Annotated in this window: 52 protein-coding genes and 1 pseudogene (2 of these 53 only partly in view); 36 read left to right on the top strand and 17 right to left on the bottom strand. The window is 68.1% G+C overall.

Annotation, left to right across the window (positions count from 1 at the left end):
• On the bottom strand, nt 1-431 hold the start of the coding sequence (locus ACFXNW_RS09520) for an Rv2578c family radical SAM protein (RefSeq protein WP_379417167.1). Its footprint begins 586 nt before the window's first position; the window shows 431 of its 1,017 coding nt (coding positions 1-431); the start codon lies at nt 429-431; its stop codon lies off the left edge, out of view.
• A gap of 31 nt (nt 432-462) precedes the next feature.
• The gene (locus ACFXNW_RS09515) at nt 463-1,467 is read right to left on the bottom strand and encodes an NAD-dependent epimerase/dehydratase family protein (protein ID WP_379417166.1); all 1,005 of its coding nucleotides are present in this window, start codon (nt 1,465-1,467) and stop codon (nt 463-465) included.
• A 220-nt stretch (nt 1,468-1,687) separates the two neighbouring features.
• On the opposite strand from ACFXNW_RS09515, the gene ACFXNW_RS09510 reads away from it, so the two are divergent.
• Entirely contained in the window at nt 1,688-2,017 is a 330-nt protein-coding gene (locus tag ACFXNW_RS09510) for a type VII secretion target (RefSeq protein WP_379417165.1), read from the top strand.
• Nucleotides 2,014-3,675 carry a hypothetical protein gene (locus tag ACFXNW_RS09505; protein WP_379417164.1) on the top strand — a complete coding sequence of 554 codons (1,662 nt, stop codon included), beginning with the start codon at nt 2,014-2,016 and terminating at the stop codon, nt 3,673-3,675. Before ACFXNW_RS09510 ends, ACFXNW_RS09505 begins: the two co-directional genes overlap by 4 nt.
• A 97-nt stretch (nt 3,676-3,772) precedes the next feature.
• Here ACFXNW_RS09505 and ACFXNW_RS09500 read toward each other — a convergent pair whose 3' ends face one another.
• On the bottom strand, nt 3,773-4,693 hold the full coding sequence (locus ACFXNW_RS09500; protein WP_379417163.1) for a neutral zinc metallopeptidase: 921 nt from the start codon (nt 4,691-4,693) through the stop codon (nt 3,773-3,775).
• Between the two features lie 139 nt (nt 4,694-4,832).
• Here ACFXNW_RS09500 and aspS point away from each other — a divergent pair, with 139 nt between their 5' ends.
• Nucleotides 4,833-6,656, top strand: coding sequence for an aspartate--tRNA ligase (gene aspS, locus ACFXNW_RS09495; RefSeq protein ID WP_379417162.1), 1,824 nt, complete (start codon nt 4,833-4,835; stop codon nt 6,654-6,656).
• 63 nt (nt 6,657-6,719) lie between these two features.
• Here aspS and ACFXNW_RS09490 read toward each other — a convergent pair whose 3' ends face one another.
• Complete coding sequence (locus ACFXNW_RS09490) at nt 6,720-7,655, bottom strand: hypothetical protein (protein WP_379417161.1); 936 nt, start codon at nt 7,653-7,655, stop codon at nt 6,720-6,722.
• Nucleotides 7,656-7,847: 192 nt separating this feature from the next.
• Between ACFXNW_RS09490 and ACFXNW_RS09485 the strand changes: the two genes are divergently transcribed.
• Nucleotides 7,848-9,017 carry a phosphotransferase family protein gene (locus ACFXNW_RS09485; RefSeq protein ID WP_379417160.1) on the top strand — a complete coding sequence of 390 codons (1,170 nt, stop codon included), beginning with the start codon at nt 7,848-7,850 and terminating at the stop codon, nt 9,015-9,017.
• Between the two features lie 28 nt (nt 9,018-9,045).
• Here ACFXNW_RS09485 and ACFXNW_RS09480 read toward each other — a convergent pair whose 3' ends face one another.
• Nucleotides 9,046-10,665 (bottom strand): alkaline phosphatase D family protein, encoded by a 1,620-nt coding sequence (locus ACFXNW_RS09480; RefSeq protein ID WP_379417159.1) that lies wholly within the window; start codon nt 10,663-10,665, stop codon nt 9,046-9,048.
• A gap of 212 nt (nt 10,666-10,877) precedes the next feature.
• Between ACFXNW_RS09480 and ACFXNW_RS09475 the strand changes: the two genes are divergently transcribed.
• From ACFXNW_RS09475 to ACFXNW_RS09455, 5 genes are all read left to right on the top strand, one after another.
• On the top strand, nt 10,878-12,233 hold the full coding sequence (locus ACFXNW_RS09475; RefSeq protein WP_379417158.1) for a replication-associated recombination protein A: 1,356 nt from the start codon (nt 10,878-10,880) through the stop codon (nt 12,231-12,233).
• 79 nt (nt 12,234-12,312) lie between these two features.
• A complete protein-coding gene (alaS, locus tag ACFXNW_RS09470; RefSeq protein WP_379417157.1) occupies nt 12,313-14,979 on the top strand; it encodes an alanine--tRNA ligase in 2,667 nt (888 codons plus the stop codon).
• Nucleotides 14,979-15,536 carry a Holliday junction resolvase RuvX gene (gene ruvX, locus ACFXNW_RS09465; RefSeq protein WP_379417156.1) on the top strand — a complete coding sequence of 186 codons (558 nt, stop codon included), beginning with the start codon at nt 14,979-14,981 and terminating at the stop codon, nt 15,534-15,536. Before alaS ends, ruvX begins: the two co-directional genes overlap by 1 nt.
• The gene (locus ACFXNW_RS09460; protein ID WP_379417155.1) at nt 15,533-17,065 is read left to right on the top strand and encodes an endolytic transglycosylase MltG; all 1,533 of its coding nucleotides are present in this window, start codon (nt 15,533-15,535) and stop codon (nt 17,063-17,065) included. The genes ruvX and ACFXNW_RS09460 overlap by 4 nt, the downstream gene beginning before the upstream one ends.
• On the top strand, nt 17,055-17,888 hold the full coding sequence (locus ACFXNW_RS09455; RefSeq protein ID WP_379417154.1) for a shikimate dehydrogenase: 834 nt from the start codon (nt 17,055-17,057) through the stop codon (nt 17,886-17,888). The genes ACFXNW_RS09460 and ACFXNW_RS09455 overlap by 11 nt, the downstream gene beginning before the upstream one ends.
• Before the next feature lie 7 nt (nt 17,889-17,895).
• Here ACFXNW_RS09455 and trpB read toward each other — a convergent pair whose 3' ends face one another.
• Nucleotides 17,896-19,134, bottom strand: coding sequence for a tryptophan synthase subunit beta (gene trpB / locus ACFXNW_RS09450; RefSeq protein WP_379417153.1), 1,239 nt, complete (start codon nt 19,132-19,134; stop codon nt 17,896-17,898).
• Between the two features lie 180 nt (nt 19,135-19,314).
• Between trpB and ACFXNW_RS09445 the strand changes: the two genes are divergently transcribed.
• Entirely contained in the window at nt 19,315-19,785 is a 471-nt protein-coding gene (locus tag ACFXNW_RS09445; protein WP_379417152.1) for a B-4DMT family transporter, read from the top strand.
• Nucleotides 19,786-19,819: 34 nt separating this feature from the next.
• Here the strand turns inward: ACFXNW_RS09445 and aroB are convergent, their stop codons facing one another.
• The 6 genes and pseudogenes from aroB to ACFXNW_RS09415 all read right to left on the bottom strand — a co-directional run bounded on the left by aroB (nt 19,820) and on the right by ACFXNW_RS09415 (nt 26,737).
• A complete protein-coding gene (gene aroB / locus ACFXNW_RS09440; protein WP_379417151.1) occupies nt 19,820-20,944 on the bottom strand; it encodes a 3-dehydroquinate synthase in 1,125 nt (374 codons plus the stop codon).
• 359 nt (nt 20,945-21,303) lie between these two features.
• Nucleotides 21,304-21,825 (bottom strand): annotated as a pseudogene (locus tag ACFXNW_RS09435) (shikimate kinase); the annotation flags it as partial.
• On the bottom strand, nt 21,822-23,048 hold the full coding sequence (aroC, locus tag ACFXNW_RS09430; RefSeq protein ID WP_379417150.1) for a chorismate synthase: 1,227 nt from the start codon (nt 23,046-23,048) through the stop codon (nt 21,822-21,824). The pseudogene ACFXNW_RS09435 and the gene aroC, both read right to left, overlap by 4 nt.
• 87 nt (nt 23,049-23,135) lie before the next feature.
• Nucleotides 23,136-23,669, bottom strand: a complete 534-nt coding sequence (locus ACFXNW_RS09425) for a prepilin peptidase (RefSeq protein ID WP_379417149.1) — start codon at nt 23,667-23,669, stop codon at nt 23,136-23,138.
• A gap of 151 nt (nt 23,670-23,820) precedes the next feature.
• Entirely contained in the window at nt 23,821-24,465 is a 645-nt protein-coding gene (locus ACFXNW_RS09420; protein WP_379417148.1) for a TetR family transcriptional regulator, read from the bottom strand.
• Between the two features lie 34 nt (nt 24,466-24,499).
• Complete coding sequence (locus tag ACFXNW_RS09415) at nt 24,500-26,737, bottom strand: MMPL family transporter (protein WP_379417147.1); 2,238 nt, start codon at nt 26,735-26,737, stop codon at nt 24,500-24,502.
• Between the two features lie 101 nt (nt 26,738-26,838).
• Between ACFXNW_RS09415 and ACFXNW_RS09410 the strand changes: the two genes are divergently transcribed.
• From ACFXNW_RS09410 to ACFXNW_RS09395, 4 genes are read left to right on the top strand one after another with little or no spacing between them, the layout of a single operon-like run.
• Nucleotides 26,839-27,966, top strand: a complete 1,128-nt coding sequence (locus tag ACFXNW_RS09410; protein WP_379417146.1) for a M24 family metallopeptidase — start codon at nt 26,839-26,841, stop codon at nt 27,964-27,966.
• Between the two features lie 35 nt (nt 27,967-28,001).
• Nucleotides 28,002-28,565, top strand: coding sequence for an elongation factor P (gene efp, locus ACFXNW_RS09405; protein ID WP_379417145.1), 564 nt, complete (start codon nt 28,002-28,004; stop codon nt 28,563-28,565).
• Nucleotides 28,566-28,571: 6 nt separating this feature from the next.
• The gene (gene nusB, locus ACFXNW_RS09400) at nt 28,572-29,081 is read left to right on the top strand and encodes a transcription antitermination factor NusB (RefSeq protein WP_379417144.1); all 510 of its coding nucleotides are present in this window, start codon (nt 28,572-28,574) and stop codon (nt 29,079-29,081) included.
• Complete coding sequence (locus ACFXNW_RS09395) at nt 29,081-29,338, top strand: YciI family protein (RefSeq protein WP_379417143.1); 258 nt, start codon at nt 29,081-29,083, stop codon at nt 29,336-29,338. Before nusB ends, ACFXNW_RS09395 begins: the two co-directional genes overlap by 1 nt.
• 170 nt (nt 29,339-29,508) lie before the next feature.
• Here the strand turns inward: ACFXNW_RS09395 and ACFXNW_RS09390 are convergent, their stop codons facing one another.
• Nucleotides 29,509-30,720, bottom strand: coding sequence for a serpin family protein (locus ACFXNW_RS09390; protein ID WP_379417142.1), 1,212 nt, complete (start codon nt 30,718-30,720; stop codon nt 29,509-29,511).
• Nucleotides 30,721-31,018: 298 nt separating this feature from the next.
• Between ACFXNW_RS09390 and ACFXNW_RS09385 the strand changes: the two genes are divergently transcribed.
• The gene (locus tag ACFXNW_RS09385; RefSeq protein WP_379417141.1) at nt 31,019-31,549 is read left to right on the top strand and encodes a DUF4334 domain-containing protein; all 531 of its coding nucleotides are present in this window, start codon (nt 31,019-31,021) and stop codon (nt 31,547-31,549) included.
• A 56-nt stretch (nt 31,550-31,605) separates the two neighbouring features.
• Here ACFXNW_RS09385 and ACFXNW_RS09380 read toward each other — a convergent pair whose 3' ends face one another.
• Nucleotides 31,606-32,568, bottom strand: coding sequence for a zinc-binding alcohol dehydrogenase family protein (locus ACFXNW_RS09380; RefSeq protein WP_379417140.1), 963 nt, complete (start codon nt 32,566-32,568; stop codon nt 31,606-31,608).
• 84 nt (nt 32,569-32,652) lie between these two features.
• On the opposite strand from ACFXNW_RS09380, the gene ACFXNW_RS09375 reads away from it, so the two are divergent.
• Complete coding sequence (locus tag ACFXNW_RS09375) at nt 32,653-33,228, top strand: TetR/AcrR family transcriptional regulator (protein WP_379417139.1); 576 nt, start codon at nt 32,653-32,655, stop codon at nt 33,226-33,228.
• A 12-nt stretch (nt 33,229-33,240) separates the two neighbouring features.
• On the opposite strand, the gene ACFXNW_RS09370 is transcribed toward ACFXNW_RS09375, so the two are convergent.
• A complete protein-coding gene (locus ACFXNW_RS09370; protein WP_379417138.1) occupies nt 33,241-33,954 on the bottom strand; it encodes an HD domain-containing protein in 714 nt (237 codons plus the stop codon).
• 136 nt (nt 33,955-34,090) lie between these two features.
• Here ACFXNW_RS09370 and ACFXNW_RS09365 point away from each other — a divergent pair, with 136 nt between their 5' ends.
• Nucleotides 34,091-34,573 carry a hypothetical protein gene (locus ACFXNW_RS09365; RefSeq protein ID WP_379417137.1) on the top strand — a complete coding sequence of 161 codons (483 nt, stop codon included), beginning with the start codon at nt 34,091-34,093 and terminating at the stop codon, nt 34,571-34,573.
• A gap of 2 nt (nt 34,574-34,575) precedes the next feature.
• On the opposite strand, the gene ACFXNW_RS09360 is transcribed toward ACFXNW_RS09365, so the two are convergent.
• Nucleotides 34,576-35,202, bottom strand: a complete 627-nt coding sequence (locus ACFXNW_RS09360; protein WP_379417136.1) for an alpha-ketoglutarate-dependent dioxygenase AlkB — start codon at nt 35,200-35,202, stop codon at nt 34,576-34,578.
• A 125-nt stretch (nt 35,203-35,327) separates the two neighbouring features.
• Between ACFXNW_RS09360 and cycA the strand changes: the two genes are divergently transcribed.
• The 17 genes from cycA to ACFXNW_RS09275 all read left to right on the top strand — a co-directional run bounded on the left by cycA (nt 35,328) and on the right by ACFXNW_RS09275 (nt 55,730).
• Nucleotides 35,328-36,806: a D-serine/D-alanine/glycine transporter gene (gene cycA / locus ACFXNW_RS09355; RefSeq protein WP_379417135.1), complete on the top strand. Its 1,479-nt coding sequence runs from the start codon at nt 35,328-35,330 to the stop codon at nt 36,804-36,806.
• Between the two features lie 222 nt (nt 36,807-37,028).
• Nucleotides 37,029-37,871, top strand: a complete 843-nt coding sequence (locus ACFXNW_RS09350) for an SAM-dependent methyltransferase (RefSeq protein WP_379417134.1) — start codon at nt 37,029-37,031, stop codon at nt 37,869-37,871.
• Nucleotides 37,872-38,073: 202 nt separating this feature from the next.
• Nucleotides 38,074-38,751, top strand: coding sequence for a bifunctional pyr operon transcriptional regulator/uracil phosphoribosyltransferase PyrR (pyrR, locus tag ACFXNW_RS09345; RefSeq protein ID WP_379417133.1), 678 nt, complete (start codon nt 38,074-38,076; stop codon nt 38,749-38,751).
• On the top strand, nt 38,748-39,704 hold the full coding sequence (locus tag ACFXNW_RS09340; protein ID WP_379417132.1) for an aspartate carbamoyltransferase catalytic subunit: 957 nt from the start codon (nt 38,748-38,750) through the stop codon (nt 39,702-39,704). Before pyrR ends, ACFXNW_RS09340 begins: the two co-directional genes overlap by 4 nt.
• Before the next feature lie 70 nt (nt 39,705-39,774).
• Entirely contained in the window at nt 39,775-41,109 is a 1,335-nt protein-coding gene (locus ACFXNW_RS09335) for a dihydroorotase (RefSeq protein ID WP_379417131.1), read from the top strand.
• Nucleotides 41,109-41,603, top strand: a complete 495-nt coding sequence (locus ACFXNW_RS09330) for a transporter (protein WP_379417130.1) — start codon at nt 41,109-41,111, stop codon at nt 41,601-41,603. Before ACFXNW_RS09335 ends, ACFXNW_RS09330 begins: the two co-directional genes overlap by 1 nt.
• Nucleotides 41,600-42,721 carry a glutamine-hydrolyzing carbamoyl-phosphate synthase small subunit gene (carA, locus tag ACFXNW_RS09325; RefSeq protein WP_379417129.1) on the top strand — a complete coding sequence of 374 codons (1,122 nt, stop codon included), beginning with the start codon at nt 41,600-41,602 and terminating at the stop codon, nt 42,719-42,721. Before ACFXNW_RS09330 ends, carA begins: the two co-directional genes overlap by 4 nt.
• Nucleotides 42,721-46,062, top strand: coding sequence for a carbamoyl-phosphate synthase large subunit (carB, locus tag ACFXNW_RS09320; RefSeq protein WP_379417128.1), 3,342 nt, complete (start codon nt 42,721-42,723; stop codon nt 46,060-46,062). The genes carA and carB overlap by 1 nt, the downstream gene beginning before the upstream one ends.
• A 29-nt stretch (nt 46,063-46,091) precedes the next feature.
• Nucleotides 46,092-46,916, top strand: coding sequence for an orotidine-5'-phosphate decarboxylase (gene pyrF / locus ACFXNW_RS09315; protein ID WP_379417127.1), 825 nt, complete (start codon nt 46,092-46,094; stop codon nt 46,914-46,916).
• A 905-nt stretch (nt 46,917-47,821) separates the two neighbouring features.
• Entirely contained in the window at nt 47,822-48,142 is a 321-nt protein-coding gene (gene mihF / locus ACFXNW_RS09310) for an integration host factor, actinobacterial type (protein ID WP_163825081.1), read from the top strand.
• Between the two features lie 21 nt (nt 48,143-48,163).
• Nucleotides 48,164-48,736 carry a guanylate kinase gene (gene gmk / locus ACFXNW_RS09305; protein ID WP_379417126.1) on the top strand — a complete coding sequence of 191 codons (573 nt, stop codon included), beginning with the start codon at nt 48,164-48,166 and terminating at the stop codon, nt 48,734-48,736.
• 47 nt (nt 48,737-48,783) lie between these two features.
• Entirely contained in the window at nt 48,784-49,065 is a 282-nt protein-coding gene (gene rpoZ / locus ACFXNW_RS09300) for a DNA-directed RNA polymerase subunit omega (RefSeq protein ID WP_163825083.1), read from the top strand.
• Between the two features lie 84 nt (nt 49,066-49,149).
• A complete protein-coding gene (gene coaBC, locus ACFXNW_RS09295) occupies nt 49,150-50,373 on the top strand; it encodes a bifunctional phosphopantothenoylcysteine decarboxylase/phosphopantothenate--cysteine ligase CoaBC (RefSeq protein ID WP_379417125.1) in 1,224 nt (407 codons plus the stop codon).
• Nucleotides 50,374-50,701: 328 nt separating this feature from the next.
• Nucleotides 50,702-51,913 (top strand): methionine adenosyltransferase, encoded by a 1,212-nt coding sequence (gene metK / locus ACFXNW_RS09290; protein WP_379417124.1) that lies wholly within the window; start codon nt 50,702-50,704, stop codon nt 51,911-51,913.
• Nucleotides 51,914-52,040: 127 nt separating this feature from the next.
• Entirely contained in the window at nt 52,041-54,245 is a 2,205-nt protein-coding gene (locus tag ACFXNW_RS09285; protein ID WP_379417365.1) for a primosomal protein N', read from the top strand.
• A 172-nt stretch (nt 54,246-54,417) separates the two neighbouring features.
• Nucleotides 54,418-55,026: a TetR/AcrR family transcriptional regulator gene (locus tag ACFXNW_RS09280; RefSeq protein ID WP_379417123.1), complete on the top strand. Its 609-nt coding sequence runs from the start codon at nt 54,418-54,420 to the stop codon at nt 55,024-55,026.
• Nucleotides 55,023-55,730, top strand: coding sequence for a hypothetical protein (locus tag ACFXNW_RS09275; protein ID WP_379417122.1), 708 nt, complete (start codon nt 55,023-55,025; stop codon nt 55,728-55,730). The genes ACFXNW_RS09280 and ACFXNW_RS09275 overlap by 4 nt, the downstream gene beginning before the upstream one ends.
• A 35-nt stretch (nt 55,731-55,765) precedes the next feature.
• Here the strand turns inward: ACFXNW_RS09275 and ACFXNW_RS09270 are convergent, their stop codons facing one another.
• Nucleotides 55,766-56,611: an NAD(P)H-binding protein gene (locus ACFXNW_RS09270; protein ID WP_379417121.1), complete on the bottom strand. Its 846-nt coding sequence runs from the start codon at nt 56,609-56,611 to the stop codon at nt 55,766-55,768.
• Nucleotides 56,612-56,688: 77 nt separating this feature from the next.
• On the opposite strand from ACFXNW_RS09270, the gene ACFXNW_RS09265 reads away from it, so the two are divergent.
• Together ACFXNW_RS09265 and ACFXNW_RS09260 are read left to right on the top strand one after the other, a co-directional pair.
• Nucleotides 56,689-57,267, top strand: coding sequence for a TetR/AcrR family transcriptional regulator (locus ACFXNW_RS09265; protein WP_379417120.1), 579 nt, complete (start codon nt 56,689-56,691; stop codon nt 57,265-57,267).
• Nucleotides 57,268-57,417: 150 nt separating this feature from the next.
• Nucleotides 57,418-57,545, top strand: the beginning of a protein-coding gene (locus tag ACFXNW_RS09260) for a PadR family transcriptional regulator (RefSeq protein ID WP_379417119.1). It continues 538 nt past the right edge of the window; the window shows 128 of its 666 coding nt (coding positions 1-128); it begins with the start codon at nt 57,418-57,420; its stop codon lies beyond the right edge, outside the window.

Below are 57,545 nucleotides of genomic sequence, written 5' to 3'. Positions count from 1 at the left end.
GCGCCAATGATGCCGGGCATCAGCCGATATCGGCCCTCGGCGCGTTGATAGGGATCGGTATTCGTGCCGAGGGCAACGGTTTCGCGATGCCAGCTGCGGCGCGCTAATTCGCGCCGCAGTACCGCGGCGATATTGGTCTTCACCACGATTTGGTTGTCGAAATCGGTTCCGGCATCCAGATCCAGATACTCATGGGTGCCGCGGGCGAAGCAATACCGGCAGGCGTGCGAGCACCCGCGCATCGGGTTGATCGTCCACCGGAACGGCAGGCCCGCGCCCTCGGGCATCTTGTTCAGCGCGCTCTTGCAGAGCACTTCGTGAAAGGTGATGCCGTCGAATTCGGGGGTCTGTACAGTTCGGACGAAGCCTGCCCGGTTCAGACCGGGCAGCGCGCCGTCGTCGGCGTCCAGGGTCTGGCTTTGCCACCGCACCCAGCTAGTCGAACATGTGTTCTAGCAGGTGTCAAGCGATCTGACGCGATTGCGGCGGTGTCGCGCCGGTCGGGTCGGCGAAGAACGCGACCAGGTCGCGCACCGTGTCCTGCAGCGGGCGTGGCTGGTAGCCGAGTTCACGAGTCGCCTTGCCGTGGTCGACGATCGGCGCGGAAACCAGCGCGCCGATGGCCGCCTTCGACACGATATCGGTGCCGAGTCGCTTGCCGATCGGCTCGAGCACCGGCATGAGGCCCGAGATCACCTTGGGGGAGATGACGAACCGCGGGCCCTTCTTGCCGCTGAGTGTGGCCGCGGTGCGGCAGACATCGAGCATCGAGGTCATCTCGCCGCCCAGCAGGTAGTTCTCGCCGGTGCGGCCCTTCTCGCCGGCCAGAATGAGTCCCTCGGCCACGTCGCGGACGTCGACCAGATCGAATCCGCCGCCGATCATCGCGGGAACCCGGCCGAGGGAGGCATCGCGCAGGGTGCGGTTGATCCGCGAGAGCGGGGTGCTCAGATCGCGCGGGCCGTAGACGCCGGTGGGGTTGCACAGCACCGCGTCCAGGCCCTGCTCGATGACGGCGCGCAGCTCGATCTCGCCCTGCCACTTGGAACGGTCGTATACCGGCAGCTCCGGATCGGTAGAGCGCACCGAGGTCTCGTCGATATTGCCGCCACAGGTGTACTGGTCGAAGGCGTGGATGGAGCTGGCGTGCACCATCCGGCGCGCGCCGGTGGCCAGTGCTGCTTCGGCCACCACCCGCACGCCTTCGGTGTTCACCCGCCAGGCCAGATCGTTCTTCTCGGCGAGGGTGATGACCGCGACCAGGTGGTAGACGATCTCGGCGCCGTCGAGAGCCGACCGCATGGAGTCGGGGTCGAGGACGTCGGCGGACACCCAGGTGATGCCCGCGGGAGCCGGTTGCTGCGGTACGACCCGGTCGATCGCCGTGATCTCGTGTCCGCGATCGGCGAGCAGGGGAAGCAAGTTCGTGCCAAGGTACCCGGCTGCGCCGGTCACTGCGACCTTCATGGGACAGAGAATATAGAACTTGTTCTAAATTGCAACACGTTCCAGTTTCGCGCCGTGCGCGCGAGAGGGGTCGAGAGATGTCGGTGTCGTCGGCTATATTGGGCCGCAACCGAAGCGGCCGTGCTGTCGGGCGAACTTGCGCTGTAGGGGCAGGCGGGCGGACGTTCGAGCAACGCGATGTTGACGACACTGATGTTGATGAGGATTGGGGGGCAGCTCGATGAGTGATGTCTCGGTGGAAACCGAAGGGCTCCGAGCGTTCGGCGCCACGAATGCGGCGATCGCGGGCGATATCGCCGGGGCGGGAAATATGGACGTGGCCGCCAGCGTCTCCGCGATGACACCGGTGTTCGGGCTGATCGGCGCCGACTATCTACTGTCGTTCGCGGCCGCGCAGGTGCTGCAGGCGCGCGATATCAACGATCTGTCCGATAAGTACTCGAAACTGTCGCAGGCCGCGTTCAGCTCGGCCACCAACTACGACGTCACCGATCTCGGCAATGCCGGAGATCTCGGCAAGGTCGCCGGCGAGATCGGTGGTGCGCTGTGAAGCCGCTGGATGCCCCCGGTGCCTCCGGCGTGATCGCGCCCGAGGCGAATCAGTCCGTGGTCGAGCAGGCGCTCGACCAGGCCGCCGCGGCCGCCCAGCAGGCGTCCGCGGTGCCGGTCGAGCAGCAGGCGATCCTCGACCTTCCGATGCCGCAGCTTCCTGCCGATCTCCCGCCGATCGAGCCGCCGGAATTCGTACTGGCCAAGAAGATCACCGATGAGGGCCCGGGAATGGGTGCGGCACCGGGCGGCATGCCCGGCCTGTCCGGTCTCGGCGCGCCCGCGTCCGCGCCGCAGGACATCCTCGGCGGCCTGTCCCCGGAGGTCTCGACGCTTGTCGGTGAGGCCGCAGCGGTGGTCAACCACGCGGCCGCGCCGGTGCTCGAAGCCGCTCAGGGCGTGCTCGGCCAGGCCGGCGGTGCGCTCGGCGGTTCATCTGGCGCGGGCGCCGCGTCGGTTGCCGGTGCGGCGGCCACGCCGGCAGCGGCTGCGGCCGCGCTGCCCGCCGATCCGGTCGGCGCGTTGATGAGCGGTCTCGCGTTGCCCGCGATCCCCGGCATCGATGTGCTGTTCAAGCCGATTCTCGACCTGCTCGGTAGCTTCGGCACCGGTGTCATGGGCGCGTTCGATCCCACCGCGTTGCTGAGCCAGTCCTCCAAGGTCATCGAGATGGCGATGCAGGTGGGCAAGGGCAGCCTCGGCGCCGTCGAACAGGTCTGGGAGAGCCAGGCCGCCACCAGTGCGCAGGACGCGGGCACCAAGGCCAACAGCGAAGGTCTGGAGACGAGTCAGCGCGGTATCGACATTTCCGAACTCACCCAGCGTGCCGCGTCGGTAGTCCAGCAGGGCAATGCGCAGCTGACCACGATCGCCACCTCGTTCGCGAGCCAGGCCGTCGCGCTCGCGCCGGTCATCATGACCCCGCCCGCGCAGGCGTCCTTGGTGGCCACTGCCACCGAGCACCTCGGCCAGGCGGTCAGCGTCGTCAATGCCACCCGCGGTGACCTGATGGGCAAGACCGCCGAATTGAACGGCCTGGTAAGCCAGCTGGTCGGTCAGAACGGCCCGGCGCCTGCCGAGGTCGCGCAGGCGGTCATGCAGAACGTCGGCGAGCCGCTCATGTCGCAGGCGGAAGAGGCCGCGACCACGGCGGCCGGGTTCGATTCGGGCACAGGCACCGGCACGAGCGGCGCGTCGACCACTGCGGCGAGCTACGGCAGCGGTGGTGCCAGCGGTACCGGTGGGAGCGGCGGAGCGTTCGGCACCGGCTTCGGACGATCGGGTGGCAGCGGCGGCTCGATGGGCCGCGGTGGCGCCGGTGGCGTGACCGGCATCCCGTCGCTTCCCGGGACCTCCGGCGTGCCGGGTGGCGTCGCACTTCCCGGCGGCATGCGCGCTCCGGTGGCCGGTATGCCGCTGGGCTCGAGCCTCGGCACCACGCCGGCCTCCAGCTCCGGGTTCATGGGCGGTCCGGGCGCGGCAGGCGCTGGAGGTCAGCGCAACAACGAGGACGAGCACGGGCGCAACGTCGATCCGTATCGCAGCCGCACCGGCAACGACGACCTCACCGGCCCGCTGGGCGAATCCACCCCCGAGGTCATCGGTGCCACCAGCACCGACGAAGGCGACGGTTCCGACTACTACCAGGACCAGTTCTAAGGGCCTGCCTTCAGGTATCCGGCCATAACAGCGGCCTCGCACCGAATCCGGTGCGAGGCCGCTGTTGTCGTCGACGCGCTGGGTGATCGAGCTCCGCTCAGCTGGTGCTGGGATTGTTCAGATCGCGCGCGGAGTAGGTGTCGCATGCCTGGACCTGCCCGGTCTGATATCCGGCGAGGAACCACTTCTGGCGCTGTTCGGACGAGCCGTGCGTCCAGGCCTCCGGATTGACCCGGCCCTGCGCGGCCCGCTGGATCCGATCATCACCGACCGCCGACGCCGCCGACAGCGCATCGCGGATATCGGCATCTGTCAGTTTTTGCAGGAACGGCTGCCCGTTCCCGCCGGGTGCAGGCATCTTGTCGGCATAGTGCGCCCAGATCCCGGCATAGCAATCGGCCTGCAACTCGGTGCGCACCGCGCCGGATTCCGGGCCACGCGGATCGCGCTGCGAGCGCCCGATATCGCCGAGCAGAGTCTGGATGTGATGGCCGACCTCATGCGCGACCACGTATTCCTGCGCCAGCGGCCCGCCACTGGAGCCGAACCGATCCACCAACTCCTGGAAGAAGCTGACGTCGAAGTAGGCGGTCTGATCGGCCGGGCAGTAGAACGGGCCGACCGCGCTGGTGGCATTGCCGCAGCCGGTGGATATCGCGCCCGAGAACAACACCAGTTTGGGTTCCACGTAGTCAACGCCGGTCTGTTTCGGCAGCTCGACCGCCCACACCGCGTCCAGGCTCTGCGCGGTGAGTACCACCCGGCAGTCCACATACCGGTTGGCGTCCGCAGCGGTCCGGCAGTGTTCGGGGGTCCCGGCAGTCGGCTGTGACTGCACATCCTGCGCGCCGGTGAACTGGCCGAGCACCGACCCAGGGTCGCCGCCGAGCAGCAACGTCAACACCAACACGATGAGCCCGCCGGCGCCGCCGCCGAGCGCCAATTTGCCGCCCATCCCCGGCCCGCCGCCGGATGAGGCCCGATTGGGGTCGATCTGCAAGCCCTCGTTGAAGGTCATGAGAATCCCTATCTGTGACGTGTCCGGTACAGCTTCGCACGCGTGGAGGCGATATCGGTTTCCGCTCGGCGAATGTGTCTCACTACGATGGCTTGCACCGGGCGGGCGTTCCGGTGTCACATTCGTCGAAAGGAACATCGTGCTGCGCACCCACTTGGCTGGTTCGCTGCGAAGCGAGCACGCCGGTCAGACCGTCACCCTCAGCGGCTGGGTGGCCCGGCGGCGTGACCATGGTGGCGTGATCTTCATCGATCTGCGCGATGCGTCCGGAGTGGCGCAGGCGGTGTTCCGTGAGGGTGAGGCCGCCGAAGCGGCACATCGCCTGCGTGCGGAGTACTGCGTCAAGGTCACCGGCGTGGTCGAGCTGCGTCCTTCGGGCAACGAGAACCCCGACCTGCCCACCGGCGCCATCGAGGTCAACGTCAGCGAGCTGGTGGTGCTCAACGAGAGCGCCCCGCTGCCGTTCCAGCTCGACGAGCAGCCCGGCGAAGAGGCCCGGCTGACCCATCGATATCTGGACCTGCGTCGTGAGGGTCCGGCCCACGCCATCCGGCTGCGGTCCAAGGTCAATGCCGCCGCTCGCCAGGTGCTGGCCCACCACGAGTTCGTCGAGGTGGAAACGCCGACCCTGACGCGGTCCACTCCCGAAGGTGCCCGCGACTTCCTGGTGCCCGCGCGGCTGCAACCCGGCAACTTCTACGCCCTGCCGCAGAGCCCGCAGCTGTTCAAGCAGCTGCTCATGGTCGGTGGCATCGAACGCTACTACCAGATCGCGCGCTGCTACCGCGACGAAGACTTCCGCGCCGATCGGCAGCCCGAGTTCACCCAGCTCGACATCGAGATGAGCTTCATCCGCCAGGAGGACGTGATCCTGCTGGCCGAGGAGATCCTGGCGGCGCTGTGGAAGCTCATCGGCCACGAGATCCCCACCCCGATTCCGCATATGACCTACCACGAGGCGATGCGCCGCTTCGGTAGCGATAAGCCCGACCTGCGCTTCGGGGTGGAAATCACCGAGTGCACCGAGTTCTTCAAGGACACACCGTTCCGGGTGTTCCAGGCGCCCTACGTCGGCGCGGTCGTGATGCCCGGTGGTGCGAACCAGCCGCGTCGTCAGCTCGACGCCTGGCAGGAATGGGCCAAGCAGCGTGGCGCCAAGGGGCTGGCGTACGTGCTGATCGACGAGGACGGTGTGCTCGGCGGTCCGGTCGCCAAGAACCTGAGCGAGACCGAGCGAGCCACCCTCGCCGACCATGTCGGCGCCAAGCCGGGCGACTGCGTATTCTTCGCCGCGGGTGCGCCCAAGGCGCAGCGGGCGCTGCTCGGGGCCGCGCGTGGTGAGATCGCGCGCAAGGTCGGCCTGATCGATGAGAATGCCTGGGCGTTCGTATGGATCGTGGACGCGCCGATGTTCGAGCCCGCCGCCGAGGCGACCGCGAGCGGCGATGTGGCGCTGGGCCATTCGGCGTGGACGGCGGTGCATCACGCCTTCACCTCGCCGAAGCCGGAGTCGATGGACACCTTCGACACCGACCCGGGTTCCGCACTGGCCTACGCCTACGACATCGTCTGCAACGGAAATGAGATCGGCGGCGGCAGCATCCGTATCCATCGCCGTGACGTGCAGGAACGCGTGTTCGAGGTGATGGGTATCAGCCATGAGGAGGCGCAGGACAAGTTCGGATTCCTGTTGGACGCCTTCGCTTTCGGCGCGCCGCCGCATGGTGGTATCGCCTTCGGCTGGGACCGGATCACCGCGCTGCTGGCCGGTCTGGATTCCATTCGCGAGGTGATCGCCTTCCCGAAGACGGGCGGCGGTGTCGACCCGCTGACCGACGCGCCCGCGCCCATCACCGCGCAGCAGCGTAAGGAAGCCGGACTCGACGCCAAGCCGGAAATCAAGGGCGTGACCGAGGTTTCGGGTGACGGCGCGGCCGCCACGACCGAATCCGCCAAGGGATAGCAACTTACGAGACTACGACGGCCGGTCCCGACGTGGGCCGGCCGTCGTCGTCTGCGTGGCGTCTCAGATCGCCGACACCTGACCGCCGGTCATGGTGCGGTAGGCGTAGGTCACCGCGATGGTCGCCACCGGGCCGGCCACCAGCAGACCGAATCCACACGCCAGCAGGCCGAGCAGTGCGACAACCATGACCGTCAGCATGAGCAGCAGCACCGGCCAGATATTGGCGATCACCAACTTGACGCTCGAGGTGATGGCCTCGATCGGGCCCTGGTTCTGATCGACCACGAAATGCAGCGAGAACATGCATCCCATGCCGACGGCGACACCCGGCAGCAGGCACAGCGCCGAGGCGAGACATGTCGCGAGGAACGCAAGTACCGCGGTCAGCAGCACGTTACCGGCGTTGCCGAGGTGGAAATAGGAGCCGAAAGTCGCTGGATAACCGTTGGTTTCGTAGAGCGCGCCGCGAACCATCGCCGCCTGCAGCAGCCACAGCCCGACCATCACCGCGAGGAAGATGAACACCACCGTCAGCGCCGAGCGCGGCGCGAGCAGTTGCACCACCGCGACGAACAGGAGATAGATCACCAGACCGAGCGCGCTCACCGCCAGCCATGGACCAGGATTTCGGCGAAATTTCTCCCAGCCGTAACTGAGGGCATGGCCGACGTCGAGCGGACTCGGCACGCCGGTGCCGTCCTGGCTCTGATACCCGTAGGTCGCCGCCTGCGGGTCGGGGCCGGTGCCGGGCGGACCATAGGTCGGATGTGGTTGCGCCTGGCCCAGCGGTGGCGCCTGTTCGACCGCTTCGTTGCCGTACTGGGCGGCACCGGGGCCTTCGAACTGCGGGTATCCTGCGGCGCCCGGCATTTCGTGGCGGCCGTGGCCGGACGGATACGGCGCGGACGCTTCGCCGCCGGGGCCTTGCCCCGTGCCGCCGCCCGGCGCGGGCTTGTCGCCGGAGGGTTGCGGCGCGGCGGATGGTGTGTCGGTCACGGTGGTCGACCTTTCGGGTCAGCTGGTTTGCAGTGTGGCGCACGGTAGTTGACGACCAGGAAACAGCACGGCTGACATCGTCTCAAGTGATCGGCGCCCACTACCAGAGCCGCGCGGGGACACGCCGAGCGACGCGGAAAGGTTGCGCAACCGCTCGCTAGAAGTGACCCGATGCGAGTACTTTGATCTGTGATGACCGCACTATTGGCCGAACGCGCCACCGAAGTCGTGTCCGCAGCACAACAGTTGCTTTCCAAGCGCATGGGTGCTCCGGTGAAGCTGAGCGATCCCATCGAACTCAGCGGTAGTGGTAGGACGACGGTCCTACGCGTACGTGTTGCCGAGAACGCCTTCTCGCTACCACGGACCTTGATCCTCAAGCAGGTGCGCGGCACCGCGCCGGTGCCACGAAACGCGGGCATCACCCCCGGTGTCGCCAGCATCGACTCCGCGTTCCTGCGGGAGGCGGTGTCGTACCAGTTCACGACCGCGCTCAGTCGCGAGCAGCGGCCCGGCGCCTATCTCATCGCGCACAGCCTGCCCGACCGGCTGCTCGTGCTCAGCGACCTCGGCGAGAACACCCGGCTGACCAGCGTGCTGCAATCGGGTGCCGAACCGGCCACTCAGAACGCCATGATGGCGTTCGCGCAGGCACTGGGTCGCATGCACGCGGCGACGGTCGGCCGCGAGGCCGATTTCGTCGCCCTGCTGCGCCGGGTCGACGTGGCCCACCGCATCGACGGGATCGCCCAGCAGTCGGAAGCGGCGGTCGCCGAGGTACCCGGCCTGCTGCGCCATGAACTCGGGGTCGAGGTGCCCGATGAGCTGGCCACCAAGATCGTGCACGGTGCCCGCCTGTTCTCCGGCGGACGGTTCCGCGCCTTCAGCCCGTCGGACCTGTGCCCGGACAACGTCATCCTCAACGACGAGGGCGCCCGCATCCTCGACTACGAGTGGGGCGGCTTCCGTGACGCGACCCTCGACATCGCCTACGCGCTGGTGTCGTTCCCCGGTTGCCTGTGCGATGTGGAGCTGTCCCGCGAGCGGGCCGCCCAGATGGTCGAGGCCTGGCGCGCCGAGGTCGTCGGTGTCTGGCCTGCCCTCGCCGACGACGTGCTGCTGGCCGAGAAGATCCTGGAAGCGCGCCTGATCTGGGTCTGGCTGTCGACGTACTGGTTCCTGCCCGCCGATCACACCCGCATCGCCGCTGCCCGCGAACACGGGCTGTCGGTGCCCAGGTCGGAGGCGCTGATCAATCGCTGGGCCGCCCTGGCCGAGGACGCACGCGTCACCGGCGACGACGTCATCGGCGATTTCGCCGAGGGCATGACGGCCGTGCTCGAGGAGCGCTGGGCCGAGTAACGGTCGGTACGCAGCTCTCGCAGTGCGCTCAGTGTGCAGGCGCAGGCCGCGGCTCGACCCGCCCACCGGCTCGCACCGCGAACGACGCACCGTGGCGGACGCCAGTGCGTGCGTCGGCAATGTCGATGACGTAGAACCAGTCCATCTGCGTCTGCCCGGCGGTGACATCGAGCACCCCGAATCCGTGCGAATCCAGCTCGACGTAGCGCAGATGCCGGTTGACGCCCTTGATCGCCTCCTCGACCGGCACCGCTGCGGTGCGCGGCGGTGCCTGCATCAGTTCACCCATACTGGACGAGGTCACCGACGGCACCACGAACTCCGCCCCGACGCTCGGTCCGGCCGCGTCGGCGGCGTTCACCGGCAGATCCGCCGCCCAGGACGAGTGGATATCGCCGGTCAGGAACACCACATCCGACACGCCCTGCTCGGTGATCGCCCGGTACAGCCGCGCCCGGTCGGCGGTGTAGCCGTCCCACTGGTCGGCGTTGGCGGGCAGGCCCGACTGCGGAATGCCCATCGTCTGGGTGATCGCGGCGGTGGTATTCGGATCCAGCGGCGGGAACACCAGCGGCGCGATCATCACCGAATTGCCCACCAGCTTCCAGGTCGTCGTCGACGACGCCAGCCCCGCGGTCAGCCAGTCCATCTGCGCCCGTCCGGTGAGGGTGCGTTCCGGATTGTCCACCTCACGCCAGCCCGCGCCCGGCTTCACCTCCTGGTCGCGATAGCTGCGCAGATCCAGCATCGACAGCTCGGCCAGGGTGCCGAATCGCAGACGGCGATAGATCTGCATACCGGAACCCGAACTCGACGCCCGCACCGGCATCCACTCCAGATAAGCCCGCGCCGAAGCGGCCTTGCGGTCGGCCCATGAGCCCTGGGTGGCCGGATCGTGCTTGCTCGAGCCGCCGGACCACGAGTTATCCGCGGATTCGTGGTCGTCCCAGGTGCAGATGAACGGCAGCAACGCGTGCAACCGTTGCAGGTCGGGATCGGTTTTGTACTGGGCGTGGCGGATGCGGTAGTCGGCGAGGGTGACGATCTCGTTCGCCGGATCGTGTGGGCGCACCGAACCGGTACGTCCGCCGTACTCGCCGCGCCCGTATTCGTAGAGGTAGTCGCCCAGATGCAGGATGGCATCGAGGTCGGCACGGTCGGCCAGATGGCGGTAAGCGCTGAAGTATCCGGCCTCCCAGTTCGCGCACGACACCACACCGAAGCGCAGGCGGTCGGGGGTGGAGCCCAGCCCGGGCGCGGTCCGGGTGCGCCCGACCGGCGAGGTCTGATCGAGCGCGGTGAAGCGGTAGAAGTACACGCAGCCAGGCGCCAGGCCGGTGACGTCGACCTTCACCGTGTGGTCGGTGTCCGCAGCGGCCGTGGTCGATCCGGCCGCGGTGATCGACGCGAAATTCTCGTCGGCCGCCACCTCCCAGCGCACCGTCGCCGTGGCGCCTGTCCCCGAGCCCGCGGCGGACTCGTCGGCGACGGTGACGCGAGTCCAGATGATCACGCCGTCGGGCAGTGGATCGCCCGAGGCGATACCGTGCCGGAACACCGCCGCATCGGCTCGTGCAGGTGCGGCGAGTGCGATGCTCGCACCGGCCGCGGCGACCGCCCCGCCCTTCAGCACCGTGCGTCGCCGCACGGCGGCAGTATCTGAAACGACCACGTTTTCAGCCACGATTATTGATCACAGTCCATCGGCTCGGCACTCGCAAATCGAGCCGCCGCGCGCCGCTCGATGCACCCGGCGGGCGTGTCGGACCCGGCCGGTAGCGTCAAGAATATGAGCGAGCGAGCATCGAACACAGCCGAGCTATCGCTCGTGGCGACGCTGAGCGCTTGCGAGGCGGCGGCATGAGCGACGGATTGTTCGATGTGCCTGGTGCGGGGCCGCCGGGAACCGGTGCACTCGACACCGACGTCGCCTTCCGCGGTCCCGGCGCAGCGGCGCCGTTGGCGGTGCGGATGCGCCCGGCAACGCTTGAAGAGGTCGTCGGCCAGCAGCATCTGCTCGGTCCCGGTTCGCCGCTGCGCAGGCTGATCGAGGGCTCCGGTGCGGCGTCGGTGCTGCTGTACGGGCCGCCGGGCACCGGCAAAACCACGCTGGCCTCGCTGATCTCCCAGGCCACCGGCCGGCGGTTCGAGGCATTGTCGGCGCTGTCGGCGGGGGTCAAGGAGGTGCGCGCGGTCATCGATATCGCGCGCAGGCGGTTGACCGCAGGCGAGCAGACGGTGCTGTTCATCGACGAGGTGCACCGGTTCTCCAAGACCCAGCAGGATGCGCTGCTGGCCGCGGTGGAGAACCGGATCGTGCTGCTGGTCGGCGCGACGACCGAGAACCCGTCGTTCTCGGTGGTCTCTCCGCTGCTGTCGCGGTCGCTGGTGCTTCAGCTGCGTTCACTGACCGAGGATGACATCCGCACCGTGCTGCGCCGCGCCATCGCCGACCCGCGTGGGCTCGGCGAGCAGTTCACCGTCACCGATGCCGCGCTCGACCACATCGTGCGGATCGCGGGCGGTGACGCGCGGCGCGCGCTCACCGCGCTGGAGGCGTCGGCGGAATCCTCGCTCGACGGCACCGTCGATGTCGATCTGGTGGAGGCAAGCGTCGACAAGGCGGCGGTCCGCTACGACCGGGCAGGCGATCAGCATTACGACGTCATCAGCGCGTTCATCAAATCCATTCGCGGCTCCGATGTCGACGCCGCGTTGCACTATCTGGCCAGAATGCTGAGCGCGGGGGAGGACCCGCGCTTCATCGCGCGCCGGCTGATGATCCACGCCAGCGAGGATGTCGGTATGGCCGATCCCACAGCCCTGCAAACCGCCACCGCCGCGGCGCAGGTGGTGCAGCTGGTCGGGCTTCCGGAGGGCAGGCTCGCCCTGGCGCAGGCCACGATCCACCTGGCCACCGCGCCGAAATCCGGTGCCGTGGTCTCGGCGATCGGGGCTGCCATGGCCGATGTGTCGGCGGGCAAGGCCGGGGCGGTCCCGCCGCACCTGCGCGACGGCCACTACGCGGGCGCGGCGCAACTGGGCAACGCACAGGGCTACCGCTACCCGCACGACGATCCGGGCGGCGTACTGGCCCAGCAGTATCCGCCCGACGAGCTGGTCGGCGTCGACTATTACCACCCGACCGACCACGGCCACGAACGCGCGGTCGGTCCCAGGGTGGACAAGTTGCGTCGCATCGTGCGAGGCGAGTGAGGTCGGCCGCGCACGGGTGTGAGGTACACGGTCGACTCGATGAAAAACCGGGTGCACCGCACCGGTAGGCTGGATATTTGTGCAGACCCACGAGATCCGACGGCGATTCCTGGACCATTTCGTGCGCGCCGGGCATACCGAGGTGCCCAGCGCCTCGTTGATCCTCGACGACCCGAACCTGCTGTTCGTCAACGCAGGCATGGTCCAGTTCAAGCCGTACTTCCTCGGCCAGGAGACCCCGCCGTTCGCGCGGGCGACGAGCGTGCAGAAATGCGTGCGCACCGGCGATATCGAAGAGGTGGGCATCACCACCCGGCACAACACCTTCTTCCAGATGGCGGGCAACTTCTCCTTCGGTGACTACTTCAAGGAAGGTGCGATCACCTTCGCGTGGGAGCTGATCACCAAGTCGCAGGAGGACGGCGGGTACGGGTTCGATCCCGAACGCATCTGGGTCACCGCCTACGAATCCGATCCGGAGGCCGCCGAGATCTGGGCCCGGGTCGCGGGCATACCCTCCGAGCGCATCCAGTTCCGCGACGGCAAGGACAACTACTGGGACATGGGCGTGCCCGGTCCGGGTGGCCCCTGCTCGGAGATCTACTACGACCGCGGCCCCGAACACGGCAAGGACGGCGGCCCTGTCGTCGACGAGGATCGCTACCTCGAGATCTGGAACCTGGTCTTCATGCAGGACATCCGCGGTGAGCTGAGCCCCAAGCTCGGCCATCCGCCAGTCGGTGTGCTGCCGAAGAAGAACATCGATACCGGGATGGGTGTGGAGCGGATCGCGCTGCTGCTGCAGGGCGTCGACAATGTCTACGAGACCGACCTGCTGCGCCCGATCATCGATAAGGCCGAGGCGCTGACCGGCCGGTCCTACGGTGTCGAGCACGCCGACGACGTGCGCTTCCGCGTCATCGCCGACCATGCGCGCACCGCGGCCATGCTGATCGCCGACGGCGTCAACCCCGGCAACGACGGCCGTGGCTATGTGCTGCGCCGTCTGCTGCGCCGCATCGTGCGCTCGGCTCGGCTGCTCGGCGCCGACAAGCCGGTCATGAGTGAGTTCATGAAGGTCGTCAGCGAGCTGATGTCGCCGTCGTACCCGGAGCTGGCCACCGATTACGGCCGTATCGAGACCGTCGCGGTGGGCGAGGAGACCGCCTTCCTGAAGACGCTGAACACCGGCTCGAAGCTGTTCGACGACACCGCAGACTCGGTGAAGGCCTCCGGCGGTAAGACCATCGCCGGCTCGGACGCGTTCACCCTGCACGACACCTACGGCTTCCCCATCGACCTCACCCTGGAGATGGCCGCCGAGGCCGGGCTCTCGGTCGATGAGGAGGGCTTCCGCTCGCTGATGGCCGAGCAGCGCCGTCGCGCCAAGGAAGACGCCCAGGCCCGCAAGCACGCGCACGCCGACCTGTCGGTGTACAAGGAACTGGTCGACCGCGGCGCCACCGAGTTCACCGGCTTCGACGAGCTGACCTCCGAGGCACACGTGCTGGCGCTGATCGCCGACGGTGTCCGGGTGCCGACCGCCACCGCGGGCAACGATGTCGAGGTGATCCTGGACCGCAGCCCGCTCTACGCGGAGTCCGGTGGACAGATCGCCGACCGCGGCACCATCACCGCGTCGGGTCTGAAGCTGCGGGTCAACGACGTGCAGAAAATCGCCAAGAAGGTGTGGGTGCACAAGTGCACCGTCGAGCAGGGCCAGATCACCGAGGGTGATGTGGTGCTCGCTCAGTCCGATCCGGCCTGGCGCCGCGGCGCGACCCAGGGGCACTCGGGCACGCATATGGTGCACGCCGCCCTGCGGCAGGTGCTCGGACCCAACGCCGTGCAGGCCGGTTCGCTGAACAAGCCCGGCTATCTGCGTTTCGACTTCAACTGGCAGGGCCAGCTCTCCGAGCAGCAGAAGGCCGATATCGAGGCCGTCTCCAACGACGGTGTCGGCGCCGACTACCCGGTGAACACCTTCGTCACCGATCTGCCCAAGGCCAAGCAGATGGGCGCGCTCGCGTTGTTCGGTGAGAACTACGGCGACCAGGTGCGGGTGGTGGAGATCGGTGGTCCGTTCTCCATGGAGCTGTGCGGTGGCACCCACGTTCAGCATTCCTCGCAGATCGGCCCGATCACCCTGCTCGGTGAAGCGTCGGTCGGTTCGGGCGTGCGGCGCGTGGAAGCGTTCGTCGGCCTGGATTCCTACAAATACCTGGCCAAGGAGCGCGCGCTGCTTGCCGGTGTCGCCTCCTCGCTGAAGGTGCCCTCCGACGAAGTCCCCGCCCGCGTGGAGCAGCTGGTGGAGCGTTTGAAGGTGGCCGAGAAGGAGCTCGAGCGCACCAAGATCGCCGCGGTGCTCGCCTCCGCGGGCGCCCTGGCCGACGGCGCCGAACGCGTCGGTGAGCTGCTGCTGGTGGCCGCTGCCGCGCCCGAGGGCGTCGCGGCGGGCGATCTGCGCACCCTGGCCACCGATATTCGCGGCAGGCTCGGCGGCAACCCGGCCGTGGTCGTGCTGCTCGGCAACACCGACGGCAAGGTGCCGTTCGTGGTCACGGTGAACAAGCCGGCCCAGGAACGCGGCATGAAGGCGGGCGATCTGGTCGCGAGCTTCGGTCCGAGCATCTCCGGGCGCGGCGGCGGTAAGCCGGAGATGGCCCAGGGCGCGGGCTCGGATCCGTCGGGGATCGCGGCCGGACTGGCCGCGGTCCGGGCTCGGGTGGCCGAACTCGCCGGCTGATGGGTGAACCCGCGAGCACCGAACACCGGGGCGATCGGCCCGATCCGGCCACCGACCCGGGTCGGGGCAGGCGCATCGCCATCGACGTCGGCAGCGTGCGTATCGGGGTCGCCTCGAGCGATCCCGATGGCGTGCTCGCCACCCCGGTGGAAACCGTGCCGAGAGCCAAACCGAACCCGCGCGCGGCCGGACCCGGCCCCGACATCACCAGGATTGCCGAGATTGTGCGGGAGTACGAGGCCGTCGAAATAGTCGTCGGCTTGCCGCGCACGTTACGCGGGGAAAAGGGGACTGCCGCTACGCTGGCGATCGCGTTCGCCGATCGTTTGCGACCGGTTGTCGCCCCGGTGCCTATACGACTTTCCGACGAACGTTTGACTACGGTGTCAGCTGCACGTGCATTGCGGGACAGCGGAGTTCGCGCACGCGGCCAGCGGCAGGTGATCGACCAAGCCGCTGCCGTGTCGATCCTGCAGGGATGGTTGGACGAACGGAGTTCGGTGTTGAAGTCGGTCGAAGAGGCGGAGCGTCGCGTGTCGTCCGGAGACGATGCATGACCGATCGGTGGGCGCGGGCCGAAGAACGCTACCGTCAGCGGGAAGCCGACCGGCGCTACCGCCGGGACGACCAGGCGTGGGGGCGAGAACCTCGCGCGGGTACGGAGGGCGTGGGTAGCGCCACCGACGACGAGTGGGACTACCTCGAAGACGACGACACCAACGTCATTCCCCGGTACGTCGACGACGAGTTCGACGAGCCAGAACCCGAACCCGAGCCCGAGCCGGCACCGGCCCGGCGTGCCGCCTCGACACGCACCAAGAGCGGTGCGCGGACCCGCCAGCGCTCGGAATCGGAAGCAGCCGAGGCGCGGCGCGGTGGGCGCAAACGTCCGGGATCACGCAGCAAGCGGACCCGGGTGGCCTCGCGCAAGGCCGCCGAACGCAAACGTCGCCGCCGCACCATGCTGCTCATCGCAGGCGTGTTCGCGGTGCTGTTCGTCGGAGCCGCCGGTTTCGCCGCCATGAAGCTGATGGACGGCTACGCACCAGCCGAGGATTTCGCCGGGCCCGCGGGACCGCCGGTGATCGTGCGGGTGCAGCAGGGCGAGACCGCGCTGCAGATCGCGGACACGATGGCCGAGAAGGGCGTTGTCGCGAGCAGCGCCGCCTTCTACGAAGCCGCCGTGCGGAATACGAACATGAACTCGGTGCAGCCCGGGTATTACGCGATCCCGAGCCGCAGCCCGGCCGCCGATGCGGTGACGGCGCTGGTGAAGCCGGAGTCGCGGGTCGGTGCGCTGGTTATCTCCGAGGGCAGGCAACTGCACGACCAGCACGATGTGAACACCGGTGCACGCAAGGAAGGCATCTACACCAAGATCGCCGCAGCCAGCTGCATCGGTACCGGCCCCACACCCCGATGCGTGACCTACCAGCAGCTGGAGGCCGCCGGCGCGAGCATGGACCTGGCGGCGCTCGGTGTGCCGGAATGGGCGATGGAATCGGTGCGCCAGGTGCCCGACCGTGCGCGTCAGCTGGAGGGCCTGATCGCCGCGGGCAGCTGGGATTTCGATCCGACCGGCTCACCCGAGCAGATTCTGAAGGAGCTCGTCAGCGCGAGTGCGGCGCTCTACGAATCCACTGGGTTGCTGCAATCGGGCGGTGAGACCGGGCTGACGCCCTACGAGTCGCTGATCGCCGCCTCGCTGGTCGAACGTGAAGCGCTGCCGCAGGATATGGGCAAGGTCGCGCGGGTGATCGTGAACCGGCTGAAGGTCGATCAGCCACTGCAATTCGATTCCACCGTGAACTACGCCCTCGACACCACCGAGGTCGCCACCACCGACGCCGACCGCACGCGCGTCACACCGTGGAACACCTACGCCATGTCCGGGCTGCCCGCCACGCCCATCGCGGCGCCGTCGGCGGCGGCGTTGCGCGCGGTGGAGCAGCCCGAGCCAGGGCCGTGGCTGTACTTCGTGACGATCGATCAACAAGGCACCACCTTGTTCACGCAGAGCTACTCCGAACATCTGCGCAATATCGACCGCGCGATGGAGAGCGGAATCCTCGACAGTGGCCGCTGAGTTCTCCGGCGCCGAGGTGCGCAAGGCCGCGGTGCTCGGTAGCCCGATCGCGCATTCGCGCTCGCCACAACTGCATCTGGCGGCATATCGTGCGCTCGGCCTGCCGTGGACCTACGAGCGCATCGAATGCACGGCCGAGCAGTTGCCTGGTCTGGTCGATGGGCTCGGCCCTGAATGGGTGGGGCTGTCGGTCACGATGCCGGGGAAAGAAGCCGCGCTGGCGTACGCGACCGAGCGTACCGAGCGTGCGGAACTGGTCGGCTCGGCCAACACCCTGGTTCGCATCGACGGCGGCTGGCGCGCCGACTGCACCGATGTCGACGGCGTGCTCGGCGCGCTGCGAGGTGGTGGCGTCACGACGCTTGCGGAAGCCTTGGTGCTCGGTGCCGGCGGTACCGCGCGTCCGGCGCTGCTCGCCCTGGCCGAACTGGGTGCCGCGGCGGTGACGATCGTGGCCCGCGATGCCGGGCGGGCCGCGAGTGCGGTGGATCTCGCGCGTCGGCTGGGACTGAAGGCCACGGTGATCGGCTTCGACCCCGCTGCCGTTGGTGCCGCCGCCGCGCGGTCGGGCGCCGCGGTGAGTACCGTCCCGCCTGCGGCCGCGCGCGCCGTGGCCGACGCGGTCGCCGCGGCGCCTGTGGTGCTCGATGCGATCTACAACCCGTGGCCGACCCCGCTGGCCGAAGCCGTGGCGCGTGCGGGCCACACCGTGGTCAGCGGTCTCGACATGCTGATCAACCAGGCCTACGGGCAGGTCGAGCAGTTCACCGGCCGTCCTGCCCCCCGCGCGGACATGGCCGCGGCACTCGACCCGACGCACTGAGACTTCCTCAGAGTCCCGAACCGACCCGTTCGGTCGCGATAGCCAGGTCTTTGTCGCCGGTCCCCGACAGGCACAGCACGACCAGCGCACCCGGTGCCAGCTCGCCACTTTCGGCCCGCTCCATCAGATGCCCCACCGCATGGGCGGATTCGAGGGCCGCGAGGACGCCTTCGGAATGGCTCAGCGCCAGCATGCCGCGTAGCGCGACGGCATCGGTAGCGGTACGGACGCTCGCGCGGCCGGTATCGCGCAGGTAGCTGAGTTCGGGGCCGACGCCGGGATAGTCGAGACCGGCCGCGATGCTGTGGGTGCGACTGATCTGGCCGTCCGCGTCCTGCAGCAGGTAGCTGAAGGCGCCATCCACCTCGCCGGGGCTGCCCGCGGTCAAGGTAGCGGCGTGCTCGCCGTCGGCCACGCCACGCCCTGCCGCCTCGACGCCGACCAGTTCGACCTCGGGATCGGCGGCGAACGGATGAAATAGCCCGAGGGCGTTGCTACCACCACCGACACAGGCCAGCACGAGGTCGGGCAATCTTCCTTCGGTTCGAAGGATGTCCTCGCGGGTCTCGGCGCCGATCACCGTCTGGAAATCCCGCACCATCTGGGGGTAGGGCGCGGGCCCGACCGCCGTACCGAGCAATAGATGGGTGCTGTGCAGACTTGTCACCCACTCGCGGACCGAAGCGCTGATCGCGTCCTTGACCCGGCGGTTGCCGGAATCGACCGACCGCACCTCGGCGCCGAGCAGCGTCATCCGGGCCACCGTGGCGGGCTGGCGGCGGATGTCGTGGCCGCCCATGTAGATCACACACTCCAGGCCGAGCATCGCGCACACGGTGGCCACCGCGGCGCCGTGCTGCCCCGCGCCCGTCTCGGCCACGATCCTCGTCTTGCCCATGCGGATGGCGAGCAGCGCCTGCCCCAGCGCGTTGTTGATCTTGTGTGAGCCGGTGTACGCCATATCCTCGCGTTTGAGGTAGACCTTCAGTCCGGGGACGCCCAGCGTCGCGGCGAAGCGGGGGACCTGATGCAACCGGGTCGGGCGCCCCACCCTGTCGTGCAGCAGGGTGGTGAGCCGGTCGGTGAACACCGGATCGGTACGGGCCAGGCGATAGGACTGTTCGAGTGCGAGCAGTGCGGGCATGAGGGCTTCGGGCACATAGCGTCCGCCGAACGCGCCGAATCGGCCGTTCTCATCCGGATCGCCGTGCCGATAGGTCGGCTCTACACCGAGATCGAGAACCATCCGCGCCTTCGCCTCCATCGTCGAGAACCGACCACGAAGTCTCTACCAGTGGCGCGACTGCTTCACCATGGCTGGGAAACGCCGCGATGAACTGGCGATGATGGCCGTGGACGGCGACGCGCACAACTCTGTAACGGGTTCTAGTTTTGCGCGGAGGGGTGGGGGGTTATGGTGTTCGGCATGACAGCTTGGGTGTTGCGGGCCACAGTGCTCGGTGCGCTGGTCGTAGCCTTGCGGGTCCTGCTGGGGTTCGGCATGGTGAACTGGCCGGCGCAGGGCTCGTGGATGCGACTGCTGTGCCTGGTGGTGATTATCGGCGCGGTGGCCGGATGGGGCTTTCTCGACGGGCGCCGTGACCGGGCCGCCCACCCCGAGGGCGATGGCGGCTCGGATCTGACGATCCCGTGGCTGACGGCGGCGGTGGCCGGCGGTCTCGGCAGCGGTCTGGTGTCGTGGATCCTGGACCAGGTGCCGAACTTCGATCTGGGCGACAACGGCCTGCTGTTCGAACTGACCGCGGGTGCGTCGTTCATCGTCCTGCTGATCTTCATCCCGGCCCTGGCCGGTATCGCGATCGGGCGCAGGCTCGCGGGCCGCAACAAAGGTACGGCCCCGGCCGGGTCCAACCAGCCGGTCGCCGCCGCATCCTGAGTGATGATCCCGGGCGTGCCCGGGATCATCACTGCTAGAGCAGGATCGCTGCGCTCGTCCCCGGCGCGGCGTCGCGGGCGATCGCCGAGTACGCCGCGGCGAGCAGCGTGGGATCGGGTCCTTCGAGGCGGCCGGGCTTGGCCAGGCCGTCGAGCACCACGAAACGCAAAACGCCCGAACGGGTCTTCTTATCGGTCTGCATCGACTCGAGCAGCTGCGGCAGGGCGTCCGCATCGTAGGTGGTGGGCAGGCCAACGCTTTCCAGAACCGTGCGGTGCCGGTCGGCGGTGGCGTCATCGAGGCGCCCGGCCAGCCGGCCGAGCTCGGCGGCGAACACCAGGCCCACCGAGACGGCGGCACCATGGCGCCAGCGGTAGCGTTCCCGACGCTCGATCGCGTGGCCGAGAGTGTGTCCGTAGTTGAGGATCTCGCGCAGCGCTGCCTCTTTGAGGTCGGCGGCCACCACCTCTGCCTTGACCGCGATGGCGCGGCGGATCAGTTCTGGCAGCACCTCGCCGGTGGGGTCGAGCGCGGCCTTCGGATCGGCTTCGATCAGCTCCAGGATCACCGGGTCGGCGATAAAACCGGCCTTGATGATCTCGGCCATGCCGGCGACGATCTCGTTGTGCGGCACCGTTTCCAGAGTGGCCAGATCGACCAGAACCGCGGCGGGCTCGTGGAAGCAGCCGACCAGGTTCTTGCCCGCGTCGGTGTTGATGCCGGTCTTTCCGCCGACGGCGGCGTCCACCATGGCGAGCAGGGTGGTCGGTACGTGCACGATCTTCACCCCGCGCATCCAGGTGGCTGCCACGAACCCGGCGAGGTCGGTGGCCGCGCCGCCGCCGAGGCTGACGACGACATCGTTGCGGGTCAACCCGATTCGGCCGAGCACCTCCCAGCAGAAGCCGGCCACGGCCAGTTCCTTACCGGCTTCGGCGTCGGGGATCTCGATGCGATGTGCGTCGATCCCGGTGTCGGCCAGCGCCTTACGCACGACCTCGGCAGTTTCGGCCAGCGGCGGCTGATGAAAGATCGCGACCGTGCGCACGCCGGAACCACTGCCGGTGACCGACTCGACGAGCTCGCCGAGCAAACCGCGGCCGATGATCACCGGGTACGGGTCGGCGGTGCGGACCTGGATGCGACTCGGCTCTGTCACGTGCTCTGCTCCGATTCTGTGCGTTCTTGTTGTTTGCGTGCGCGTGCGCGAGCTCTGCGAGCCCTGGCGCGGCGTGATCGTCCGTTGGAGGAGGTGCCGGCGGCGGTGGTGTTCTGGCCGGTGGCGGCTGTGCCGGACTGCCTGGCGGTGGTTGCGGACTGCCCGCTAGTGGCCGTGCCGGACTGATCGGTTGTCCCGTTCTGTCCGTTCGCGGCTGTCTGCGCCGCTTTGCGGGCTGCTGCCCGCGCCCGAGATCTGCGGCGGGCCCTGGATCTGCTGCTGCCCTGCGGATTGGTGGCGCGAGGTACCCGGTTCTGCGGTTCGGCGGTGTCGGCTGCGGCCGGTCGCACCGACTCGAGCGACAGTTTGCCCATGATCATTTTCACCACCCGGCCGGGACTGCGCCCGTCGGTGCGCACCCGGACGGTCGCGACCTCCCGGTAGAGCGGGCGGCGTCGCTGCATCAGCTCTCGGTATTTGGCACCGGGGTCGGTGCCGTTGAGCAGCGGACGGGCATTGCTGGTACCGGTGCGCCGCAGTCCTTCGGCCACACTGATTTCCAGATACACCACGGTGCGGTCGCGCAGCAGGGCCCTGGTGTTCTCCGAGAGCACCGCGCCGCCACCGAGCGACACCACGCCTGGTTCATCGAGGACCGCGCGGCGCACCACCCGCTCCTCGATCTTGCGGAACTCCTCCTCGCCGTCGGTGGCGAAAATATCGGCGATGCTGCGTCCGGTTTCGCGTTCGATACCTGCGTCGGTGTCGTACAGCTCGACGCCGAGTTCACGCGCGAGCTTGCGGCCGATCGTCGATTTACCTGCCCCGGGAGGTCCGACCAGCACCACGCGCGGGGCGCGCGGGTCGGTCTGGGAGATCATCGCGCCCGACTGTCCGCGTCGGTCGGCGCCACATGCGGACGGGTGCTGATGCGCTTGACGTAGCTGGTGATGTTGTCGGTGGTCTCGGCGATCGAATCGCCGCCGAACTTTTCCAGCGCCGCCTGCGCGACCACCAGCGCCACCATCGATTCGGCCACCACACCCGCGGCGGGCACCGCGCACACATCGGAGCGCTGATGGATAGCCACGGCTTCCTCGCCGCTGCTCATATCGACGGTCGACAGGGCGCGGGGCACGGTGGAGATCGGCTTCATCGCGGCGCGCACCCGCAGTGCCTCGCCGTTGGTCATGCCGCCTTCGAGGCCTCCGGCGCGGTTGGTGGAGCGCAGCACGCCGTCGGGACCGGGCTTCATCTCGTCGTGTGCCTGGCTGCCGCGGCGGCGCGCGGTCTCGAAGCCGTCGCCGACCTCGACACCCTTGATCGCTTGAATGCCCATGAGCGCGGCGGCCAACCGGGAGTCGAGACGGTTCTCGCCGCTGGTGAACGAGCCGAGGCCGACCGGAAGACCCTCGATGACAACCTCGACGACGCCTCCGAGGGTGTCGCCGTCCTTCTTGGCCGCCTCGATCTCGGCGATCATGGCTGCCTCGGCGTCGGCGTCGAAGGCGCGCACGGGGCTCGCGTCGATCGCATCCAGGTCGGCGGCGGTCGGGGTGTGACCGGTGGTGTTGGCGGCGGTGCCGATCGAGATCACATGCGAGACGACCTCGACGCCGAAGGCCTGCCGCAGGAAGGCGCGGGCCACCGTACCTGCCGCGACACGGGCTGCGGTTTCGCGGGCACTGGCCCGTTCGAGGACCGGGCGGGCGTCGTCGAACCCGTACTTGAGCATGCCCGAGTAGTCGGCGTGACCGGGGCGGGGACGGGTGAGCGGGGCATTGCGGGCAAGATCGGCGAGTTCGGCCGGATCGACCGGGTCGGCGGACATGACCGTGGTCCACTTCGGCCATTCGGAATTGGCGACCTCGATGGCGACCGGGCCACCCATGGTGTGTCCATGACGCACACCGCCGACGATGGTGACCTTGTCGGCCTCGAACTTCATCCGGGCGCCGCGCCCGTACCCGAGGCGTCGGCGCGCCAACTGTGCGGAGATCTCGTCCGACGTCACCTCGACCCCGGCCACCATCCCCTCGACGATGGCGACGAGAGCGGGACCATGGGATTCTCCAGCAGTTATCCAGCGCAGCACGCCGTCCATCTTCCCATGTGGATGCTCTCGGTTGGGAAACCGGTCTACCGTGATCAGCGGCACCCTTCCCGCCTGCGCCCCATGGTTGCCGCGCGGTCACCCGAACACCACCGCCACCAGCGTCGCCAGGCACATCGACGGACCGTGCGGCACGGTGACCGGACCGGCGCCCGCCGGTCGGGTCGGTGCGCGGACGCGACGCCATGGGGTCCGTCGTCGGATCGACCCCATCGACCGGTCGGCCGGCGCGTACTCCAGCGGGTCGGTGGAGGTGGACATCACGAGCGCGGCGGCGATACCCGCGCATGCCGTCGACACGGGCGCACTCACCGCCGCCCACACCCACACCTGCCCGCCACCCATTCCCGCTGCCGCTCCGAGCCCGACCGCCAGTTTGACGTCGCCGGCACCGAATGCGGGCGGCGACACCAGGTGCACCACGAGATACGGCACAGCGAGCAGGACCGCTCCCGCGGCTGCCGCTGCGAACCGACCCGTACCCAGGGCATAGATGAGGACGACGGCTGCGCCGGGCCCGGTGAGCAGGTCGGGAAGACGACGAGACCGGATGTCGCTGACACTCAACGCGATACACCACCCGCCGAGCACGATGAGCGCGAATATCTCCATGAACCAACGATGATGGGTCGAACCTCGGTGCGGACGCCACACAGGCTCGGTTGTGAATAGCCGGGACCACTGTGAACACCCATCAGTTCGGATGTGCATCCGGTGCCATCCACGGCTCTGCCGGGAGTAGATGCCGACGCCGGCTACCCGGTCAGAAGGACAGCCCAGCTGCGAGCCGGTCGAGTGCATGGTCGAACACCGGAATGACGTCGAGATCGGGATTCTCGGTCCAGCGCCGCATGAAGCCGAGCGCGATACCGACGACGGCGCCGGTGAACCAGGCGATCTCCGGGTCGTCGGCTCCGCGACCGGACCGCTGCGCCACCTGTTCGGCGATGGCGCGCTCCAAGGTCAGCAGGTTGGTCAGCGCGGCTCCGCGCAGGCCCGGCTCTTCCAGCATCAGCCGGGTCCGTCGTCGACCGAGTTCCATGTCCTCCGCCGACATGCTGCCGCTGACCTCGTGAAAGGCCGCGCGTAGCGATTCGACAACGGTCGAATCGGCGGGCTGTTCGGCGAACTTGGTGAAAAGGACATTGTCGAACTCGTCGGAGATGACCAGGTCTTCTTTGGTGGGAAAGTAGCGGTACACGGTGCTCGGTGCGACCTCCGCCGCCGCCGCGACAGCCTCGACCGGGGTGGCGTCGTATCCGTTGGACTCGAACAGCGTCATCGCGTGGCGCTGAATGGCCGCGGCGGTTCTGGCTTTCTTGAGTTCGCGCAGCCCGGTCGCCGGTTTCGATCGGGCGGTCGCTGCACCGGAAGGCTTTCCGGCAGCAGCGGAGTGCTGATCTCCCACCGACGACCTCACCGTGTACCTCCACTCCCTGTGCTCACTTCCGCGGATGCGTCTGCTTCGATTCTGCAACAGCGACCTCGACGGCGACCGGCGCGGCTTGCGGTGCCGTCATGGCGCGGCGCGATGCGGCGGCGGCCGTGCGGTCATCGAGCCGACGACCCTCCACATCCACCTCCGGCAGCAGACGATCGAGCCGGCCGGGCAGCCACCAGCCGTACTTGCCCAGCAGCGACATCGTCGCCGGTACCAGCGTCATCCGGACCACGAAGGCGTCGAAGAGCACGGCGGCCGCGAGTGCGAATCCGAAAGACTGCACCATAGGCGTCGCCGAGAACAGGAACCCGGCGAACACACTGATCATGATGATCGCCGCAGCCGTGACCACGCGCGCACCTGCGGCGAAACCGTCGATGATCGCGGCGTCGGTGCTTTCCCCACGCAGGTGTTCCTCCCGCATCCGGGTCACCAGGAACACCTGGTAGTCCATCGCCAGCCCGAACACCATGCCGATCAATATCACCGGCAGCAGATTGACGATGAGCCCGGAGGAATGGACGCCGAGCAGATCGTTGAACCAGCCCCACTGGAATACCGCGACCACCATGCCGAAGGTGGCGGCGACGCTGAGCAAGAACCCCGCCGCGGCCACCAGCGGCACCAGCACGGAGCGGAAGACCAGGATCAGCAGCAGGAAGGCCAGCCCGCCGACCAGGGCGAGGTAAGGCAACAGGGCCGCACGCAGTTTCGCCGAGGAATCGATATCGATCGCCGTCTGACCGGTGACCATCACCCTGGCGTCCTCGGGCAGTGCGGCGCCGCCGGCCTCGGTGCGGATGGCGTCGAGGACATCTTCGGTACCGGCCTCGGTCGGGCCGTGCTCAGGAACGACCGCCAGCAGCGCGGTGCCGCCGGAGGTGTCGAAGATCGGTGGTGCGACGGCCGCCACGCCGTCGATGCCGTCGATGAGCGTGCGCACCCGGGCCGCGGCCGCGGCGGCGTCACCGCCGGTACCCGCGTCGACGACAACGGTGAGCGGGCCGTTGACCCCCGGGCCGAACCCGGCCGCGATCAGGTCGTATGCCTTGCGCTGGGTGGTGTCGGCGGGCGCCGCGCCGTCATCGGGGAAGCCGAGCCGCAGTCCGAGTGCGGGGATCGCGGCGAGCAGCAGAATCGCTGTCGCGCCGAGCAATACCGCGAGACGGTGTGTCACGACGAATTCCGCCCACCGCCTGCCCATCGGTACCCGCGTTGGCACCGACTCGCGCCGCGGCCTGCGGACCCGCACCAGCCGCTCACCGGCCCAGCCCATCAGCGCGGGCAGCAGCGTCAATGCCGCGACCACCGCCATGGCGACGGTGAACGCCGCAGCAAGACCGACCTGGGTAAGTGCGGGAATCCCGACCACCGACAACCCGGCCAGCGCGATGATCACGGTGAGCCCGGCGAACAACACCGCAGCCCCGGCTCGGCCGACCGCCTGGCCCGCCGCCTCCGGCCGGTCGTATCCGGCCGCCGCGAGCTGGCGGTAACGCAGGATGATGAACAGCGAGTAGTCGATCGCGACGGCGATTCCCAGCATCAACGCCAGCGCCGAGGTATCAGAATTCAGATCCGTGAATCCACTGGCCGCGGTGATTCCCGCCAGCCCGACGGTGAGTGCCGCGGCTGCCACCACCAGCGGCAATCCGGCCGCGAGCAGTGATCCGAGCGTGATCAGCAGAACCGCAGCCGCCACCAGGACGCCGATGGCCTCGCCTGCGCCCTCGTCGGGGGCGGCCGCCGCATCTCCGCCCGCCTCGGCGGCCAATCCGTTCTGTCGCGCGGTGGCGAGGGCGTCGGAGACGGCGTCACGATCGGCATCCGACAGTTCTTCTCGGCCGACGCGATAGGACACCTCGAGCAGACCGGTCCGTCCGTCCGGTGCTATCGCGTCCTCGCCGAATTCGCTGACCTGCGCAACATGCGGGCCGGTGCCGAGCCGGTCGCGAACCCGCTCCACCGCCTCCGCCGCCTCGCCCAGCCGGGTGCCCGCGGGCGCGACCAGCACCACGCGCGCCACCGCGCCATTCGCGGCGACGTCGGGGAACCGTTGCGTCATCACATCAATCGCCCGCTGCGATTCGGTGCCGGGCACCGTGAACGAGTCCGACGTCGGTCCGGACAGCACCGCCGCACCCGCGATGAACCCAGCGAGCATCGCGATCCACAGCACAACGACCACGCCGCGGCGGCGGAAGCTCGAGACCCCCAACCGATAAAGCAGCACTGACATAGGAGACACCACCTATTTGAGAGTGAACTATTAAATCGGAGTGTACTCCCAAACTGTGTTCGGGTGTAAGGCCTGCCGCATCACGGCGGTAGTTTTGATCCATGTCTGCTGATGCTGCGGGGCTGCGGCCCGACTACGCGGCGCGTCGCGGCGCGCTGCGGAGTCTGCTGGTGGAGAACGAGATCGACGGATTACTGGTCACCGACCTGATCAACATCAGGTATCTGACCGGCTTCACCGGTTCGAACGCCGCGCTGCTGGTGTCGTCGTGGGACTCCCACGGAGCCGAGGAGCACACCGTCATCGGTACCGACGGCAGATATCGGACCCAGGTCGCCGAACAGGTGCCGGATTTGCGCGCCGAAATCGTGCGCGCCAGCACTCGTCGAGTGGTGGAACTGGCGGGGGAGTGGCAGGTCGGCCGGGTCGGCTACGAAAGCCATGTGGTCACCGTCGACGAGCATCGCGGTTTCGAGGAGCTCGGTACTGGCCTGGAGCTGGTCGCCACGCCCGGACTCGTGGAGCAGCTGCGCACGATCAAGGACGCCTACGAGGTGGACCGGCTGCGTACGGCCTGTGCGGTCGGCGACGCGGCGCTTGCCACTCTGCTCGCACGCGGCGCACTGCGTCCGGGGCGCACCGAACGCCAGGTCGCCCGTGATCTGGAATGGGCGATGTTCGAACACGGCGGTGAGGCCGTCGCTTTCCAGACCATCGTCGCCGCCGGAGCGAATTCGGCTGTCCCGCATCACCGTCCGACCGATGCGGTGCTGGCCGCCGGCGATTTCGTGAAACTGGACTTCGGGGCCGTCGTCGGTGGCTACCACTCCGATATGACCCGCACCCTGGTGCTCGGTCAGCCGAGCGACTGGCAGCGCGAGGTCTATGCGCTGGTCCAGGAATCGCAGCGGGCAGGCCGGGAAGCGTTGCGGCCGGGCGTACCGGTCGCCGACGTGGACGCCGCGGCCCGCGCGGTGATCGACGCCGCGGGCCACGGCGCGCTGTTCGTGCACGGACTAGGACACGGCGTCGGACTGCGTATCCACGAAGCACCCGGAATCGCGAAAGCGGGCACGGGTACACTGCTGTCTGGCGTGGCGGTGACCGTCGAACCAGGTGTGTACTTTCCCGGCCGCGGCGGAGTCCGGATCGAGGACACGCTCGTGGTGCGCGAAGGGGGCCCTGAACTGCTCACCCGCACCAGCAAAGACCTGACCGTCGTCGAGTGACGGCGGTCGCCGAGAACCGAGGAGATCCGAAGACAGTGGCGGACACCAGCGACTTCAAGAACGGCCTCGTGCTGAAGATCGACAATCAGCTGCAGCAGATCGTCGAATTCCAGCACGTCAAGCCGGGCAAGGGCCCCGCGTTCGTGCGGACCAAGCTGAAGAACGTGGTCTCCGGCAAGGTCGTCGACAAGACCTTCAACGCAGGTGTGAAGGTCGAGACCGCGACTGTCGACCGTCGCGATATGACCTACCTGTACCACGACGGCTCCGACTTCATCTTCATGGACGGCGAGACCTACGACCAGATCCATCTCGGCGAAGACACCGTCGGCAAGGCCGGTGGCTTCCTGCTGGAGAACATGGGCGTCCAGATCGCCATGCACGAGGGCGAGGCGCTGTTCATCGAGCTCCCGGTCTCCATCGAGGTCGTGGTCACCCACACCGAGCCGGGTCTGCAGGGCGATCGCTCCAGCGCAGGCACCAAGCCCGCCACCATGGAGACCGGTGCCGAGGTGCAGGTCCCGCTGTTCATCAATGTGGGCGACAAGCTGAAGGTCGACACCCGCGACGGCAGCTACATCAGCCGCGTCAACTCCTGACGCCGGATGGCGGACCAGCCCGCGGAGAAGAAACCCGCGTTCAAAAAACTCGGCGCACGCCACAAGGCGCGGCGTCGCGCGGTGGATCTGCTGTTCGAAGCGGAGGCCCGCGATATCGACCCCGCCGATCTGATCGACGATCGGATCGAACTGTCGGCCAGTGACCAGGCGGTCGCGCCGGTGCATGCCTACACCCGCACCTTGGTCGAGGGCGTCGCCGACGACCTGGACCGGGTCGACGGCACCATCGAGTCCTATCTGCAGGACTGGACGTTGTCGCGGCTGCCCGCCGTGGACCGCGCCATTCTTCGGATCGCGGTGTGGGAGCTGTTCCACGCCAACGACGTGCCCCCGGTGGTGGCGGTCGACGAAGCGGTGGAGCTGGCCAAGGAGCTGTCCACCGACGACTCGCCGTCGTTCATCAACGGCGTGCTCGGCCAGGTGGTGCTGGTGGCGCCGCAGGTGCGCGCCGCCGCCGCGGCCACCCGCGCCCCGCGCCCCGACCCGGAGCAGTGATGCACAAATACCTGGTCATGGTCATGCGCACACCCCATTTCGACCCCGCCGTCGTCGAACCGCACAAGCAGTTCCTCGCGGAATTGCGCGATAAGGGCATGCTCCAGGAGACCGGCCGATTCACCGACGGCACCGGCGGCGCCTACATCGTGCTGGCCGAATCGCTGGACCAGGCCCGCGAGATCGTGTTCACCGACCCGGTACATACCACCGGCGCGTCGGAGGTCACGGTGTACGAATGGGAGATCACCGGCTGACGCAGCCGGTAGGTACGAGGCCACGGTCCCGGTCGCGAGATTGTTCGCGCCCGGGACCGGCTCGTATGGCGGGCCCTCGTCGGTCACCGCTGTCGCGTGTCCGGCACTAGCTTCCGGAGTCGGGCTCAGGAAGTGGTCGGCCCTGCGATCCTCCTGAACGCTGCTGAGGGTCAGAGGGAGTCGACGGGGCGTGGTGCGGCGCGCTGTTCTGGCCGGGTCGGCGGCGGTTCCGGTGGGCGGGTGGCGATCCAGCCGGCCACGATGGCGAGGCCGGTGGGGCGGTGGACCGCAAGGAAGCCGAAGGGGCGGTCGAAGGTTGCGGTGTAGACCTTGATGCGGTGTTCGGTCGGGGGAGGTGGCATGCCGCGGACGTCCATGCTGATCGCGGTGACCGCAGCAGCCTCGAAACCATCACGCATGAAACGGGCTAGGACGTCCTGCACGCCTTGCTCGACCGACAAGGGGGCCGGTGAGATTCCTGGAAAGTGATCACCGTTCGTCTTCGCGGCTGTCAAACCGAACAGAGCCGCCGAACTCGGCGCGCACAGATCGTGCTTCGAGCGTACGTCGAATGGCGGTAGTGTCAGTCGCAGCTGGTCCCGTTCCTGTTGCGAAATCTGCTCGCGCACCGTCAGACCCGGACCGTCTGTGCCTGCGGGGAGCTGGGTGCGCACCTCGACGGCGCCGGTGAGTGCGTCCAGTCCGGTGGCCAGGACATCGGCGGGCGTCCCGGTTCCTTGTAGCAGATGCACGTCGACGTCGCCGCGGCCCTCGACGATGACGCGCGTTATCGGCTGCGGCCCGTCCAGAAGCGCCGTGCACCACGCTGTGCCGGTAGTCCGGGAGAGTGCGGGCACACTCATGCCCTGCCAGGGACCGGACTCGGGAACCATGGTCGTCTCGTAGAACACCTCACGCCAACTGGTTCGAGCCAGCAATGCGGTGGCGAGCACGAGCACCGTATCCTCAGTGACCTGCAGCGGGAATTGCCTGATAAGTCCGCCGGTATTTTGATCCGCCCATGTGTCGAGTGCTGCCTGATCTGTGATCAGGTCGACCGTGCCGCGCGGAAGATCGGCGAGCCAATCGCTGTTGAGTGGGAGCGTCCGCTTCACCCACACGCCGAGCGCTGCCGACAGATCGCGGGCGTGCCGCATCGTGTCGATCAGCTCGAGTGCGGCCGAATGCGCTGTGTCCGCGGGCATGCCGATCGCGTCCTCGAGTTCGGTGCGCGCACGCCCCTTGGCCGCCGAGGCCATCAGTCCGAGCAGCGGCCACAATCCGGCACCCGAGACGACGAAATCGCCGTCGCCGGCGATATCGCACCACCGGCGGGTGAGGTGATTGGCGGCATCGACCTGGGGTTCGAGCACAGTCCGCATGCGCCCACCCTATCGGTTGAATGCTCTACGTAGGAACGGGAATCCGAGCCGTTGACTCATGTCCACGCTCCCGCCGGGTGGGTGTACTGGACCCGGCGGGAGCGTGAGCAGGAACCGTGTACGGCTCGGATCGAGAGCGAGGAGACCGGCCGGGAAAGTCGGTCCGCGCTCTCGAAGTCGATCGTGCATCCTCAACCGCACTCGAGGTCAATCCGGCCGTCATACCGCCCGCATTCCTGCCGAGATGAGAGACAGATAGAATTTCTCTCGCAGTATTTCCACGGTGAGGAGTCGGGCGATGACCGAGAACCAGCGCACGGTATTGAGCGGAAGGTGCACGCCGGAGCAGGCGTGGGCGGTGTTCGACGATCTGCCCGCCGCTCGTGTCGCGGAGGTGACCACCGGACGCTGGCGTGGCAGTGAGGTGGACACCGGGCATCCCTGGGCCGGTGTGCTCGTCGAATCCGGCTGGTACGGCAAACAATTCGACAGCCCCGACGCGGTGCATCCGCTGCTGTTCTCCGATGAGAACGGTTCGATTTTTGCGGTCGATCCGCGCCGCGCCCCGCTGGGTCTCGCCGGCCGGATCCCGGCCACCTGGTTGCGTCCGGTGCGCAACAACCTACGGATCCTCTCGCCCGCGCTGCGCACCAAGAAGCCGACCGCGCGGCTGCGCGATATCGACTACCGCGGCGTCGTCAGTGCGGCAATGGTCTATGACCATCTGCCGATCATCGACCACTTCCGTCGCCTCGACGAGGACGCACTGCTCGGAGTCATGGATATGCGTGGGCTGGCCGAGCCGTACTTCTTCATACTGGAGCGCTGACCGGCACGGGGTACGCCGAGCGGTAGCCGCAGCGGTAGACGGCCAGTGCGGCTGCTCTAGGGTCGCAGGATGATCTTGCCGAGCGGCGCACGCGATTCGACCAGCTCATGGGCCTTGTTCGCCCGCGAGAGCGGCAGCGTCGTCTCGACCGCCGGCGCCAGGGCAGGGACCCGTCGAAGAATGTCGGCACGCCGCCCGTCGACGCGCTCCAGCCAGGCCGGCCCGGCGCAGCCGATGAGGGTGAGCCCGCGCGGGATCAGATCGGCCGCCGACACCTGCGCCGGTGCCCCGGACAGCCAGCCGTAACTGAGCATCCGGCCGCGCGCCGGGGTCATGACATCGAGTAGATCGAGCGCCGACGTGCCGCCGAGGGAATCGAAAACGACGTCGATGGTGGCGCCGTCCAGATTTTCACGCAGCGCATCGGTCCACTGCGCTTCCCGATGATCGACCACGTCGTCGGCTCCCAGCTCGCGGGCCCGCACGGCCTTGGCCGCCCCGCCCGCGCTCGCGATCACCCGCGCCGCACCGAACTCCTCGGCCAGCTGAACCAGGAAGCTGCCGACGCCCGTCGCCCCCGCCTCGACGAGCACCGTCTCGGTGCCGGTGAGTCCGGCGGCCTCGAGCAGTGCGATGGCCACCGAACCGCTCATGACCGCCGCCGCGGCATCGTCGGCGCAGACGCCGTCGGGAATGGGAACGGCCGCGTCGACGGGAGCGCAGACGAATTCGGCGTAGGACCCGGTGCCCATGGTGGCCACCACCATCCGGCGGCCGACCAGGCTCGGATCGACTCCGGCGCCCACCTCTGTCACCTCGCCCGCCGCCTGGAATCCGAAGACCACGGGTGGCTCGGCGGCCATGGGGAAAACGCCTGAGCGCAACAGGGTTTCGGGGTAGAGCACGGGGACGGCTTCGGTGCGGATCATGATTTCGCCGGCGGCCGGTCGCGGCGCGGGAACCTCGCGAGCGACCAGTACCTCCGGTCCGCCGACGCCCGTCATTACGATTGCCTGCATCAGAACTCCATAAGTTGACTGACGGTCCAATTATCGTTGCCAACGATATGGACCGCCAGTCAACTTGTCAATGAAAGTAGTGCGATGACCGACCGCCGTCCGAAGGAACGCGCCGATGCCGCGCGCAACCGGCGCGCGATCCTGGAAGCGACCGCGGCTTTGCTCGCCGAGCACGGCGCCGAGGCGATCACGATGGATCGGGTCGCCGCGGCCGCAGGTGTCGGAAAAGGGACGATTTTCCACCGCTTCGGAAACCGAGCTGGGCTTTTACACGAGATGGTGGCCGAAAGTGCGCTGACCCTGATGGGGGCGGTCAAGGATGGCCCGCCGCCACTGGGGCCGGGCGCGGCTGCGGGGGAGCGGCTCGTCGCGTTCTTCGAGGCGATGGCGTGGCTGGTGATCGACAATCTCGAGTTGATGGCCGTCTACCGGACGGAGCCACCGCACCCGAGAACCGCCGAGTTCCATCAGTTCTGGTTCGAGCACATCACCGCACTGCTGCGTGAAGCACGCCCCGAGCTGGATGCCGAGACCGTCGGGCGGCTGTTGCTGGACAGCCTGGCCGGGCAGACCGTGCCCGATCTGGTCCGGTCGGGGGAGACCGATCGAGTGCTGTCGGCGGTCCGTGCCCTGATGGAATCGGTGCTGCGGACTCCGTGAGGCGCTGCGGGCTCAGCGTGGCGCCAGGATGGCATCGAATCGCTGGTCGGCCAGGTCGAGTTGTTCGAGGATGTGCACCTTGACGTGCTCGGCCAGCGGCGTATCCGCACGAAGTACCAGATCGCGGTAGACGTCGGTGAGTGGCCGGTATTTGGTGGCGAGTTTGTGCAGGACGGGGCCGGTGGCATACAGGATGCCCACACCGTTGTCGGTGAAGTCCGACAGTTTCACCACCCGTGCCCAGGGCGCGCGGTCGAGTTCGGCGGTGACGTGTTCGCGGTATTGCTCGTGCCGGTCGCGCGCGGGATCGTGTGCCGGATTCGTCACCGCGGCAACGATATCGGCGACCCGTTCGCCGAAGCGGTCGGCCAGCTCGGTCAGTGCCGCGGAGGTTGCCGGCCCGGGACGGGTTCCTGCCAGCTCGGTCGGATGGTCTTCGACCGCGTCGTGCAGCAGGCCTGCGATCACCACCTCGGCGTCGCGCACCTCGTAATGGCTGGCGATCCGGATCGCCACGCGCAGTAGATGATTGATGTACGGTTCGCGGCCGTACCGGTCGTCGCGGTGCAGCTCGGTGGCCAGCTCGAGCGCCGCGGTGAGCCGTTCGGCGCCGGGTAGCTCGGCTGTTTCGAGCTGGAACCGGCCGCGCAGGCCCTCTTCGCCGTAGACATCGCTGATCGTGTGCAGCGGCATCACCGCCAGCACCCCCGCCCCAGGATCATTCATGTACCAAATGTAGCGGTGGGGTCCGACACTACGCAGTGGCCGCCACCACGTTTCGGGCGAACGACCTGCCGAAATTCCGTTGCCCGTCCGGTGTGTGCGTGGTGTCCTGTATCGACACCGCGAGCCGCGAACGGAGGTGACATGGGCGTGCCGCGGGCTGCCATTCCGCGATCGGTCGCACGGCACCGTGCGCTGGCAGGCCTTCGGCCTCGGCGTCGCAGTGGCCGAACTCGACGACTGGCGGGCGCGCTGGGATCTGGGCGATGACCGCTATTCGCCGAAGCCCACCGGCTGGGAGCGGGTCGAGCGTGTCGGGGGTCTCGTCATGATCGCCGGCTCACCGGATCATCTGCGCGAGTGGGCAGTGGCGGTGGAGAGGCTCGGTGCCTACGGCGCGAACGACATGGACTACACCTTCCTCGACGAGGACCGCGACGGTGAGGTGCAGATCTTTCGGCAGTACCGCCGCCGAGTCGATGCGGCACAGCGAGCGCGAGGAGAGATCGAGGCCGGAGGAGGGGGCCCTGCGGATCCAGAGGATCTCCAACGTCGACTCTGGAGCCGTTCGGCCGACCTTCGCCGCCGTGCCCTCCCGGCGGTCCCGGCGCGGAATCGGTGACCTCAGCGCACGTTGCGTGGCCGGAACTGGATGCTGATGCGCGGGCCGACCGGTTTGCGGGTCTTGGGAACCGCATGCTCCCACGTGCGCTGACACGACCCGCCCATCACGAACAGATCGCCGTGCCCGGGATGAAAACGCAGGCTTTCGCCGCCGCCCCGCGGACGTAGCAGCAGCGGCCGCGGCGCACCGAGCGACACGATGGCGACCATGGTGTCGTGACTTGCGCCGCGGCCGATGGTGTCGCCGTGCCAGGCGACGCTGTCGCGACCGTCGCGGTAGTAACACAGTCCGGCGGTGCGAAATGGTTCACCGAGTTCGGACTCGTAGTGCGCGGTGAGGGCTAGGCGCGCCTCGTCCAGCACTGCCTCCGGTAGCGGATCGGGCTCGTCGTAGAAGCACAGCAGCCGGGGCACGTCGACGACCCGGTCGTACATCGGCCGTCGCTCGGCGCGCCACGGCACTGCATGCACGAGCTGTTCGAACAGCGCATCGGCTCCACTCATCCAGCCCGGCAGTTGATCCACCCAGGCGCCATGCGACAGCGGGATACGCCGCACCTGCGCGAGGGGTGCCAACCGGGTGTCGCCCAACCCATCCAGCAGGGATCCCTGCAGCGGCATGGTCATGAGGCAGAGCATATCGGGATTCGAACATATGTGCTAGTGACTGGTGTGCTTACCCTATCCGACGAGTCCGGGTCCGCCACGGGATGGTCGAATGGGTTCTCGCGCTTGTTTTCGGAGGGAGTTCTATGGCTGTGCTGCAGAGCGACGGAGGTTCGGGGGACGAGGGGAATCCGGCGGATCCCGGCGGCGGCCCCGGCCACCTGAGCCGGCAGCTGGCGAACCGGCACATCCAGCTGATCGCGATCGGCGGCGCCATCGGTACCGGCCTGTTCATGGGGTCGGGTAAGACGATTTCGCTGGCCGGGCCCTCGGTGATCCTCGTCTACATGATCATCGGCTTCTTCCTGTTCTTCGTCATGCGGGCGATGGGCGAGTTGCTGCTGTCGAACTCGGAGTACAAGTCGTTCAGCGACTTCGCCGGTGATCTGCTCGGCCCGTGGGCGGGATTCTTCACCGGATGGACCTACTGGTTCTGCTGGGTCGTCACCGGTATCGCCGACGTCGTCGCGATCGCTGGCTACGTCGCGTACTGGTGGCCGGAGCTGCCATTGTGGATTCCGGCGCTGATCTGCATCGCGGTGCTGCTTGTCCTGAATCTGCCCACGGTGCGGGCATTCGGTGAGACCGAGTTCTGGTTCGCATTGATCAAGGTGGTCGCCATCGGCGCGCTGATCGTCACCGGTCTGGTGATGGTGCTGACCGGTTTCACCGGCGACAGCGGAAGCACGGCTTCGCTGGCCAATCTGTGGAACGACGGCGGCTTCTTCCCGATGGGCCCCATGGGATTCGTGGCCGGATTCCAGATCGCGGTGTTCGCCTTCGTCGGCATCGAACTGGTCGGCACGACCGCCGCCGAGGCCAAGGACCCGGAGCGGACCCTGCCGCGCGCGGTGAACTCGATTCCGGTGCGCGTGCTGCTGTTCTATGTGGGCGCGCTGATCGTCATCTGCGCGGTGACGCCGTGGCGGGAGGTCTCGGCCGACGAGAGTCCATTCGTAGCGATGTTCACCCTGGCCGGGCTCGGGATCGCGGCGAGCGTGGTCAACTTCGTGGTGCTGACCAGCGCCACCTCGAGCGCCAATTCGGGCATCTACTCCACTTCGCGCATGGTGTACGGCCTGGCCGGTGACGGCGATGCGCCTGCGGTGTTCGGCAAACTGTCCCGCAGGCATGTGCCCGCCAACGCACTGCGTTTCTCGTGCGCGTTCCTGATGATCGGCGTGGTGCTGCTCTACGCGGGGCAATCGATCGTCGAGGCGTTCACGGTCGTGACCACGATTTCGTCGCTGTGCTTCATGTTCGTGTGGACGATGATCCTGGCCAGCTACCTCGCCTACCGGCGCCGTCGCCCGCACCTGCATGCCGCCTCGAAGTTCAAAATGCCCGGCGGTGTGCCGATGGTCTGGGCGGTCCTCGCGTTCTTCGCGTTCCTGGTCTGGGCGCTGACCCAGGAGTCCGACACCCTACAGGCGCTGTTGGTCACGCCGATCTGGTTCGTGGTGCTCGCGCTCGCCTACCTGGTGGTCCGGCGTCGCCCGCACCACAAAGCCCTACGCGAACAGCATCGCGACAAGGTCCTCGCCGAAACCTCTGCCCTGGGGTGATCGACGGTAGCGGCCGTCATCTGGTCGGGTAAACCTCGAATGCGGGGCCGGGAGCGTATCCCGGCCCCGCATTCGTTGTGTCAGTTGGTCTCTCGGGATCGTCCTGGGCCGGTAATCCGGTTCTCGGTTCGGCCACGGCATCGCTGACGGTCGCCTAGAGTCGCGGCAGCGTATTCGAATAGCCGCGCGTCAGCCACGTGCGGTGCCGAGGGGAGACGGCCGATGGCAGAAAGCACCAGATCCGTTCCGACCGCCGGGGTGGCGATGACCGCGATCGGCGTAGCGCTGATCCGGGTGCAGGAAAGCCGGCGACCCGACCGGCTCTATGACGATCCGCTGGCCGAAGTGTTCGTCGAAGCCGCACGGCCCAGTTTCGACGACAACCGCTGGGCGAGATTCGAAGCATTGGCCGACCAGTTCTTCGAAGGTCGTTCGGTCGCGGTGAAGCTGGTCGACGACCACGTTCTGGAGGCGGTGGCGGCAGGTTGCGAGCAGATCGTGCTGCTCGGTGCGGGCCTCGACACCAGAGCGTTCCGGCTCGAGCTCCCGGCAGGCATCGGCTTCTTCGAGATCGACCTCCCCGAACTCTTCGCCTTCAAGGAACCCGTCCTGGCCGCGCAACAGGCGCGACCGGCCTGCGAACGGAGGGTGGTCGCTGCGGATCTGTCCGGGGAGTGGGCTCGAGCGCTGCGTGCGAGCGGGTTCCGTGCCGAGCTGCCGACCCTGTGGATAGATGAGGGTGTCCTCGGCTACCTGTCGCGCGAACATGCCTACGACGTCGCCGTCACCGTGACCGATCTGTCGGCGCCGGGCAGCCGGTTCGGTATCGCGCGTTTCGCGGTCGACCAGGCAGCGCCTCAGTACCGGGCGCTGCGCCGTCTGGTCTCCGAAGACGGTAACCAGGATCGCCCGATCAACGGCCTCGGTCCGGACGGTGGCGCATGGTTCGCCGCCCATGGCTGGCGTACGAGCTTCCGTGGCTGGGACGAACTGACCGCGCCCTATGGCCGTCCCGTCGCCATGAACGATCCCGAAGCCGGCAACATCCTCGCCGTTCGGCAATGACGGTATAGCGCTCGACGACGAGATACGCGGTGGCGCAGGTTATCGGGCTCACACCTGCACTCGCACCACGCGCCCGTGGCCTCGCTCACAACCTGGCGACCATGCCCTCACCTGGTGAAAAGCCGCCGCGCGGGGCTGATAGGCTGCTCGGCGTAAGACATCCTTTAACGGACCGTCCGGTGAGGCGGGGAAGGAGGTCGGCATGGCTGTGCCCGAAGAACGGGCAGCCGCGTCGGGCGATGCCGAGGCCGAGTCGTCGGCGGGCAGCCGCGACGCGACCGGTGCAGTGTCCCCCTCGGAGCGACACACTCCGGAATGGGTCTCCGCGGGCCGGGAACTGTTGTCCCCCTCCGACGTCGGCCGCACCATTGCGCGCATCGCGCATCAGGTCATCGAGAAGACCGCCCTCGATTCGGGTGATCCCGCCGCACCACGGGTAGTGCTGATCGGCATCCCGACCCGCGGCACCACCCTCGCGGCCAGGCTCGCGGACAAGATCGAAGAATTCTCCGGTGTCCGCCCCGCACTCGGGTCGCTGGACATCACCCTCTACCGCGACGATCTGCGCAGCAGGCCGCATCGCCCACTCGAACGCACCTCCGTCCCGGAAGGCGGCATCGAAGACGCACTGGTCGTCCTCGTCGACGATGTGCTGTTCTCCGGCCGCACCGTCCGCTCCGCTCTCGACGGCCTGCGCGACCTCGGCCGTCCCCGCGCCGTGCAGCTCGCGGTCCTGGTCGACCGCGGCCACCGCGAACTGCCGATCCGCGCAGACTTCGTCGGCAAGAACGTGCCGACCGCCCGCAGCGAGGACATCTCGGTCCTGCTCACCGAACATGACGGCCGCGACGGTGTGTATCTGCACCAGGAGGAAGCGTGAGGCATCTACTGACGGTCACCGACCTGGATCGGCACACCGCCACCGAGTTACTCGACGAAGCCGAACGTTTCGAACAGGCGCTGCTGGGCCGTGAGGTCCGCAAACTGCCGACGCTACGTGGACGCACCGTGATGACGGTGTTCTTCGAGAACTCCACCCGCACCCGCGTCTCGTTCGAGGTCGCGGGCAAATGGATGAGCGCCGACGTCATCAATGTCAGTGCGAGCAGCTCCTCGGTCGCCAAGGGTGAATCACTGCGCGATACCGCGCTCACCCTGCACGCCGCGGGCGCCGACGCGCTGATCGTGCGCCATCCTGCCTCGGGCGCGGCGCATCAGATCGCGCGCTGGTTCGAGGACTGGGCGCAGACCGCGGGCGGATCGGTTCCCGCCGTCATCAACGCCGGCGACGGCACGCACCAGCACCCCACCCAGGCCTTGCTCGACGCGCTCACCCTGCGTCAGCGCCTCGGCACCATCGAGGGCAAGCGGGTGGTGCTCGTCGGCGACATCCTGCACAGCAGGGTCGCCCGCTCCAATGCCTTCCTGTTGTCCACCCTCGGCGCGGAGGTGGTGCTGGTCGCGCCGCGCACGCTGCTGCCGATCGGTGTGGACAGCTGGCCGGTGCGGGTCTCGCACAGCCTCGACGCCGAACTGCCCGGCGCGGACGCGGTGCTGATGCTGCGGGTGCAGGCCGAACGGATGAACGGCGGATTCTTCCCGTCGGCCCGCGAATACGCGGTGAACTACGGCCTGTCCGAGCGCAGGCTCGCGCTGCTGGATGAGCACGCGGTTGTGCTGCATCCCGGCCCGATGCTGCGCGGTATGGAAATCGCGTCGTCGGTGGCGGATTCGCCCAGGGCCGCAGTGCTGCAACAGGTGACGAACGGAGTGCATATGCGAATGGCGGTGCTGTTCCGGCTGCTGGTCGGTACCCAGGAGGCGGTGGCATGAGCGGTCAGCGCCGGGAGGAGGCAGCTCGCGTAACCACGGAGGGTGCCCGCCCATGCCAGGAGGTAACAGCATGAGCTCCGTGCTGCTGAAGGGTGTTCTTGTCTATGGCGAGGGCGAGCCGGTCGACGTCCTGATCGTCGATGGCGAGATCCGCGAGATCGCCACCGACCTCGGCATCATCGACAGCGCCGAAATCATCGACGGCAAGACCATCGATGGCAAGAGCCAGATCCTGCTGCCCGGTTTCGTCGACCTGCACACCCACCTGCGTGAACCCGGACGGGAGGACACCGAGACCATCGAGTCCGGTTCGGCGGCGGCCGCGCTCGGCGGCTACACCGCGGTCTTCGCGATGGCCAACACCCATCCGGTGGCCGACTCGCATGTGGTCACCGACCATGTGTGGCGGCGCGGTCAGGAAGTCGGTCTGGTCGATGTCTACCCGGTCGGCGCGGTCACCGTCGGACTCGCGGGCAAGCAGCTCGCCGAGATGGGCACCATGGCCGCCGGGATCGGCGCGGTGCGCATGTTCTCCGATGACGGCCACTGCGTCTACGACCCGCTGATCATGCGTCGCGCGCTGGAATACGCGAACTCGCTCGGCGTGCTGATCGCCCAGCATGCGGAGGAACCGCGGCTGACGGTCGGCGCCGTGGCACACGAAGGCCCCACCGCGGCCCGGCTCGGCCTGGCAGGCTGGCCGCGCGCCGCCGAGGAATCCATCGTCGCCCGCGACGCCCTGCTCGCTCGCGACGCCGGCGCGCGCGTTCACATCTGCCACGCCTCGACGGCGGGCACGGTGGAACTGCTGAAATGGGCCAAGGCCCAGGGCATCTCGATCACGGCCGAGGTCACCCCGCACCACCTGCTGCTCGACGACTCGCAGCTGGAAAGCTACGACGCGGTGTTCAAGGTGAACCCGCCGCTGCGCGAGCGCTCCGATGTCGAGGCCCTGCGGCAGGCGCTGGCCGAAGGCATCGTCGACTGTGTCGCCACCGATCACGCACCGCACGCCGAACAGGACAAGTGCTGCGAATTCGCGGCCGCGCGCCCGGGCATGCTCGGTTTGGAGACGGCGCTGTCGATCGTGGTGGGGACCATGGTGCGGCCCGGCCTGCTGGACTGGCGCGGTGTCGCCCGGGTGATGAGTGAACGTCCCGCCGAGATCGTCGGCCTGGATTCGCACGGTCGGCCGATCGCCGTCGGCGAGCCGGCGAACCTCGTGCTGGTCGACCCGGAAGCCACCTGGACGGTGCGGGCGAAGGATCTGGCCAGCATCTCCGACAACACACCGTACGAAACCATGACGCTGCGCGGCTGCGTCACCACCACAATGCTGCGCGGCCGGATCACCGCCCGCGACGGCGCGGCGGTGCCCGCGGCGCGCGTCGGGGGAGAGGCGTAATGGAGCGGACACTGTGGGTGGTCGGCCTGCTCATCCTGTGGGTGGTGCTGATCTACCTGATGTACCGGGGCTGGCAGAACCGCGCCAAGCGCCAGGTCGAGCGGATCGGTGACCTGCCGCCGGTACCGCAGGAATTGGGCGCACAGGTACTGGAACCGACGACCGGCCTCTACCTCGGCAGCACTATGGCGCCGAGCTGGCAGGACCGGATCGCGGTCGGTGACCTGGGCTTTCGTGCCACCGCCGAACTCACCAGGTTCGAGCGAGGCATCCTGCTGGAGCGTGACGGCGCGGCGGTGATCTGGATTCCCCAGGAATCCATCACTGCGGTCCGCACCGAACGCGGCCACGCGGGCAAGGTGATGACCGAAGATGGTGTGCTGGTGATTCGCTGGACACTGCCGACCGGAACCGAGATAGACACCGGTTTCCGAGGTGACGACAAGACGGTGTATCCGGCGTGGGCACGGGTGACGACGGGAGACGAGGGATGAGCGGAAATAACGAAGCGGCCTTGGTGCTGGAGGACGGCCGGGTATTCCGTGGCACGGCCTACGGCGCCGTCGGCGAGACGCTCGGTGAGGCGGTGTTCTGCACCGCGATGACCGGCTACCAGGAGACCCTCACCGACCCCAGCTATCACCGCCAGATCGTGGTGGCCACGGCCCCGCAGATCGGCAATACCGGCTGGAACGACGAGGACGACGAGTCCGGCAAGATCTGGGTCGCAGGCTACGCGGTGCGCGACCCGGCACGCCGCGCCTCCAACTGGCGTGCCACCCGCACCCTGCCCGATGAGCTGGACCGCCAGCACATCGTCGGTATCGCGGGCATCGACACCCGCGCGGTGGTGCGCCATCTGCGCACCCGCGGCTCGATGAAGGCGGGCATCTTCAGCGGTGACGCCGTCGCCGCCACCGTCGACGAACTGGTGGCCAAGGTCAACGGCCAGCAGTCCATGCTCGGCGCGGACCTGGCCGAGGAGGTCAGCACCGACGGGCTCTACACCATCGAGCCCACCGGCGACCACCGCTTCACCGTGGTGGCGGTCGATCTCGGGATCAAGACCAACACCCCGCGCATGTTCGCCGAACGCGGCATCCGGGTGCACGTGGTGCCCTCGGGCACCTCGTTCGACCAGATCCAGGAGCTGAAGCCCAACGGTGTGTTCCTGTCCAACGGGCCGGGCGACCCGGCCACCCAGGACGGTGCGGTCGAACTCACCCGCGGCATTCTCGGCGCGGGCCTGCCGCTGTTCGGCATCTGCTTCGGCAACCAGATCCTGGGCCGGGCGCTGGGCCGCGGCACCTACAAGATGAAGTTCGGCCATCGCGGCATCAATATCCCGGTCGTCGAGCACGGGACCGGCCGCATCTCGATCACCGCGCAGAACCACGGCTTCGCCCTCGAGGGCGAGCAGGGTGAACAATTCGACACCCCCTTCGGCAAGGCCGAGGTCAGCCACGTCTGCGCCAACGACGGCACCGTCGAGGGTGTGCGCCTGGTCGACGGCCGCGCTTTCTCCGTGCAGTACCACCCCGAAGCCGCCGCCGGCCCCCATGACGCCGCGTACTTGTTCGACCGTTTCGCCGGTCTGATGGAAGGAGCCTGATGCCTCGCCGCACCGATCTGAACCACATTCTGGTGATCGGCTCGGGCCCGATCGTCATCGGTCAGGCCTGCGAGTTCGATTACTCCGGCACCCAGGCGTGCCGAGTGCTGCGCGCGGAGGGCCTGCGGGTCTCGCTGGTGAACTCCAACCCGGCCACGATCATGACCGACCCGGAGTTCGCCGACTCCACCTACGTCGAGCCGATCACCCCGGAGTTCGTCGAGAAGGTCATCGCCAAGGAGCGCCCCGACGCCATCCTGGCCACCCTCGGCGGGCAGACCGCGCTGAACACCGCGGTCGCCCTGCACGAGCGTGGTGTGCTGGAGAAGTACGACGTCGAGCTGATCGGCGCCGACTTCGAGGCCATCCAGCGCGGTGAGGACCGGCAGAAGTTCAAGGACATCGTCGCCAAGGTCGGCGGCGAGAGCGCCCGTTCCCGCGTCTGTTTCACCATGGACGAGGTGCGCGAGACCGTCAGCGAACTCGGCTTCCCGGTCGTCGTGCGACCCTCGTTCACCATGGGTGGGCTCGGCTCGGGTATGGCGTACAACGACGCCGACCTCGACCGCATCGCCGGTGGCGGCCTCGCCGCATCGCCGACGGCGAACGTGCTCATCGAGGAATCCATCCTCGGCTGGAAGGAATACGAGCTCGAGCTGATGCGCGACGGCCGCGACAACGTCGTGATCGTCTGCTCCATCGAGAACGTCGACCCGATGGGTGTGCACACCGGCGACTCGATGACCGTCGCGCCGGCGATGACGCTCACCGACCGCGAGTACCAGAAGATGCGCGATCTCGGCATCGCCATCCTGCGTGAGGTCGGCGTGGACACCGGCGGCTGCAATATCCAGTTCGCGGTCGACCCGCGGGACGGCCGACTGATCGTCATCGAGATGAACCCGCGTGTGTCGCGGTCCTCGGCGCTGGCGTCGAAGGCCACCGGCTTCCCGATCGCCAAGATCGCCGCCAAGCTGGCCATCGGCTACACCCTGGACGAGATCGTCAACGACATCACCAAGGAAACCCCGGCCTGCTTCGAACCGACCCTCGACTACGTCGTGGTGAAGGCGCCGCGGTTCGCGTTCGAGAAGTTCCCCGGTGCCGACGCCACCTTGACCACCACCATGAAGTCGGTGGGCGAGGCAATGTCGCTCGGCCGTAACTTCACCGAGGCGCTCGGCAAGGTGCTGCGCTCGCTGGAAACCAAGTCCACCGGGTTCTGGACCACCGACGACGGCGTGTGGGCGCCGGCCTCCGATACGCCCGAGGCGATCCAGGCCGCGATCACCGCCATCCTCGATGATCTGCGCGTGCCCACCGAGGGACGCATCTACCAGGTGGAGCGGGCGCTGCGGCTGGGTGCGAGCATCGAGGACGTCGCCGCCGCCTCCGGGATCGACCCGTGGTTCGTCGCCGAGGTCGCGGGCCTGGTCGAATTGCGTCAGGAACTGCTCGACGCTCCCGTACTGGACGAGTCGCTGCTGCGCCGGGCCAAGCACTACGGCCTCTCCGATCGCCAGATCGCCGCGCTGCGTGCCGAACTGGCGGGGGAGAGCGGCGTGCGCGCGCTGCGGCACCGGCTCGGTGTGCGCCCGGTGTTCAAGACCGTCGACACCTGCGCGGCCGAGTTCGAGGCCAAGACCCCGTACCACTACTCGGCCTATGAGCTCGATCCCGCGGCGGAGTCGGAAGTCGCGCCGCAGCCTGACCGTGACAAGGTGCTGATCCTCGGATCCGGCCCGAACCGGATCGGTCAGGGCATCGAATTCGACTACTCGTGCGTGCACGCGGCGCAGACGCTGTCGCAGGCCGGGTACGAGACGGTGATGATCAACTGCAACCCGGAGACCGTCTCCACCGACTACGACACCGCTGATCGCCTGTACTTCGAGCCGCTCACTTTCGAAGACGTACTCGAGATCTATCACGCGGAGTCCGAATCGGGCACCGTCGCGGGCGTCATCGTGCAGCTCGGCGGCCAGACCCCGCTGGGACTCGCGCAGCGGCTCACCGATGCCGGTGTGCCGGTGGTCGGTACCAGCGCCGCCGCTATCGACCTGGCCGAAGACCGCGGCGAATTCGGTGACGTCCTGGTCGCGGCCGGTCTGCCCGCACCGAAGTACGGCACCGCAACCACCGTGGAGCAGGCCAAGAAGATCGCCGCCGGAATCGGTTACCCGGTCCTGGTCCGGCCGTCTTACGTACTCGGCGGCCGCGGTATGGAGATCGTCTACGACGAGACCTCGCTCGAGGGCTACATCTCCCGCGCCACCGAGTTGAACCCGGAACATCCGGTGCTGGTCGACCGCTTCCTGGAAGACGCCATCGAGATCGACGTGGACGCGCTCTGCGACGGCGAGGAGGTCTACCTGGGCGGTGTGATGGAGCACATCGAGGAGGCCGGTATCCACTCCGGTGACTCCGCCTGTGCGCTGCCGCCGATCACCCTCGGCCGCAGCGATATCGAGGCCGTGCGCCGCTCGACCGTCGCGCTGGCCAAGGGCATCGGCGTCAAGGGCCTGCTCAACGTGCAGTACGCGCTCAAGGACGATGTGCTCTACGTGCTCGAGGCCAACCCGCGTGCCAGCCGGACCGTGCCGTTCGTCTCCAAGGCCACCGCGGTGCCGCTGGCCAAGGCCGCCGCGCGGATCATGCTCGGCGCCACCATCGCCGACCTCCGCAAGGAGGGCATGCTGCCCGGTGAGGGTGACGGCGGCCATGTCGCGCTGGACGCGCCGGTCGCGGTCAAGGAAGCCGTGCTGCCGTTCCACCGGTTCCGCAAGGCCGACGGCACCGGCGTGGATTCGCTGCTCTCGCCGGAGATGAAGTCGACCGGCGAGGTCATGGGCATCGATGCCGATTTCGGTACCGCCTTCGCCAAGAGCCAGGCCGCGGCCTACGGTTCGCTGCCGACCGAGGGCACCGTGTTCGTCTCCATCGCCAACCGCGACAAACGGGCGATGGTGTTCCCGGTCAAACGGCTCAACGATCTGGGCTTCCGCATCCTCGCCACCGAGGGCACCGCGGAGATGTTGCGTCGCAACGGTATTCCCTGCGAGCGGGTGCGCAAGCACTCCGAGGACGGTCCGGCCGATGAGCCGACCATCGTCGAGCAGATCCGTGACGGCGAGGTCGACATGGTGTTCAACACTCCCTACGGCAACTCCGGTCCGCGTGTCGACGGATACGAGATCCGCAGTGCGGCAGTGGGTGTGAACATTCCGTGCATCACCACGGTGCAGGGTGCGGCCGCGGCCGTGCAGGGCATCGAGGCGAGCATCAACGGCGGTATCGGGGTCCGGTCGCTGCAGGAACTGCACGCCGTACTGCGCGGGTGAACCACGAACAGGAGAACGGAGCGGGATCGGTGAAGACCTTCGGCGACCGGCTACAGCACGCCATGCGGCATTTCGGGCCGCTGTGTGTCGGCATCGATCCGCATCCGGCCCTGTTGGCTCAGTGGGGCCTGACCGACGACGTGGACGGCCTGGAAGCCTTCGCCGAGATCTGCGTCGAAGCCTTCGACGGCTGCGTCGCGCTGGTCAAACCCCAGGTGGCGTTCTTCGAGGTGTACGGCGCGGGCGGGGTGGGAGTGCTCGAACGCACCATCGAGGTGCTGCGTGATTCCGGAACCCTGGTGCTGGCCGATGCCAAACGCGGCGATATCGGCTCCACCATGGACGCCTACGCCAGGGCCTGGCTCGGTGACGGGCCGCTTGGTTCGGATGCGGTGACCGTCTCGCCGTATCTGGGCTTCGGCTCCCTGAATCCAGCCCTCGAGCTGGCGCAGGCCAATCACCGCGGGGTGTTCGTGCTCGCCGCGACCTCGAACCCGGAAGGCGCTGAACTGCAGCGCGTCACCGCAGGTGACGGCCGTACCATCGCCCAGACGATGGTCGACGCCGCCGCGGCCCGCAACGCGGATACCGCCTTCGGTTCGGTCGGCGTCGTGGTCGGTGCCACGCTCACCGAGGCACCGGATCTGAGTGCGCTCAACGGGCCGATTCTGATGCCGGGCGTCGGCGCCCAGGGCGGGGGAGCGGAGTCGATTCGCGCGCTGGTCCCCGACCACCTGCTGCACGGCGTGGTGCCCAACGTCTCTCGTGAGGTCCTGCGCGAGGGCCCCTCGGTCCCCGCCTTGCGCGATCGACTCACCGCCCTCCAGGAAGACTTCGCCTTCCTCCAGGCCTGATCCCGCGCGAGCGGTACACGATCGCGGCACGCGGCGCGGCGATTCGCCTCGGGATGTCTCATGCGCGACGCATCGGCCGTGGTGCTGGTATCAGCGTCGCGGCGGTGGGATGCTGTGGAAGTTGGACGGGGGATCGTCGGCGGGGCAACGACCGGCGGTTCGCCCACACAGCACCTCGCGCTCGCGGGGGACATCAGGTCCGGCCCGCCCACCCCTCGGGCCGGGCCTGATTCGTGTCCATGGCCGTGCGAGCCGAGATCTGAGCGTCGATCGACCAGGTGTGCTCGTGGCGTCCGCCGAGTGCGCTTCCCGGTGTCCTGAGAGCCGCTGAAACACGATGTGGTCAGTTGGTGTGGAAGTTCATCGGGTTGTGCGGTGTCGGCTCCCGTAGGCGCGTCTACCGGCCTTTGCCGCCCTTTCGGGTCTACCAGCAGACCGCTGTGCAGTGCCGGTGACGCGTGCTGCGGCAGCCGACGTCGCCTGGACGAGGGCCGGGCCCTGCGCCATGCCCGCGGGTATTCGCGTGGCCCGGATGTGCGCATGGAGTGCCCGATACGCGACACGCGTGTGATTCGTGTGGCGACACGCAGAAATTTTCCAGAAAGTTCCTGGTCGGGCGGTTTTGGGTTTGCCAGCGGCGCGTCCGGCTCCGTGGCAACCGGTCCGCTAATTCGTTCCGTGTACGAAAACGCCCTGCTTGCAGGCTGTTTCGCGCATTCGAACCGGTGTTCGGGAGGGTCGGCGAGCCGGGTTCGGCATTGCCTCCGGCGTCCCCTACGGCATCGCCGAATCGTGCGCTGACCTGGGGGGTGGGTTCGCAATCGGCCGGAGTCGTGGGTACGGTCGCTGTCACTGCCGAGTTATCGGGCAGTAGTTGATGCAATGAACGATGAGACGGAGGAACCGTGGCCCTTCCCCAGCTGACTGACGAGCAGCGCGCCGCTGCTTTGGAGAAGGCGGCTGCCGCTCGCCGCGCTCGGGCGGAGCTCAAGGAGCGCTTGAAGCGCGGCGGCACCGACCTGAAGAAGGTCCTCGCCGACGCCGAGACCGATGAGATCATCGGCAAGATGAAGGTGTCCGCCCTGCTGGAAGCCCTGCCCAAGGTCGGCAAGGTCAAGGCGGCGGAGATCATGACCGAGCTGGAGATCGCTCCCACCCGCCGTCTGCGCGGCCTGGGCGATCGGCAGCGCAAGGCCCTGCTGGCCAAGTTCGACCTCGGCGCCTGACAACCGCCGGTGGTCGAACACATGACGAAGGGTCGGCTGGTTGTTCTGGTCGGCCCCTCGGCCGTGGGCAAGTCCACCGTGGTGCGCTGCGTTCGTGAACGCCTACCGCACCTGGTGTTCAGCGTGTCGGCCACAACCCGGGCCCCCCGGCCCGGGGAGGTCGACGGCCGGGACTACCGGTTCGTCACCCGCGCCGATTTCGACGCGATGATCGACGCTGGGGACCTGCTCGAATGGGCCGATATCCACGGCGGACTGCAGCGCTCCGGTACCCCGGCCGCGCCGGTCCGCGAGGCATTGGCCGAAGGCCTGCCCGTCCTGGTCGAGGTCGACCTGGAAGGCGCTCGTTCGGTGCGCAAGGCGATGCCCGAGGCGCTGCTGGTGTTCCTGGCCCCGCCGAGCTGGGATGAACTCGTCTCCCGGTTGCGCTCGCGCGGCACCGAATCGCCGGAAGTCATCGAGCGCAGGCTCGAGACCGCACGGATCGAATTGGCCGCCTGTGACGAGTTCGACATCGTCATCGTGAACGACGAGGTGACCAGTGCCTGCGAGCAGTTGGTATCGTTGTTCGTTAGCACAAATTCGAGTTCGTGACATCAGTCCGCGACAACACCGGTAAACACACCGCAGGAGCCCCCCTAGTGAGCAGTTCGGACACCCTCGCCGCGCCCGCCTACGACACTCCGATCGGCCTCACCAACCCGCCGATCGACGAGCTGCTCGAGCGCACGTCGTCCAAGTACGCCCTGGTCATCTACGCCGCCAAGCGCGCACGTCAGATCAACGATTACTACAACCAGCTCGGCGACGGCATCCTCGAATACGTCGGCCCGCTGGTCGAGCCGGTCGCGCAGGAGAAGCCGCTGTCGGTGGCCATGCGTGAAATCCACTCCGACCTGCTCGAGCACACCGAAGGCGAGTGACCTCGTCCCGGTGAGCCCGGTGCGCGTCACCGCCGCTCGCCGGGTAAACCGGGCGCTGGTGTCCCGCACAACACAGGAGGCGCAATGACCACACGGGTCGTTGTCGGGGTCGGCGGGGGCATCGCCGCCTACAAGGCGTGCGCTCTCGTGCGCCGCTTCACCGAAACCGGACACCAGGTCCGGGTGATTCCCACCCAATCGGCGCTGGAGTTCGTCGGCAAGGCCACCTTCGAGGCGCTGTCGGGCAACCCCGTGCACACCGGGGTCTTCGCCGACGTGCCCGAGGTACCGCATGTGCGGCTCGGTCAGGAAGCCGACCTCGTCGTCATCGCGCCGGCGACCGCCGATCTGATGGCGCGCGCCGCCACCGGCCGTGCCGACGATCTACTCACCGCCACCCTGCTCACCGCGCGATGTCCCATTCTCTTCGCGCCCGCGATGCACACCGAGATGTGGGAGCATCCGGCCACCGTCGCCAATGTCGCCACCTTGCGAGCGCACGGCGCCAACGTGATGGAACCCGCCTCGGGCCGGCTCACCGGCACCGACACCGGTCCGGGACGGCTGCCCGAACCCGAGGAGATCTTCGGCCTGGCGACGCTGCTGCTCGAACGCGCCGACGCCATGCCGCGTGACCTCGAGGGCCGCCGGGTGGTCATTACCGCCGGTGGCACCAGGGAACCACTGGATCCGGTGCGTTTCCTCGGCAACCGCAGCTCCGGTAAGCAGGGGTACGCCTTGGCCAGGGTGGCCGCCCAACGCGGCGCACACGTCACCCTCATCGCGGGCAACACCATCGAGATGGCTGCCCCCGCGGCGGTCGATCTGGTGCACATCACCACCGCCGACCAGCTCAAATCCGCCGTCGACAAGCACGCGGCCGGCGCGGACGCGGTGATCATGGCGGCGGCGGTGGCCGATTTCCGGCCGACCAACGTGGCCGCGGCCAAGATCAAGAAGGGTGCCGGTGAACCCGACACCATCGCACTGACCAAGAACGACGACATCCTCGCCGGACTGGTCCAGGCTCGCCGCGACGGGCAGCTGCCCGGCACCGCGATCGTCGGATTCGCCGCCGAAACCGGCGACGAGCACGGTGACGTGCTCACCCACGCGCGGTCCAAACTGGCCCGCAAGGGGTGCGATCTGCTGGTCGTCAACGCGGTCGGCGAGGGCAAGGCGTTCGAGGTCGATACCAACGACGGGTGGTTGCTCGGCGCCGACGGCACCGAACAGTCGCTCGACCATGGCTCCAAGGCGTTGCTGGCCAGCCGGGTGCTCGATGCGCTCGGACCGCTGCTGAGCTGAGCCGACGCGGCGGGCACCATGGCAGACCGACTCCGAGATGCGTTGCGCGACCGGCGTAATCACGTCAACTCGATGCGCGAGAACGTCTCGGCAGCGTCTAATGGGAGCGGGTAACCGAACAGTGCCACCGGCGGGCGGGACCGCAGTCCGGGACAGCGGACCGGCATGTCGGTGGTTTGGAATAGTCTGGGATCAGGATTGCGCCCTGGCACGACAACGTGGTCGTCGAGGCGAGTGATGTCGCCGGATGGAGGCATCGCACCCTCGGCAGCGCGGCACCATGGTCGCAGACCGAGAAGAGCAACCCGTTGAGGGAGAGGGAACAACTGTGCGCACGACCGGCAGTCGGCTATTCACCAGTGAGTCCGTGACCGAGGGTCATCCGGACAAGATCTGTGACGCCATCAGCGATTCCATCCTCGACGCGTTGCTGGCGGAGGATCCGCGCAGCCGGGTCGCGGTGGAGACCTTGGTGACCACCGGGCAGGTGCACGTCGCCGGTGAGGTCACCACCGAGGCATACGCGGACATCCCGCGCATCGTCCGGGAGAAGGTCCTCGACATCGGATACGACTCCTCGGCAAAGGGTTTCGACGGCAACTCCTGCGGTGTGAACATCGCGATCGGCGCGCAGTCGCCGGATATCGCGCAGGGCGTGGACACCTCGCACGAGGCGCGCGTCGGTGGCTCCGACGACGAGATCGAACAGCAGGGCGCCGGTGATCAGGGCCTGATGTTCGGCTACGCCACCACCGACACCCCCGAGCTGATGCCGCTGCCGATCGCGCTTGCGCACCGGCTCTCGCGCAGGCTCACCGAGGTCCGCAAGTCGGGCGTGCTGCCCTACCTGCGGCCCGACGGCAAGACCCAGGTCACCATCGAATACGAGGGTGATCGCCCGGTCCGGCTGGACACAGTGGTCATTTCCACCCAGCACGCCGCAGATATCGATCTGGACAATCTGCTCGCCCCCGATATCCGCGAGAAGGTCGTCGACTCGGTGCTGACCGATCTGTCGCTGCCCAGCCTCGACGTCGCCGACGTGCGGTTGCTGGTCAACCCCACCGGCAAGTTCGTGCTCGGCGGTCCGATGGGTGACGCGGGCCTGACCGGTCGCAAGATCATCGTCGACACCTACGGCGGCATGGCCCGGCACGGTGGTGGCGCGTTCTCCGGGAAGGATCCGTCGAAGGTGGACCGTTCGGCCGCCTACGCCATGCGTTGGGTCGCCAAGAACGTGGTCGCCGCGGGCCTGTCGGACCGGGTGGAGGTGCAGGTCGCCTACGCCATCGGCAAGGCAGCGCCGGTCGGGCTGTTCGTGGAGACCTTCGGCACCGAGAAGGTCGACCCGGCGCGGATCGCCAGCGCCATCACCGAGGTTTTCGACCTGCGTCCGGGCGCGATCATCCGCGATCTGGATCTGCTGCGCCCGATCTACGCACCGACCGCCGCGTACGGCCACTTCGGCCGCACCGACGTCGATCTGCCCTGGGAGCACACCGACCGCGCCGACAAGCTGCGCGCCGCCGCCGGCCTGTAGTTTCCGCGCCCGGGTGAACGAGCTCGCGGCCGACAGCACCCCCGGCGACGAACCGTCGCCGGGGGTGTCGGCTGTGTCGGGGCCGTCGCCGGGGCTCGAAGCGTTGCTCTCGCATCCGATCGCCCGGGTGCTCCCGCTGCTGACCCCCGCGCACCTGGACCGCGACTTCGACTATCTCGTTCCACCCGAACTCGACGAGATCGCCCAGCCGGGCGTCCGGGTCCGCGTCCGCTTCGCCGGGCGTCTGGTCGATGGCTATCTGCTCGCACGGCTCACCCGCAGCGATCACTCGGGGAAACTGGTGCCCTTGGAGCGTGTCGTCTCGGCCGAACGCGTCCTGACCCCCGAAATCCTGCGGCTGATCACCTCTGTGGCCGCGCGTTATGCCGGTACCCGCGCCGATGTCCTGCGGCTGGCCATACCGCCACGACACGCGCGCACCGAGAACGGTGCGACCGCGAAATCCAAGGCGGCGGAGAAGTCGTCCGAGGATGCGAAACAAGCTGCGGACGAGGAGGATTCGCCGACCGCTGTGCCGTCTGGCGAGCCGGCCACCCATGACCTCGTCAGCGCCGAAACCTATGCGCCCGAGGCGGATCCGTCGACCACATCGGCCGTCCCCAGCGCCGACGGGTCGGATCAGCCGGGTGGGGTGAAGGCCGACCGGCCGTGTGTAGTGGCGAGCGAGGAACCTTCCGATCTGCAGCCGGGCGCCGGTATCGATCCCACCCGGTGGAGCCGGTACTTGCACGGCGGGAGCTTTCTCGAAGCAGTGGCGCAGCGAAAGGGTGTGCGAGCGGCGTGGCAGGCGTTGCCGGGGGAACAGTGGGCGTCACGGTTGGCGGAACTGGCGGCGGTGGTGGTCGCCGGTGGACGCAGTGCGGTGCTGATGGTGCCCGATCAACGAGATCTCGATCGGGTCCTTGCCGAATGTCAGCGGCTGGTGGGGGACAAGGCGGTGGGATTGTCGGCGGGGCTCGGGCCCGCGGCACGCTATCGGCGCTGGCTGGCCGTGCTGCGCGGGACGGCGCGGGTGGTCGTCGGCACCCGTAGCGCGGTGTTCGTGCCCGCCCGCGACCTGGGCCTGATCGCCATCTGGGACGACGGTGACGACACCTACGCCGAGCCGCGCGCCCCGTATCCGCACGCCAGGGAAGTGGCGATGCTGCGCGCCCACGAGACCGGGGCGGCGTTCGTCGCGGGCGGGTTCGCGCGGACCGCCGAGATCCAGGCGGTCGTCGATTCCGGGTGGGCGAACGATCTGGTCGCCGACCGCACGACGCTGCGGACTGCCGCGCCGCGGATCAGCGCGCCGGGCGACACCGATATCGCCCTGGAACGCGACCCGGTCGCGCGCGCGGTACGCATACCTGGCGCTGCCTTCACGGCGGCACGTGCCGCGCTGAAGGAAGGAGCCGCGGTACTGGTGCAGGTGCCGCGCCGCGGGTATGTGCCGTCGCTGGCCTGCGGGAAATGCCGGATACCGGCGCGCTGTCGGCACTGCAACGGCCCGCTCGCCCTGCCGGAGGGTCCTCGCCGCGGGGGACCGGAATCCTCCGATGTCGCGCATAGTCCCAGTTGCCGCTGGTGCGGGCGCACCGAGGCCGGCTTTCGCTGCCCGGCCTGCGGATCGCGGGCATTGCGCGCGGTGGTGATCGGTGCGGCCCGCACCGCGGAGGAACTCGGCCGCGCCTTTCCCGGCGTGCCGATTCGGGGTTCCGGCGGTGGCGTCGTTCTCGACACGGTGGAGCCCGGACCCCAGGTCGTCGTCGCGACCGTCGGTGCGGAACCTGTGCTGCCCGGCGGATACGGCGTCGCGCTGCTCCTCGACGGCTGGGCCTTGCTCGGCCGCGCCGACCTGCGTGCCGCCGAGGACGCGCTGCGACGCTGGATGACCGCTGCAGCGCTGGTCCGCGCGAATGGCCAAGTGCTGGTGATGGCCGAACCGTCCATCCCGACGGTCCAGGCGCTCATCCGCTGGGACCCGATCGGCCATGCCAGGACCGAGGTCGACAGCCGCGCGGAGGTCGGCTTCCCGCCCGCGGTACGCATGGCCGCCGTCGACGGAACCTCCGAGGCCATCACCGAACTGCTCGCCGCCGCGACCCTCCCGGAATCGGCCGACCTCCTCGGCCCCGTGCCGCTCCCGCCCTTGGCTCGCAAGCCCTTCACCGGCGATTCCCCTGCCGAAGTCGAACGCATGCTGCTGCGTGCACCCCGTCGTGACGGCGCCGCTCTGGCCCGATCCCTTACCGCCGCCCAAGCCGTCCGCAGCGCTCAACGCTCCGATGCCCCGCTGCGCGTGCAGATCGACCCGGTGGATATCGGCTGACACACTGCCGCCGCGCTCGCCGCACGGCGTGTGCCACACCGGCGCCCTCCACAATCCTCGCTGGTGGATCCGAGTGTGACGCCGACCCAGGCCGCGACCTCGATGCCGTCGGGGTGCATGTTCGCCGAGCTTATTTATTAACTGGCCGATCAGTTAATGATAGAATCAGCTCATGGCCCGTACCGTCGATCCGCAGCGTGCCGCCGAACGGCGGCACGCGATCACCCTCGCCGCCGCTGAGCTGTTCGCGGCGCATGGCTTCGAGCGGACGACGGCGGCGCAGATCGCCGCGGCGGCCGGGCTGAGTTCGGGCAGCGTGTTCTATTACTTCCAGGACAAGGCCGCGGTGTTCAGGTCGATCTTCGAGCTATCTATTCCGGAGCACGCGGCACTGGTGGCCGAGCACATCGACCGAACGGACTGCCTGGGCGCGATTCTCGATATCGCCGAGGCGCTGGCGGCCGAATCGCTGGACGTGGCCGCGCCGGGGTTCATGTTCGAGTTGCTGCGGCGGCTGGGTCACGATCAGGAACTGGCCATCATGGTCGTCGAGGACGCCCGGCTCAGCGCCCAGGCCCTGACCACGCTGATCGAACGAGGTGCCGCGGCCCGGCAATTCGATCCTGGCTTCCCCGCGGCGGAAACCGCGCGGTGGATCCTGGCAGTTGTCGACGCCGCCTTCTTGAACGCCGACCCCGCCGAAACCGACCGGGACCCACGCCCGCTGGTGCGCGCGACAATATCGCGACTGCTGCGCCCGACCCCCATGGAGGACCGATGAAGGCCGAACCTGTTGTCGTGCGTTTCTCGAACATCTGGGTGGTGGCGTTCGGCGTGGCAGGCGCTGTGCTCGGCTGCGGTATCGGGTTCGCTGTGCCGGTGGTCGGGAATTGGATGGTGGACGTGCTGGGGGATGTGCCCGGTCCGGTGGAGGTGGCGATGACCGTGCCTGCGGTGTGGCTGGTGCCGATCCTCACGGCCGTCGGGATCATCGGCGGCGCGGTGCTGTTCGAGATCGCACGCGGTGAGAGCTTGACCCTGACCGTCGACGCCGATCATGTCGAACTGTCCCAGGGTGGCCGCAACAAGTACGTGGCACATGAGCAGGTCGCCTCGGTCTTCCGTGAGGACGCCGACCTGGTACTCGCCGACCGTGACCGGCGTTCGCTGGCCCGTTTCAAGGCAGACGACCTGAGCGGCGCCGCAGTCGCCAGCGCCTTTCGCACACACGACTATCCGTGGCTCGACGGCAACGACCCCTTCGCCGGCGAGTACACCCGCTGGATCGATGGCAGGCCCGAGACCGGCGCCGATATCGATGCGGTGCTGCGTGGCCGCCGCCGGGCCATGGACGATGAAGACCGCACCGCCATCGAGGAGTTCGGCGAAAAGCTGCTCGCCCTCGGCGTCGAGGTGCGAGACCGCAAGGGGGAGCAGCAGATCCGCCTGCTGAGCGAGGATCGGGGCAACGCCGGCGGCCGGTGAACCGAACTCCGATCAGCCGCCCCTGGTGGACGCCGTCAGCGGAATGGCGCGATATGGTCGGCAGCCCATTCCGCAAAGGTGCGTGCCGGGCGCCCGAGTGCCCGGTGCACATCGGTGCTGATCCGCAGTTCGTCGTCGGTCGGTGCACCGAGGATGTCGAGGGTGGTCTCGACCACCGGTTCTGGCATGAACTCCAGCATCTGTTCCCTGGCCTGCGCCCGGGTCTGCTCGACGAACCCGATCGGCTCACCGAGAGCGAAAGCGAGGGCCTCCGCCCGCCGCCGCGGCGTGCTCAGCTCCGGTCCGGTGAGCGTGTAGACCTGCCCGGCGTGAGCATCGGACTGGAGCGCCGCCGCGGCGACTTCCGCGATATCGCGCGGATCGATGGTCGGCAGGCCGACATCACCGAACGGCGCCGCAATGGTCCGCGCGCCACGCACCGAGGGCACCCAGGCGAACGCGTTGGAGTGGAAGGCACCGGGCCGCAGAATGGTCCAATCCAGCCCCGACTGCCGTACGGCCTCGTCGAAGGCTCGACCGATACCGCCATGTGAGGCCGAGTCCGGTCGGGTAGCCACGCCCTGCGACGACAACAGCACCACTCGCCGGACGCCACCGGCCTTGGCGATATCGAGGATGTCGGCCGGACGCATCAGGTGCGCACTCATGCCGGTGTCGTGCAGGAACAGGGCCTCGGCGCCGTCGAGGGCCGATCGCAGGCTTTCCGGATCCGTCACGTCCGCCTGTTGTGTTCGCACACCCTGCGGGACCGAATCGGGCGCGACAGTGCGCGACACGGCCGTCACTCTCGCACCCGCCGCTGCCAGGGCGCCCACCAGCGGGGTGCCGACATTTCCGGTTGCTCCGGTAACCACGATCATGATCAAAATCCTTAAGTTAGTTGGCTGACTAACTGAACCGTAGTGGATGTACCGCGCACCTGTCTAGAGTTAGTTGTATGACTGACTCAGTGCGCGCGGTGAAGGCGGGGAAGCGAGAGCGGTTGGTCGACGCCGCCGTCCAGGTCTTCTACGAACGCGGCGTAGAGAAGACCACCATCGCCGACGTCGCCAAGGTGGCCGAGGTGCCGGTGGGCAATGTGTACTACTACTTCAAAACCAAGGATCAGCTGATCGAGGCGGCGGTCGGCGCGCACCGGCACCGACTGGCGCAATTGCTCGATGAGTTCGATCGCCTCGACAGTCCGCGGGCTCGGCTGCGCGGCCTGATCGCCGGATGGGTCGACCTGCGCGACCAGGCCGCACAGTTCGGCTGCCCGTTCGGCACGCTCGCTTCCGAGATGGACAAGCGTCCCGAGGTGCTGGATGCGGAGATCGCTGCGACTATGCGCGTTCTCGTGGACTGGGCCCAACGGCAGTTCGAGGCCATGGGGCGATCGGATGCGGCCGAGCTCGGCGTCGCGCTCATCGCTGCGTATCAAGGAATATCACTGCTCACCAACACTTTTCGTGACCCGAGTCTGATGGCTGCCGAAGGGGATCGGTTGGCGCGCTGGATTGATTCGCTGGAGGGCTGAGGGTTCGACGGCGCGCCGGCGGGCCGCCCGTTGTGTGCGGGGCATCACGCCGGCGGTGCCGAAGAATCTCAACGGAAGGGTTGTCATGGATAGATTGCCGATATATCGTCGATAGTGTTCAGCAAGTACGAGAGCCTGAGGAGGCTTGACATGGAAAACACAGAGATGCATCGAGAGCATGGACGACGTGGTGGTCGGCAACGGCCAGGATTCGACGAGTTCGGACCGCGGCGCGGCCAGTTCCGTCGCGGTGGTGGCCCGCGCCACGGTTTCGGCCC

The organism is Nocardia sp. NPDC059180 (assembly GCF_042754945.1).
GTDB lineage: Bacteria > Actinomycetota > Actinomycetes > Mycobacteriales > Mycobacteriaceae > Nocardia.
This window is presented reverse-complemented; position numbering and strand designations above follow the sequence as displayed.

Coding starts and splice junctions, on each gene's coding strand:
- carA (WP_379417129.1), top strand. CDS start 41,600: ATGAGCGGAAATAACGAAGCGGCCTTGGTGCTGGAGGACGGCCGGGTA.
- carB (WP_379417128.1), top strand. CDS start 42,721: ATGCCTCGCCGCACCGATCTGAACCACATTCTGGTGATCGGCTCGGGC.
- ACFXNW_RS09280 (WP_379417123.1), top strand. CDS start 54,418: ATGGCCCGTACCGTCGATCCGCAGCGTGCCGCCGAACGGCGGCACGCG.
- ruvX (WP_379417156.1), top strand. CDS start 14,979: ATGGGTGAACCCGCGAGCACCGAACACCGGGGCGATCGGCCCGATCCG.
- ACFXNW_RS09360 (WP_379417136.1), bottom strand. CDS start 35,202: ATGACCATGCCGCTGCAGGGATCCCTGCTGGATGGGTTGGGCGACACC.
- ACFXNW_RS09510 (WP_379417165.1), top strand. CDS start 1,688: ATGAGTGATGTCTCGGTGGAAACCGAAGGGCTCCGAGCGTTCGGCGCC.
- ACFXNW_RS09445 (WP_379417152.1), top strand. CDS start 19,315: ATGACAGCTTGGGTGTTGCGGGCCACAGTGCTCGGTGCGCTGGTCGTA.
- gmk (WP_379417126.1), top strand. CDS start 48,164: ATGACGAAGGGTCGGCTGGTTGTTCTGGTCGGCCCCTCGGCCGTGGGC.
- ACFXNW_RS09275 (WP_379417122.1), top strand. CDS start 55,023: ATGAAGGCCGAACCTGTTGTCGTGCGTTTCTCGAACATCTGGGTGGTG.
- ACFXNW_RS09265 (WP_379417120.1), top strand. CDS start 56,689: ATGACTGACTCAGTGCGCGCGGTGAAGGCGGGGAAGCGAGAGCGGTTG.
- ACFXNW_RS09335 (WP_379417131.1), top strand. CDS start 39,775: ATGAGCTCCGTGCTGCTGAAGGGTGTTCTTGTCTATGGCGAGGGCGAG.
- ACFXNW_RS09375 (WP_379417139.1), top strand. CDS start 32,653: ATGACCGACCGCCGTCCGAAGGAACGCGCCGATGCCGCGCGCAACCGG.
- ACFXNW_RS09415 (WP_379417147.1), bottom strand. CDS start 26,737: ATGTCAGTGCTGCTTTATCGGTTGGGGGTCTCGAGCTTCCGCCGCCGC.
- ACFXNW_RS09460 (WP_379417155.1), top strand. CDS start 15,533: ATGACCGATCGGTGGGCGCGGGCCGAAGAACGCTACCGTCAGCGGGAA.
- ACFXNW_RS09485 (WP_379417160.1), top strand. CDS start 7,848: ATGACCGCACTATTGGCCGAACGCGCCACCGAAGTCGTGTCCGCAGCA.
- ACFXNW_RS09380 (WP_379417140.1), bottom strand. CDS start 32,568: ATGCAGGCAATCGTAATGACGGGCGTCGGCGGACCGGAGGTACTGGTC.
- aroC (WP_379417150.1), bottom strand. CDS start 23,048: ATGGACGGCGTGCTGCGCTGGATAACTGCTGGAGAATCCCATGGTCCC.
- ACFXNW_RS09350 (WP_379417134.1), top strand. CDS start 37,029: ATGGCAGAAAGCACCAGATCCGTTCCGACCGCCGGGGTGGCGATGACC.
- nusB (WP_379417144.1), top strand. CDS start 28,572: ATGGCGGACCAGCCCGCGGAGAAGAAACCCGCGTTCAAAAAACTCGGC.
- cycA (WP_379417135.1), top strand. CDS start 35,328: ATGGCTGTGCTGCAGAGCGACGGAGGTTCGGGGGACGAGGGGAATCCG.
- ACFXNW_RS09370 (WP_379417138.1), bottom strand. CDS start 33,954: ATGAATGATCCTGGGGCGGGGGTGCTGGCGGTGATGCCGCTGCACACG.
- ACFXNW_RS09425 (WP_379417149.1), bottom strand. CDS start 23,669: ATGGAGATATTCGCGCTCATCGTGCTCGGCGGGTGGTGTATCGCGTTG.
- ACFXNW_RS09475 (WP_379417158.1), top strand. CDS start 10,878: ATGAGCGACGGATTGTTCGATGTGCCTGGTGCGGGGCCGCCGGGAACC.
- ACFXNW_RS09270 (WP_379417121.1), bottom strand. CDS start 56,611: ATGATCGTGGTTACCGGAGCAACCGGAAATGTCGGCACCCCGCTGGTG.
- trpB (WP_379417153.1), bottom strand. CDS start 19,134: ATGGTTCTCGATCTCGGTGTAGAGCCGACCTATCGGCACGGCGATCCG.
- ACFXNW_RS09500 (WP_379417163.1), bottom strand. CDS start 4,693: ATGACCTTCAACGAGGGCTTGCAGATCGACCCCAATCGGGCCTCATCC.
- pyrR (WP_379417133.1), top strand. CDS start 38,074: ATGGCTGTGCCCGAAGAACGGGCAGCCGCGTCGGGCGATGCCGAGGCC.
- ACFXNW_RS09410 (WP_379417146.1), top strand. CDS start 26,839: ATGTCTGCTGATGCTGCGGGGCTGCGGCCCGACTACGCGGCGCGTCGC.
- ACFXNW_RS09395 (WP_379417143.1), top strand. CDS start 29,081: ATGCACAAATACCTGGTCATGGTCATGCGCACACCCCATTTCGACCCC.
- coaBC (WP_379417125.1), top strand. CDS start 49,150: ATGACCACACGGGTCGTTGTCGGGGTCGGCGGGGGCATCGCCGCCTAC.
- ACFXNW_RS09390 (WP_379417142.1), bottom strand. CDS start 30,720: ATGCGGACTGTGCTCGAACCCCAGGTCGATGCCGCCAATCACCTCACC.
- ACFXNW_RS09330 (WP_379417130.1), top strand. CDS start 41,109: ATGGAGCGGACACTGTGGGTGGTCGGCCTGCTCATCCTGTGGGTGGTG.
- ACFXNW_RS09385 (WP_379417141.1), top strand. CDS start 31,019: ATGACCGAGAACCAGCGCACGGTATTGAGCGGAAGGTGCACGCCGGAG.
- ACFXNW_RS09515 (WP_379417166.1), bottom strand. CDS start 1,467: ATGAAGGTCGCAGTGACCGGCGCAGCCGGGTACCTTGGCACGAACTTG.